55 protein-coding genes, 1 tRNA gene, 1 pseudogene and 1 riboswitch (2 of these 58 running past the window's edge) are annotated in these 57,190 nt (G+C 57.5%); of the genes and pseudogenes, 27 read left to right on the forward strand and 30 right to left on the reverse strand.

Translation table 11 applies throughout. The features are described from left to right. From argJ to proB, 7 genes and pseudogenes are all read left to right on the forward strand, one after another. Window positions 1-45, forward strand: the final stretch of a protein-coding gene (gene argJ, locus CR159_RS08345; protein WP_102073544.1) for a bifunctional glutamate N-acetyltransferase/amino-acid acetyltransferase ArgJ. 1,182 nt of this gene lie to the left of the window's left edge; the window shows 45 of its 1,227 coding nt (coding positions 1,183-1,227); the start codon falls outside the window, past its left edge; the stop codon is at window positions 43-45. Window positions 46-180: 135 nt separating this feature from the next. Further along, window positions 181-1,587 (forward strand): GGDEF domain-containing protein, encoded by a 1,407-nt coding sequence (locus CR159_RS08350; protein ID WP_369406248.1) that lies wholly within the window; start codon window positions 181-183, stop codon window positions 1,585-1,587. Between the two features lie 39 nt (window positions 1,588-1,626). Then, a pseudogene (locus CR159_RS22320) lies at window positions 1,627-1,782 on the forward strand (dihydrofolate reductase family protein); the annotation flags it as partial. A 244-nt stretch (window positions 1,783-2,026) separates the two neighbouring features. Beyond that, window positions 2,027-2,338 carry a 50S ribosomal protein L21 gene (gene rplU, locus CR159_RS08360; RefSeq protein WP_102068846.1) on the forward strand — a complete coding sequence of 104 codons (312 nt, stop codon included), beginning with the start codon at window positions 2,027-2,029 and terminating at the stop codon, window positions 2,336-2,338. Window positions 2,339-2,375: 37 nt separating this feature from the next. Further along, window positions 2,376-2,636 (forward strand): 50S ribosomal protein L27, encoded by a 261-nt coding sequence (gene rpmA, locus CR159_RS08365; protein WP_102073545.1) that lies wholly within the window; start codon window positions 2,376-2,378, stop codon window positions 2,634-2,636. A gap of 134 nt (window positions 2,637-2,770) precedes the next feature. Further along, entirely contained in the window at window positions 2,771-3,892 is a 1,122-nt protein-coding gene (obgE, locus tag CR159_RS08370; protein ID WP_102073546.1) for a GTPase ObgE, read from the forward strand. 17 nt (window positions 3,893-3,909) lie between these two features. Continuing rightward, window positions 3,910-5,100 (forward strand): glutamate 5-kinase, encoded by a 1,191-nt coding sequence (gene proB / locus CR159_RS08375; protein ID WP_102073547.1) that lies wholly within the window; start codon window positions 3,910-3,912, stop codon window positions 5,098-5,100. Here proB and CR159_RS08380 read toward each other — a convergent pair. Next, window positions 5,084-5,572, reverse strand: a complete 489-nt coding sequence (locus CR159_RS08380) for an Lrp/AsnC ligand binding domain-containing protein (RefSeq protein WP_102073548.1) — start codon at window positions 5,570-5,572, stop codon at window positions 5,084-5,086. The genes proB and CR159_RS08380 overlap by 17 nt on opposite strands. A gap of 192 nt (window positions 5,573-5,764) precedes the next feature. Here CR159_RS08380 and CR159_RS08385 point away from each other — a divergent pair, with 192 nt between their 5' ends. Then, a complete protein-coding gene (locus CR159_RS08385) occupies window positions 5,765-7,018 on the forward strand; it encodes a D-amino acid dehydrogenase (RefSeq protein ID WP_102073549.1) in 1,254 nt (417 codons plus the stop codon). 9 nt (window positions 7,019-7,027) lie between these two features. Here the strand turns inward: CR159_RS08385 and CR159_RS08390 are convergent, their stop codons facing one another. Then, window positions 7,028-7,783, reverse strand: a complete 756-nt coding sequence (locus tag CR159_RS08390; RefSeq protein ID WP_102073550.1) for a helix-turn-helix domain-containing protein — start codon at window positions 7,781-7,783, stop codon at window positions 7,028-7,030. A 125-nt stretch (window positions 7,784-7,908) separates the two neighbouring features. Between CR159_RS08390 and CR159_RS08395 the strand changes: the two genes are divergently transcribed. Continuing rightward, entirely contained in the window at window positions 7,909-8,307 is a 399-nt protein-coding gene (locus CR159_RS08395) for a helix-turn-helix domain-containing protein (RefSeq protein WP_102073551.1), read from the forward strand. A gap of 79 nt (window positions 8,308-8,386) precedes the next feature. Here the strand turns inward: CR159_RS08395 and CR159_RS08400 are convergent, their stop codons facing one another. From CR159_RS08400 to CR159_RS08425, 6 genes are all read right to left on the reverse strand, one after another. Next, a complete protein-coding gene (locus CR159_RS08400) occupies window positions 8,387-9,049 on the reverse strand; it encodes a YiaD family glycine zipper/OmpA-like lipoprotein (protein ID WP_102073552.1) in 663 nt (220 codons plus the stop codon). Between the two features lie 211 nt (window positions 9,050-9,260). Beyond that, window positions 9,261-10,262, reverse strand: coding sequence for a Bug family tripartite tricarboxylate transporter substrate binding protein (locus CR159_RS08405; RefSeq protein ID WP_102073553.1), 1,002 nt, complete (start codon window positions 10,260-10,262; stop codon window positions 9,261-9,263). A gap of 102 nt (window positions 10,263-10,364) precedes the next feature. Further along, window positions 10,365-11,105 carry an amino acid ABC transporter ATP-binding protein gene (locus tag CR159_RS08410; RefSeq protein WP_102073554.1) on the reverse strand — a complete coding sequence of 247 codons (741 nt, stop codon included), beginning with the start codon at window positions 11,103-11,105 and terminating at the stop codon, window positions 10,365-10,367. A gap of 54 nt (window positions 11,106-11,159) precedes the next feature. Next, window positions 11,160-12,257, reverse strand: a complete 1,098-nt coding sequence (locus CR159_RS08415) for an amino acid ABC transporter permease (RefSeq protein ID WP_102073555.1) — start codon at window positions 12,255-12,257, stop codon at window positions 11,160-11,162. Beyond that, on the reverse strand, window positions 12,258-13,442 hold the full coding sequence (locus tag CR159_RS08420) for an amino acid ABC transporter permease (RefSeq protein ID WP_102073556.1): 1,185 nt from the start codon (window positions 13,440-13,442) through the stop codon (window positions 12,258-12,260). Window positions 13,443-13,531: 89 nt separating this feature from the next. Beyond that, on the reverse strand, window positions 13,532-14,548 hold the full coding sequence (locus CR159_RS08425; protein ID WP_102073628.1) for an amino acid ABC transporter substrate-binding protein: 1,017 nt from the start codon (window positions 14,546-14,548) through the stop codon (window positions 13,532-13,534). 137 nt (window positions 14,549-14,685) lie between these two features. Between CR159_RS08425 and CR159_RS08430 the strand changes: the two genes are divergently transcribed. The 3 genes from CR159_RS08430 to mutY are packed head-to-tail and all read left to right on the forward strand — an operon-like array spanning window position 14,686 to window position 17,383. Continuing rightward, complete coding sequence (locus CR159_RS08430) at window positions 14,686-15,357, forward strand: cell division ATP-binding protein FtsE (protein WP_102073557.1); 672 nt, start codon at window positions 14,686-14,688, stop codon at window positions 15,355-15,357. Then, complete coding sequence (locus tag CR159_RS08435) at window positions 15,354-16,262, forward strand: cell division protein FtsX (RefSeq protein ID WP_102073558.1); 909 nt, start codon at window positions 15,354-15,356, stop codon at window positions 16,260-16,262. Before CR159_RS08430 ends, CR159_RS08435 begins: the two co-directional genes overlap by 4 nt. A gap of 2 nt (window positions 16,263-16,264) precedes the next feature. Next, window positions 16,265-17,383, forward strand: a complete 1,119-nt coding sequence (mutY, locus tag CR159_RS08440; RefSeq protein WP_102073629.1) for an A/G-specific adenine glycosylase — start codon at window positions 16,265-16,267, stop codon at window positions 17,381-17,383. Here mutY and rodA read toward each other — a convergent pair. The 5 genes from rodA to CR159_RS08465 form a co-directional block, all read right to left on the reverse strand. Beyond that, complete coding sequence (gene rodA / locus CR159_RS08445; protein ID WP_102073559.1) at window positions 17,355-18,491, reverse strand: rod shape-determining protein RodA; 1,137 nt, start codon at window positions 18,489-18,491, stop codon at window positions 17,355-17,357. The genes mutY and rodA overlap by 29 nt on opposite strands. Continuing rightward, window positions 18,488-20,548, reverse strand: a complete 2,061-nt coding sequence (gene mrdA / locus CR159_RS08450; protein WP_102073560.1) for a penicillin-binding protein 2 — start codon at window positions 20,546-20,548, stop codon at window positions 18,488-18,490. Before mrdA ends, rodA begins: the two co-directional genes overlap by 4 nt. A gap of 25 nt (window positions 20,549-20,573) precedes the next feature. Continuing rightward, window positions 20,574-21,152: a rod shape-determining protein MreD gene (gene mreD, locus CR159_RS08455; RefSeq protein WP_102073561.1), complete on the reverse strand. Its 579-nt coding sequence runs from the start codon at window positions 21,150-21,152 to the stop codon at window positions 20,574-20,576. Further along, window positions 21,130-22,020: a rod shape-determining protein MreC gene (gene mreC / locus CR159_RS08460; RefSeq protein ID WP_102073562.1), complete on the reverse strand. Its 891-nt coding sequence runs from the start codon at window positions 22,018-22,020 to the stop codon at window positions 21,130-21,132. The genes mreD and mreC overlap by 23 nt, the downstream gene beginning before the upstream one ends. Before the next feature lie 70 nt (window positions 22,021-22,090). Then, the gene (locus CR159_RS08465) at window positions 22,091-23,134 is read right to left on the reverse strand and encodes a rod shape-determining protein (protein ID WP_102068824.1); all 1,044 of its coding nucleotides are present in this window, start codon (window positions 23,132-23,134) and stop codon (window positions 22,091-22,093) included. Between the two features lie 225 nt (window positions 23,135-23,359). Between CR159_RS08465 and gatC the strand changes: the two genes are divergently transcribed. From gatC to gatB, 3 genes are read left to right on the forward strand one after another with little or no spacing between them, the layout of a single operon-like run. Continuing rightward, entirely contained in the window at window positions 23,360-23,668 is a 309-nt protein-coding gene (gatC, locus tag CR159_RS08470) for an Asp-tRNA(Asn)/Glu-tRNA(Gln) amidotransferase subunit GatC (protein WP_102073563.1), read from the forward strand. A gap of 3 nt (window positions 23,669-23,671) precedes the next feature. Then, window positions 23,672-25,204 (forward strand): Asp-tRNA(Asn)/Glu-tRNA(Gln) amidotransferase subunit GatA, encoded by a 1,533-nt coding sequence (gatA, locus tag CR159_RS08475; protein WP_102073564.1) that lies wholly within the window; start codon window positions 23,672-23,674, stop codon window positions 25,202-25,204. Continuing rightward, window positions 25,204-26,658 (forward strand): Asp-tRNA(Asn)/Glu-tRNA(Gln) amidotransferase subunit GatB, encoded by a 1,455-nt coding sequence (gene gatB / locus CR159_RS08480; protein ID WP_102073565.1) that lies wholly within the window; start codon window positions 25,204-25,206, stop codon window positions 26,656-26,658. Before gatA ends, gatB begins: the two co-directional genes overlap by 1 nt. A gap of 99 nt (window positions 26,659-26,757) precedes the next feature. On the opposite strand, the gene pyrE is transcribed toward gatB, so the two are convergent. Together pyrE and CR159_RS08490 are read right to left on the reverse strand one after the other, a co-directional pair. After that, complete coding sequence (gene pyrE / locus CR159_RS08485; RefSeq protein ID WP_102073566.1) at window positions 26,758-27,429, reverse strand: orotate phosphoribosyltransferase; 672 nt, start codon at window positions 27,427-27,429, stop codon at window positions 26,758-26,760. A gap of 34 nt (window positions 27,430-27,463) precedes the next feature. Continuing rightward, on the reverse strand, window positions 27,464-28,354 hold the full coding sequence (locus CR159_RS08490) for a LysR family transcriptional regulator (RefSeq protein ID WP_102073567.1): 891 nt from the start codon (window positions 28,352-28,354) through the stop codon (window positions 27,464-27,466). Between the two features lie 118 nt (window positions 28,355-28,472). Here CR159_RS08490 and CR159_RS08495 point away from each other — a divergent pair, with 118 nt between their 5' ends. The 5 genes from CR159_RS08495 to CR159_RS08515 all read left to right on the forward strand — a co-directional run bounded on the left by CR159_RS08495 (window position 28,473) and on the right by CR159_RS08515 (window position 31,810). Beyond that, a complete protein-coding gene (locus CR159_RS08495; protein ID WP_102073568.1) occupies window positions 28,473-28,880 on the forward strand; it encodes a DoxX family protein in 408 nt (135 codons plus the stop codon). A gap of 51 nt (window positions 28,881-28,931) precedes the next feature. Then, on the forward strand, window positions 28,932-29,738 hold the full coding sequence (locus CR159_RS08500; protein WP_102073569.1) for a DODA-type extradiol aromatic ring-opening family dioxygenase: 807 nt from the start codon (window positions 28,932-28,934) through the stop codon (window positions 29,736-29,738). Window positions 29,739-29,834: 96 nt separating this feature from the next. Beyond that, complete coding sequence (locus CR159_RS08505; protein ID WP_102073570.1) at window positions 29,835-30,617, forward strand: exodeoxyribonuclease III; 783 nt, start codon at window positions 29,835-29,837, stop codon at window positions 30,615-30,617. Window position 30,618: 1 nt separating this feature from the next. After that, window positions 30,619-31,215, forward strand: coding sequence for a 2-hydroxychromene-2-carboxylate isomerase (locus CR159_RS08510; protein WP_102073571.1), 597 nt, complete (start codon window positions 30,619-30,621; stop codon window positions 31,213-31,215). Window positions 31,216-31,447: 232 nt separating this feature from the next. Beyond that, complete coding sequence (locus CR159_RS08515; RefSeq protein ID WP_102073572.1) at window positions 31,448-31,810, forward strand: DUF4148 domain-containing protein; 363 nt, start codon at window positions 31,448-31,450, stop codon at window positions 31,808-31,810. Between the two features lie 71 nt (window positions 31,811-31,881). On the opposite strand, the gene CR159_RS08520 is transcribed toward CR159_RS08515, so the two are convergent. From CR159_RS08520 to metX, 4 genes are read right to left on the reverse strand one after another with little or no spacing between them, the layout of a single operon-like run. After that, window positions 31,882-32,496 carry a trimeric intracellular cation channel family protein gene (locus tag CR159_RS08520; RefSeq protein ID WP_102073573.1) on the reverse strand — a complete coding sequence of 205 codons (615 nt, stop codon included), beginning with the start codon at window positions 32,494-32,496 and terminating at the stop codon, window positions 31,882-31,884. Between the two features lies 1 nt (window position 32,497). After that, window positions 32,498-33,739, reverse strand: coding sequence for a muropeptide transporter (locus CR159_RS08525; protein ID WP_199173273.1), 1,242 nt, complete (start codon window positions 33,737-33,739; stop codon window positions 32,498-32,500). Window positions 33,740-33,750: 11 nt separating this feature from the next. Continuing rightward, window positions 33,751-34,362, reverse strand: a complete 612-nt coding sequence (gene metW, locus CR159_RS08530) for a methionine biosynthesis protein MetW (RefSeq protein ID WP_102073575.1) — start codon at window positions 34,360-34,362, stop codon at window positions 33,751-33,753. Beyond that, window positions 34,359-35,612 carry a homoserine O-succinyltransferase MetX gene (gene metX, locus CR159_RS08535; protein ID WP_102073576.1) on the reverse strand — a complete coding sequence of 418 codons (1,254 nt, stop codon included), beginning with the start codon at window positions 35,610-35,612 and terminating at the stop codon, window positions 34,359-34,361. Before metX ends, metW begins: the two co-directional genes overlap by 4 nt. A gap of 221 nt (window positions 35,613-35,833) precedes the next feature. Here metX and CR159_RS08540 point away from each other — a divergent pair, with 221 nt between their 5' ends. Further along, window positions 35,834-36,124 (forward strand): helix-turn-helix domain-containing protein, encoded by a 291-nt coding sequence (locus CR159_RS08540; protein WP_102073577.1) that lies wholly within the window; start codon window positions 35,834-35,836, stop codon window positions 36,122-36,124. Here the strand turns inward: CR159_RS08540 and CR159_RS21415 are convergent. After that, window positions 36,036-36,548 (reverse strand): hypothetical protein, encoded by a 513-nt coding sequence (locus tag CR159_RS21415; RefSeq protein WP_143705454.1) that lies wholly within the window; start codon window positions 36,546-36,548, stop codon window positions 36,036-36,038. The two genes, CR159_RS08540 and CR159_RS21415, sit on opposite strands and share 89 nt — an antisense overlap. 58 nt (window positions 36,549-36,606) lie before the next feature. On the opposite strand from CR159_RS21415, the gene gshA reads away from it, so the two are divergent. Further along, window positions 36,607-38,184, forward strand: a complete 1,578-nt coding sequence (gene gshA / locus CR159_RS08550) for a glutamate--cysteine ligase (RefSeq protein ID WP_102073579.1) — start codon at window positions 36,607-36,609, stop codon at window positions 38,182-38,184. A 67-nt stretch (window positions 38,185-38,251) separates the two neighbouring features. Here the strand turns inward: gshA and mntP are convergent, their stop codons facing one another. Continuing rightward, window positions 38,252-38,824 (reverse strand): manganese efflux pump MntP, encoded by a 573-nt coding sequence (mntP, locus tag CR159_RS08555; RefSeq protein WP_102073630.1) that lies wholly within the window; start codon window positions 38,822-38,824, stop codon window positions 38,252-38,254. An 8-nt stretch (window positions 38,825-38,832) separates the two neighbouring features. Continuing rightward, a riboswitch (yybP-ykoY riboswitch) is annotated at window positions 38,833-39,007 on the reverse strand. A 175-nt stretch (window positions 39,008-39,182) separates the two neighbouring features. On the opposite strand from mntP, the gene CR159_RS08560 reads away from it, so the two are divergent. Continuing rightward, window positions 39,183-42,506: an autotransporter outer membrane beta-barrel domain-containing protein gene (locus CR159_RS08560; RefSeq protein ID WP_199173268.1), complete on the forward strand. Its 3,324-nt coding sequence runs from the start codon at window positions 39,183-39,185 to the stop codon at window positions 42,504-42,506. Window positions 42,507-42,600: 94 nt separating this feature from the next. Here the strand turns inward: CR159_RS08560 and CR159_RS08565 are convergent. Further along, a tRNA-Arg gene (locus CR159_RS08565) sits at window positions 42,601-42,675 on the reverse strand. Window positions 42,676-42,924: 249 nt separating this feature from the next. On the opposite strand from CR159_RS08565, the gene CR159_RS08570 reads away from it, so the two are divergent. Continuing rightward, window positions 42,925-43,890, forward strand: a complete 966-nt coding sequence (locus tag CR159_RS08570; protein WP_102073581.1) for a c-type cytochrome — start codon at window positions 42,925-42,927, stop codon at window positions 43,888-43,890. Window positions 43,891-43,988: 98 nt separating this feature from the next. Here CR159_RS08570 and CR159_RS08575 read toward each other — a convergent pair whose 3' ends face one another. Together CR159_RS08575 and CR159_RS08580 are read right to left on the reverse strand one after the other, a co-directional pair. Next, window positions 43,989-45,524: a 3-hydroxyacyl-CoA dehydrogenase gene (locus tag CR159_RS08575; RefSeq protein WP_102073582.1), complete on the reverse strand. Its 1,536-nt coding sequence runs from the start codon at window positions 45,522-45,524 to the stop codon at window positions 43,989-43,991. Further along, window positions 45,521-46,741: a CaiB/BaiF CoA transferase family protein gene (locus CR159_RS08580; RefSeq protein WP_102073631.1), complete on the reverse strand. Its 1,221-nt coding sequence runs from the start codon at window positions 46,739-46,741 to the stop codon at window positions 45,521-45,523. The genes CR159_RS08575 and CR159_RS08580 overlap by 4 nt, the downstream gene beginning before the upstream one ends. Window positions 46,742-46,910: 169 nt before the next feature. On the opposite strand from CR159_RS08580, the gene CR159_RS08585 reads away from it, so the two are divergent. From CR159_RS08585 to CR159_RS08595, 3 genes are all read left to right on the forward strand, one after another. Further along, window positions 46,911-47,891, forward strand: a complete 981-nt coding sequence (locus CR159_RS08585) for an NAD(P)H-dependent flavin oxidoreductase (RefSeq protein ID WP_102073583.1) — start codon at window positions 46,911-46,913, stop codon at window positions 47,889-47,891. Window positions 47,892-47,917: 26 nt separating this feature from the next. Continuing rightward, window positions 47,918-48,634 (forward strand): enoyl-CoA hydratase-related protein, encoded by a 717-nt coding sequence (locus CR159_RS08590; RefSeq protein ID WP_233208226.1) that lies wholly within the window; start codon window positions 47,918-47,920, stop codon window positions 48,632-48,634. A 160-nt stretch (window positions 48,635-48,794) separates the two neighbouring features. Next, the gene (locus CR159_RS08595) at window positions 48,795-49,028 is read left to right on the forward strand and encodes a hypothetical protein (protein WP_102073585.1); all 234 of its coding nucleotides are present in this window, start codon (window positions 48,795-48,797) and stop codon (window positions 49,026-49,028) included. 162 nt (window positions 49,029-49,190) lie between these two features. Here the strand turns inward: CR159_RS08595 and CR159_RS08600 are convergent, their stop codons facing one another. From CR159_RS08600 to atpD, 6 genes are all read right to left on the reverse strand, one after another. Beyond that, window positions 49,191-51,323, reverse strand: a complete 2,133-nt coding sequence (locus tag CR159_RS08600) for a UvrD-helicase domain-containing protein (protein WP_102073586.1) — start codon at window positions 51,321-51,323, stop codon at window positions 49,191-49,193. A gap of 11 nt (window positions 51,324-51,334) precedes the next feature. Further along, the gene (locus CR159_RS08605; RefSeq protein ID WP_439650507.1) at window positions 51,335-53,437 is read right to left on the reverse strand and encodes a primosomal protein N'; all 2,103 of its coding nucleotides are present in this window, start codon (window positions 53,435-53,437) and stop codon (window positions 51,335-51,337) included. Window positions 53,438-53,753: 316 nt separating this feature from the next. Then, window positions 53,754-54,830: a uroporphyrinogen decarboxylase gene (gene hemE, locus CR159_RS08610; protein ID WP_102073587.1), complete on the reverse strand. Its 1,077-nt coding sequence runs from the start codon at window positions 54,828-54,830 to the stop codon at window positions 53,754-53,756. Window positions 54,831-54,857: 27 nt separating this feature from the next. Beyond that, window positions 54,858-55,649, reverse strand: a complete 792-nt coding sequence (locus CR159_RS08615; protein ID WP_102073588.1) for a hypothetical protein — start codon at window positions 55,647-55,649, stop codon at window positions 54,858-54,860. Between the two features lie 188 nt (window positions 55,650-55,837). Next, window positions 55,838-56,263, reverse strand: coding sequence for a F0F1 ATP synthase subunit epsilon (locus tag CR159_RS08620; protein ID WP_102073589.1), 426 nt, complete (start codon window positions 56,261-56,263; stop codon window positions 55,838-55,840). 9 nt (window positions 56,264-56,272) lie between these two features. Continuing rightward, a protein-coding gene (gene atpD / locus CR159_RS08625) for a F0F1 ATP synthase subunit beta (protein ID WP_102073590.1) crosses the window boundary here: on the reverse strand, window positions 56,273-57,190 show its 3' portion. Its footprint extends 504 nt past the window's final position; 918 of the gene's 1,422 nt are visible here — the last part of the coding sequence; its start codon lies beyond the right edge, outside the window; its stop codon occupies window positions 56,273-56,275.

Here is a 57,190-nt window from a genome sequence, read left to right on the forward strand (position 1 = left end):
TTCTCGCATGAGTATGTGAGCATCAACGCGGATTACCGGTCATAGAGCATGGCGGCTGCGGTCGCCTTATTGCTGTACCCCGGCAGCTGCCCTACTTTGCACACAAACGGCGCCGATGGCTGGTGCCGGACTGGCTCAACGCGTCTGCGGTCCCGTGCTTTGCCGGGACTTCCCGGATAAATGATCCGTCCCGAGGCGGCCGCGAACCTGCTCCAGTGCGCACAGTGGCTCGATGACCTGAAGATCGTACGATTCGTGCGCCGCTTCGAGGTTGAGTTCGATCTCGCCCAAGTGAGACATTACAATTGGCCCCGCTCGAGCTCCCCCAGTGATGTATCGCAGCGCAGGAATTCTGCCTCATCTCTCAATGTCCATATTATGGTTGCAACCACTCTCGTCGCCATGCTGTGTGCACACCTATTGTGCTTTTCAGGCATGTTTTTACTCATTAGTCGACGCCTGCCCGGCAACAAAATGGGAATGGATTTTTTTGCCGTAGGCAACCTCCTGCTGGCGTCGGCCTATATCCTGCAACTGGTTGAAGGAGGTCCCACCTGGAGCGTGATGAGCGTGGCCAACCACATACTCACGCTGGCCGCTCCAATCGTCTACTGGCTCGGCGCCATGCGTTTTTTTGGGCGTCAGGTTCGATTATGGCGTTCGCTGATCTTATTTGCCGTGACCTATGGCCTTGCTCAATTATTGGTGCAGTGGAACGCTGGACCCGCCGCACGTTACGCAATGCTTGCGGCGGTGGCAACCATGCTTTTCTTTGCAATGACAATAACCGTAATCTATGGTGTGCGCACTTTTGCAAAAGACCTGCATGGAGAGATGATTTTTTTTGCGCTTCTGATCGGGGGGATTTGTGTTCTTAACGCACTAAAGTTCATGAAAATCGTAGATGATGGCTTGGATGCCCTGCACATGGATAGTCGCTTTCAAATGACCTTCTACATCTACATGTCGACCCTGGCTACCATTGTGCCGCCCTCTATTGTCTGGTTAGTACTGCGACGATTGACAGATAATCTGCGCAATATGGCCGCGCATGATCCCATGACGGACCTGCTTAATCGCAGAGGGCTTTTGGAAGCGCTACAACTGTATTTTAATGCTCGGAATACCGCGCCTGCTTACTTGTTGCTGATGGATATCGACCATTTTAAGGTAATCAACGATACCTACGGCCACCAAGAGGGGGATGAGGTTATATGCCATGTTGCAGACTTACTTCGCTCCGCAGTGCGGCATGGCGACTTGACAGCTCGTATTGGCGGGGAAGAGTTCGTAGCCATCTGCTTTGAAACTGACGGCGAGGGTGTCATGCGCTTGGCAGAGCGTCTGCGTGCTAGTGTTGAAAGCCAAGCGACCAAAGTTGCTGGTTCTGGTCATCTGCTGCACTGCACGGTCAGCATTGGGATTTCATCATATTTCTCTGGCGCGCATGGTCAAGAGGATGCTTTTCGACAAGCCGATTCCGCTCTCTACAGGGCAAAAGCGGCGGGGCGAAATCGAATCGAATTAACCAACATCTCTCACAGCATTTCAGCTGAGAATACTAAACTAGCAATAGTGAACCGATAGAGATATCACCAGTGGCTGGTCCCAACGCGCACCTTCCAGCGGACCTTGTTCAGTGACGGCCTCATTGATGAACTGCACATCGCTATCGCGCCGCTCCTGCTCGGCCGGGGAGAATCGCTGTTCGAAGGAATCGACGTGCAGGCTCTGGTTCGTCCAACAAACCCGAATCTGAGGCGAAGGGGGCTGGTGTGGGCCGCACGGAACTTGACCGCGCGGGAAGTCCCGGAACGGGACCGCAGCAATGTGAAGTCCGGTCCACACCAGCCCCCTGCGCCGGCAGAATTACAAAGAGAACGATGGACAAGATCCAGCCCCAGCATCCCGGTAACTAATTGACTTCACATACAATTTCAACAACATCAAGTTGACTTCCCCCCACACTTCACGCTAGAATCTTTCGCTTGGCATTCGGCCAAAGCTTTTAATTAGGAACTCCCACATGTACGCGGTCATAAAAACCGGCGGCAAACAGTATCGTGTTGCTGCAGGTCAAAAACTAAAGATAGAACAGATACCGGCAGACATTGGGCAAGAAATCTCGCTAGACCAGGTACTCTCGGTCGGCGAAGGCGAACAATTACAAATTGGTACGCCTTTCGTCACTGGTGCCATCGTCACAGCAACCGTTCTTGCACAAGGCCGCCACGACAAGGTAAAGATTTTCAAGATGCGCCGTCGCAAGCACTACCAAAAGCGTCAAGGCCATCGTCAAAATTACACCGAACTCCAAATCGTAGCCATCACGGCCTAACGATAGACTCAACGGTTTTGTATAGCAGGAGCTAAACATGGCACAGAAAAAAGGCGGCGGCTCAACGCGTAACGGCCGCGACTCAGAATCGAAACGACTAGGTGTAAAAACCTACGGCGGCCAGCTCATCTCGGCGGGTTCGATCATCATTCGTCAGCGCGGCACACAGTTCCACCCCGGCACGAACGTTGGTATCGGCAAAGACCATACCTTGTTCTCGCTGGTCAACGGCACCGTTAAATTCGCCATCAAGGGCGCGCTTAACAAACGTACCGTTTCGGTCATTGCAGCCGAGTAGTTTTTCCGGCAAGCAGACCTGAAAAAGCCCTGCCATAAGGCGGGGCTTTTTGTTTTAGAATAACCTGGCAAGCCATGCTTGCACGTTCCTCACTGAACACACCCATTTATTGCTATTTTAGAGCCACCTGAAAAATGAAATTCGTAGACGAAGCAACCATCGAAGTCATCGCCGGCAAAGGCGGCAATGGCGCCGCGAGCTTTCGCCGCGAAAAATTCATACCCAGGGGCGGCCCCGATGGCGGCGACGGTGGGCGGGGGGGCAGCGTGTATGCCGTTGCCGATCGCAACATCAATACCCTTATCGACTTTCGCTACGCCCGCCTGCACCGCGGCAAGAACGGTGAAAACGGCCGGGGGTCCGACCAGTACGGCGCCGCCGCACCCGACATCATTTTGCGTATGCCGGTCGGCACGACCATTCTTGATGCTGAAACCGGCGAACAGCTTTTCGACCTGGATCATCACAATGAACAGGTTACCCTTGCCGCAGGCGGCAGCGGCGGCCTGGGCAACCTGCACTTCAAGTCCAGCACCAACCGTGCGCCCAAGCAGTTCACTCCCGGGCAGGAAGGCCAGCAGCGGAAGCTGAAGCTCGAACTCAAGGTACTGGCCGATGTCGGCCTGCTCGGTATGCCCAACGCCGGCAAATCAACACTGATCAGCAAAGTTTCGAATGCACGTCCCAAGATCGCGGACTACCCGTTCACCACGTTGCATCCTAACCTGGGCGTCGTGCGCACCTCGCCATCGCGCAGCTTCGTCATTGCCGATATCCCGGGCCTTATCGAGGGCGCTTCCGAAGGTGCGGGCCTTGGCCACCTGTTCCTGCGCCATCTGTCGCGCACGCGCGTGCTGCTGCACCTGGTGGACGTCTCGTCACCCGATCCGGATACCGATGGCATCGAGCAGGCCGCCAATGATGCCCGCGCCATTGTCGAAGAGCTCCGTCTCTACGACACCGATCTCTACGAAAAGCCACGCTGGCTGGTTCTCAATAAGCTCGACATGATCGACAACCCCGAAGAAGCGCAGGCGCGCATCTGCAAGGCACTCGACTGGAATGGGCCTGTATTCAGTGTCTCCGCGCTCACCGGCGACGGCACACAGCAACTGATATGGCGCCTGCAAGACTGGCTCGACGCCGACAAGCAAAAGAGCCACCTCGAACAGGACAAAGCCGACGGAAGCTATATTGCCGAAGACCCTCGCTTCGATGAGACACGCAGCGACGCGGTAAATCCCGACAACACCTGATCATTGCGTCTTTTGTTATGGCAGCCAACTCCAACATGCAGTCCGCGATTGCGCAGGCCAAACGCCTGGTCGTCAAAGTAGGCTCTTCACTGGTCACCAACGAAGGCAAAGGCATCGACGTTCAGGCCGTTGCACATTGGGCCCGTCAAATTGCCGCCTTGCATGCGCAAGGCAAGCAAATGGTGTTGGTATCAAGCGGCGCCATTGCGGAAGGCATGGCGCGGCTTGGCTGGCCCCGTCGACCCAATGCCATGCACGAACTCCAAGCCGCCGCCGCGGTCGGGCAGATGGGCCTCATACAAGCTTACGAAGTTGCGTTCGCCCAACATGGCATACGAACAGCGCAAATCCTGCTTACGCATGAAGACCTTGCCGATCGCCGACGGTATCTTAATGCACGCAGCACGCTCTATACCTTGCTGGCGCTGGGCGTCGTGCCCATCGTCAATGAAAACGATACTGTGGTTACCGACGAAATTCGATTGGGCGACAACGATACACTGGGCGCCCTGGTCACCAACCTGATCGAGGCGGAGGCACTCATCATCCTGACCGATCAGGCGGGCCTGTACAGTGCCGACCCCCGCAAAGATCCCGCTGCGCGGTTCATCTCTATCGGCAGGGCCGGCGATCCTGCCCTTGAAGCAATGGCCGGTGGTTCCGGCAGCAGTATTGGCACGGGGGGAATGCTCACCAAAGTACTGGCGGCAAAGCGTGCCGCGAATAGCGGCGGACATACCGTTATTGCTTCCGGTCGCGAATCCGACGTGCTGCTTCGGCTTTCCGGGGGCGAACAAATCGGGACCGAACTGCGCGCACTGTTACCAGTGCGTTCAGCACGTCAGCGCTGGCTGGCGAACCACTTGCGGCTGCGCGGCCGGGTCACCCTGGATAGCGGCGCGGTGCAGGCGGTGACACGGGACCACAAAAGCCTATTGGCCATCGGCGTAAGCGCGGTGGAAGGCGAGTTCGAGCGTGGAGACGTCGTGGCTTGCGTGGATCAGCATGGCGTTGAATACGGACGTGGCCTGATCAATTATTCGTCCACCGACACCCGCCGTATCTTGCGGCAACCCAGCAGCCGCATTGCCGATATTCTGGGCAGCATGTCTGACGTCGAACTCATGCACCGCGACAATATGGTGTTCGTGCGCGGTCCCCTTCCGGGCAATCCAACTTGCACCGAAACGGTCATTTCTGAGCCGTAATAAACAGCGTTTCCTTGACTTCCTCCATCACCACGCAGCTTTTGGTCTGCGTAACCCCAGGTAGACGCAACAGGATATCGCCCAGCAAACTGCGATATTGGCTTATCTCCTTGATTCGGGCTTTCACCAGGTAGTCGAAATCGCCGGATACCAGATGGCATTCCTGGATCTGTGGGATGCAAAGGATTTCCCGCCTGAAGTCATCGAAGCTGCGGTCCGACTTGCTTGACATGGATATTTCCACAAAAACCAGCAAGCCGGCGTCCAGCGCAGTGGGCGCTACCCGCGCGTAATAGCCCGTGATGACACCGTCGCGCTCCAACCGCCTGACACGCTCGATACAGGGCGTAACAGTAAGCCCGACTTGCTCGGCGAGTTCAGTCATCGACATGCGGCCGTCGCGCTGCAGCAAATCCAGAATATGTCGATCGAGTTTATCCAATGTACAAACTGGATCTCTCTGTATACGCACTTCATTTCCCCCCGAATCGCACTGCTGTAACGGTGATATTTCAGGCCATGTGGGCCGATCAGCAATTATTGCTGAAAAACCACCCGCATGCTTCGCAAACCATATAAATCATCGTAAAGCGCGATTCTTTAGAAAAAAATACTGGGCAACCTCCCGTACCATCATAAAGATTAACTTGAACGGCGTTTTGAAATGAAAATTGTGGTGTTGGGCGCGGGCGTAATAGGAGTCACGACGGCTTACTACCTGGTCAAGCAGGGTCACTCGGTACGCGTCTACGAGCGGCAAGCCGCCTCGGCGCTTGAGACCAGCTTTGCCAATGCAGGGCAGATTTCCTACGGCTACTCCTCGCCGTGGGCCGCGCCCGGTGTGCCCATGAAGGCATTGAAGTGGATGTTTGCCCAGCATCCGCCATTATCCATTCGTCCTGACGGCAGCCTTTTTCAGCTGCAGTGGATGTATCGGATGTGGCGAAATTGCACCGCCAGCCGCTATGCCGTCAATAAAGAACGGCTAGTCAGGCTGTCAAGCTATAGCGGGGCATGCCTGAAGGAATTGCGGGATGCCATCGGCATTCAATATGAAGGACGCCAGCAGGGTACGTTGCAGCTGTTCCGTACCCAGCAGCAACTCGATGCGGTGGCACACGATATTGCCGTACTGAAAGAGGCCGGCATGGACTACCAGCTGCTGGGCCGGGGCGAACTCGCCACCGCAGAGCCCGGCCTGGCACATAGCCAAGACAAATTGATGGGCGGCTTGCGGCTGCCTGGCGACGAAACAGGAGACTGCCATATCTTCACGACGCGGCTGACCGAAGAGGCGAAGAAACTAGGGGTTGAGTTTCACTACGGCGCCAACGTGCAGCAACTGCACATTGGTGCAGGCCAGGTATCCGGCATACAGTGCGACAACCGGCTGGTCAACGCCGATGCCTATGTCGTCGCACTAGGGTCGTACTCCAGCCCGTTCCTTAAGAATATCGAACAGCTGCCTGTTTACCCCATGAAGGGGTATTCAATTACCGTGCCAATCGCCGATGAGAGTCGCGCTCCGCTATCGACCTTGCTGGACGAAACCTACAAGACAGCCATCACCCGATTCGACAACCGCATAAGGGTTGGCGGCATGGCCGAGATAGCAGGCTTTGACCTTAGCTTGAATCCGGCCCGCCAGAAAACACTTGAAATGGTGGTGGACGATCTTTTCCCCGGCGCCCGGGCGCATGGCGACGTGTCGTTCTGGACCGGACTACGGCCCAAGACACCAGACAGCACGCCTATCGTGGGTGGCACACGCTATGCAAACTTGTTCCTGAATACGGGGCACGGCACGCTGGGGTGGACCATGGCCTGCGGCAGCGGACAGCTACTGGCCGATATCATGTCCGGCAAGGCTACCGCCATACCCAGCGACGACCTGTCGATACATCGTTATGGGAAGTAACGTTGCGGCTCAGGGCTGGCCGCTTACGCGCCCGGTGAACATATAGCCCCACCGGTGCACGGACTGGATAGGCGCTACACAGCCCTGCGTGCGAAATTTGCGCCGCAGACGACTGACCAGCAAGGCCAGGCGCGCATGACGATATGGCGGCGCATTATCTGCACAGCTGCTATTGATGGCACCCAACAGCCGGCCATGGTTGGCCCGCAAGCCCGGAGCGGCGAAAAGCGCGGCCAGGAAAGCGCGCTCGACCGCCGTGAGGCGGATGCGTTGTTGCTGTGGACCGGTTATTACCCATCCCCATTCGGTTAAAGCCCAATGCCCCTGTGCGGCCGGGACGTCTGGCACAGGAACAGCGGCGTCTAGGGATACGTCGACGGCAGCGGCACGCGCAACCAGGGGATGCAACGTGGCCATAAACAGGGCCGCCGAGGCACTGTAACGACAATAATTGTCTGCGCCGCTATGCAATGTATGCGTGAGCACGGCTTCCGTGCCCGAGGTGACCAGCGCAAGAATGCCCACGGACGGAAACAACTTGCGCAAGCGGTTTGCCGCCATACAGTTATTGACCAATGAACTGGCCAAGAGAATGACCCACGGCGTTGTGACCTGCCCCCGATACTGCGCCGCCATTTCACAAAGCGCCTGTAGGTCGGCACACACTATGACGATGTAGCCTTGGCCTTGAAGCTGGGCAATATGATGCTGCGATGCCTTGGCTGGCCGTTCATTGAGGACTAGCACGGTGGGAGCTGGAGTCATAGAAGGGCCTGTAAAGTTGGGTCTGGACAGTCAAGAAAAGCCTTGACCCAAATTTACCGCGCATTATCACATTTGTAATTAGCATTATTACCAACGTGATTGAATAAAATCGTTCAATCACATTCGTGAACCTGTTTGCTGAACGTCTCCGACATATTCGTGCTCAACGCGGCATGAGCCAAGCGGCTCTCGCCCGTGCTTGCGGACTCTCGCAAAGTGCAATCGCCAACTACGAGAATGGCAGCCGAAAATCAGCAAAAGATGTTTTCAGGCTGGCGGAAGCGCTGAATGTCAATCCTATGTGGCTTGCCTTGGGCGAAGGACCCGTCGAAGCGCTTTCAAGCGTAAAGTCGCCGGTTTACCGGCTTACTGACGCGGCTCCCGCGCACCGGCTGGCACCCTGGCCATTTGCCGATACACCACCCGAAGTCTATTGGTCGCTTTCAGATGGCGAACGCGCAGTGGTCGAGACGACGCTCAGCAGCCTGATCGAATCACTGAAAAAGAAACGGCCGAATCCGTAAGCCATAATAGATAAGGGGGCCCGCAATGAGCCCCCAGGTCGCCGGGCGCAGCGGCTTGCCGCCGCGCCAGTATTGAATGTTATTGCTGAATAGCGTACAGGAACAGTTCAACGCGACGATTCATCGCGCGCCCGTCCGCCGTACTGTTGTCAGCCACTGGGCTGCTGGGCCCACGCCCTTCTGCCGTGACGTAATTGGTGGGCACACCTTGCTGCGTTAGGTAGTTTGCCACCGCACGTGCGCGGTTGACCGAAAGCGTCTGGTTGGTGGCATCCGAACCGGTGCTGTCGGTGTAGCCAATGGACTTGGCTCGTAATTCAGGATGTTGCACCAAGGCGCGCGACACACTGTCGAGCACCGGCAACAGCGCGGGCTTCAATGCGTACTTGCCGGTATCGAACGATACGTTGCTGGGGATGTTCACCCGCAGGGTGCCGTCAGGCATTTCGGTTACATCAACGCCCAGGCTGCTTGCTCCGGACTTCTCGACGTCGTTCTTGACGCCGGCCCAGTTATACCCGGCGATACCGCCGGCAACCGCGCCAATGCCGGCGCCGATGGCAGCCGATTTACTGCTGTCGCCAATCAGGGCGCCCAGACCGGCCCCAACGGCGGCACCCGCACCGGCTCCCATCGCGGTCTTGCCGCCCTTTCCCATTCCTTCCATGTTGGCACAACCTGCCATCAAGGCCACAACGCCGATGCATGATGCAATTCGACCAGCACGTATAGATACTTTCATGTAATTCTCCTTTTCCCCGATACGCAGCGCACATCACTGCCGGCCCTAATCCTAACAAGCGAGGTCAAGCACGGGTGTTACATTTTGGTTCAGCACGCTTAATTTTTACTTGTGTTGATACATCGGCCTCATGATCCCGCAAAATAATGCGCCCAAAAAAATTGAGCCTGTGCAATACAGGCTCAACCTTCAGGACTTGATGCTTTTGTACTTAGAACAACTTGGCGCCGGATGCCTTGACGATGTCTTTGTACTTCGCCAAGTCAAGCTTCACCAACTCTGCAAATTCTTCGGGTGTCGTCGGCTTGGCATCTGAACCCATGGTCAGCAGGTTCTGGCGTACAGTCGGGTCCTGCAGCGCTTTTACATACGCAGCGTTAAGCTTGTCCACGATGGGCTTGGGCGTTCCGCCGGTGGTGAACACACCAAACCATGTTCCCAGGTCGAACTTCTCGACCCCTGCTTGTTCCATGGTCGGCAGATCAGCGAAAGCCGACGAACGTTCCAGCGTTGTAACGGCCAATGCCTTGACCTTTCCGTCCTTGATCAGGGACGCTGCCGAAGCCAGGTTGTCGAACATGAAGTTCACCTGCCCGCCCAATAAGGCGAGCTTGGCGGGCGCGGCACCTGCATAGGGCACGTGGACGGTCTTGATACCGGAGCGCGCATTAAGCAATTCGCCCGCGAGGTGTCCTGCACTGCCGTTCCCGCCCGAGGCAAAGTTCAGCAGGTCGGGGTTCTTCTTGCCGTAGGCGATCAGGTCGGAGACCGAATTGATGCCATTCGACTTTGCAAAGTCGGCGTTCAGAATCAATACGTTGGGTACCGAAGCGACCAACGTGACGGCTTCGAAGCTGGTGACAGGATCGAAAGGCAGCTTTTCGTACAGCCAAGGATTAATGGCATTGATGGCCACTGCCCCCATGACTAGCGTATAACCGTCTGGCTTTGCCTTGGCGGCAATGCTGGCACCGATATTTCCGCCGGCACCCGGACGATTTTCTACGATGATCGTGCCAAGATCAGGGCGTGCTTTTTCAGCCAGCAGACGAGCCATGCTGTCGAGCGGACCACCGGCCGCGTAGGGCACGATGAAGGTGATGGGCTTGGAGGGGAATTCGTCGGTGGCGGCCGACGCTGGAGCTGCCGAGATGGTCATGCAGGCAAGCAGTGCTGCTGCGGTCAAAGGCCATTTTTTAATTGCGGAGAACATAAATTAGTAACACTCTGTTGTAAATAATAGTGAGTCATAACCCTACACCATTTTGACGGCCGCCGCGAATTCCGAGTGCGGCGGACATGGTGCCCGGGTATATCAGTGCAGGATCTGACTGAGAAAAAGCTGGGTGCGTTCGTTTTGCGGGCTATCGAAGAAGGCGTCAGGCGTATTCTGTTCGATGATCTCGCCCTGATCCATGAAAATCACACGGTCGGCCACTTTGCGGGCGAAGCCCATTTCGTGAGTAACGCAAAGCATGGTCATGCCGCTTTCTTCCGCCAGGCCCACCATGACGTCCAGGACTTCCTTGACCATTTCGGGGTCCAGTGCCGAAGTCGGCTCGTCGAACAGCATGATCTTCGGGCTCATGCACAAAGAGCGGGCAATCGCCACGCGTTGCTGCTGCCCGCCCGAAAGCTGGCCCGGATATTTGGCGGCCTGGTCTGGAATGCGGACACGCTCGAGATACTTCATGGCGGTGGCCTCGGCGTCGGCGCGCGATTGCTTCAACACCCATATCGGCCCCAAAGTAAGGTTTTCGAGCACGGTGAGGTGTGGAAAAAGATTGAAGTGCTGGAACACCATGCCGACATCCCGGCGAATGGCTTCGATCTGCTTCAGATCATTGGTAAGCTCTACGCCGTCGACCACAATGCTGCCTTGCTGATGCTCTTCCAGGCGATTGATGCAACGTATCATGGTCGACTTACCGGACCCCGAAGGCCCGCAAATGACAATCCGCTCGCCCTGGGCAACATTCAGGTTGATGTTGCGCAAGACGTGGAACTGCCCAAACCACTTATTGACATCCTCCAGGCGAATAATGGCCTCAGACATGTCTGTACTCCCTTGTTTGAATCTGCGCCTGCATTTTTGCACACGGCATGTTGATCAACGTTGATGTCCGGTTTGCAAGTGCTTTTCCAGCGATTGGCTATAACGGGAAATCGAAAAGCAGAAAATAAAATAGATAAATGCAATGAACAAATAGGCTTCAGCACTGAAACCGCGCCACGCCGCATCGGCAACCGCTGCCTTGGCCGCCTGGGTCAGGTCGAAAATGCCAATGATAACGACCAGCGAGGTATCTTTGAACAGCGAAATGAAAATGCCGACGAGCGGCGGTATCACCACCTTCAATGCCTGCGGCAAGATGATCTTGCGCATTTGCTGCCAGTAGCTCAGGCCGATGGAGTCCGCGCCTTCGTACTGCCCCTTCGGTATGGCCTGCAAGCCGCCACGCACCGTCTCGGCAATATAGGCCGCTGCAAAAAGAATGATTGCAATCTGCGCCCGCAGCAGCTTGTCGATGCTGAAACCTTCAGGTAAAAACAACGGCAGCATGACGGACGACATGAACAACAAACTGATCAGGGGCACGCCTCGTATGAGTTCAATATAGATGACGCACAACGCCTTGACCGCCGGCATGTTCGAACGGCGTCCCAGCGCCAGCAGCAAGCCTAGCGGAAAAGCGAACGCAATCCCGAATGTAGCCAGTATGAGTGTAAGCGGCAGGCCGCCCCAACGATCGTTTTCGACGTGGGTCAGTCCGAAGACCCCCCCCCACATCAGGACCGCTACGGCAACTAGCGCGACCGTCCAGATAAGAAGCAGCGAAGGCTTCCAGAACCACCGCACGCAGCTGCACACGATGACGGCAATGAGAATGATGGTGGCCAATAGCGGACGCCATTGCTCGTCGTAGGGATAGATGCCGAAAAGTATCAGGCGATGCTTCTCGACGATGAAGGCCCAGCAGGCTCCCCCCGAAGCCCGGCATTCCTGCGCCGTTGTTGCGTCGAAATTGGCCCTGATGAACAGCCACTCGATCATAGCCGGCACGACCATCAGCAACAGCCACGCTACCAGAACGGTTAACAATGTGTTCAATGGTGAGGAAAAGAGGCTGGCCCGCATCCAGCCGATGATGCCCTGCCGGCTGACGGGCGGAGCCAAGCTCGGGGCGCTCGATGTATTCACGCTCATTTAGCGCTCCACCAGCGCTATGCGCTTGTTATACCAGTTCATGAAGATAGAGATCGACAGGCTCACGGTGAGGTAGGCCGCCATGATGATCAGGATGCCTTCAATGGCCTGCCCGGTCTGGTTAAGCGTGGTGTTCACCACCGACACAATATCGGGATACCCGATCGCCACCGCCAGCGAACTGTTTTTAGTGAGATTCAGGTACTGGCTTGTCATGGGCGGCACAATAACCCGCAACGCCTGAGGCAGGATGACCAGGCGCAGCATGCGGGCCCGTGACAGTCCCAAGGCGCCGGCGGCTTCCCATTGCCCCTGATTCACCGACTGGATGCCGGAGCGCACGACTTCCGCCACGAAGGCGGATGTATACATGACAAGACCGGCAAGCAACGCGCTGAATTCAGGAGAAAGCGACATGCCACCCGTGAAGTTGAAGCCCTTCAGTTCCGGCAATTCAACCGTGAGCGCGGCACCGCTCAGCAACCACCCGGCAACAGGTAGTGCAAAAAGCAGCAAAATACCGACACGCAGCAGGGGGAAAATCTTGCCGGTTGCGTCCTGACGTTTCCTGCCCCAGTGTGCAAGCAGCACAATACCGATGATGGCTACCGCCAATCCCGCTACGATCCAGTCCAGCCCGTCGCCCTGCAGCGTAGGCAACTTGAGACCACGATTGGAAATGAATACGCCAGGCAGCGGATTCAATGCATCGCGCGGCCCCGGCGTACTTTCGGTGATGATGGCATACCAGAAGAAAAGCTGCAGCAACAAGGGAATGTTGCGCATGACTTCAATATAAGCGCTCGCGACACGCGACAAGAGCCAGTTCTTGGACAAGCGTGCAATACCCAGCAGCGTGCCGAACAGCGTAGCGGCAATAATTCCGACTACCGATATCCGTAGGGTGTTGAGCAAACCCACCCAAATTGCGCGACCGTAGGTATCGGCCGGTGTATAGGCCACGACCGATTCGCCAATGGCGAATCCCGCTTCCTGGCTCAAGAAGCCAAAACCGGTGGAGATATTGCGCGCGGCAAGATTATGCAGCGTATTGGAGACCAGGTACCAGACCGCGAAACCCACAAGACTCAATATCAGCGCCTGGTAGATCAGAGCCCGCGTGGCGGGATCATTCCATGACAGGCGCCTTGCCGGCGCCTTAGGCGAAGGTGTGTTTTTCGTCATAAAGATAAATCGTTTGGGGACTCCTGACGCAGGAGTCCCCTATTTGAAAGCCAGGCAATTGCGCTGGCCTTTCTATAACAACTGCAAGACTAGCGCACTGGCCAGCCGTACATCAGGCCGCCGTCACGCCATTGTGCGTTAAGGCCGCGTTCCAGCTTCATTGCCGAGCTATTGCCAAGATTACGCTCGAAAGATTCGCCGTAGTTGCCAACTTGCTTGATGAGGTTGTACGCCCATTTCTGGTTCAAGCCAAGGCCCTTGCCCATTTCGCCCGTTACACCCAGGATACGCTGGATGTTCGGATTTGGGCTTTTCAGCATTTCGTCGACGTTCGACGACTTGATTCCGTACTCTTCGGCTTCAAGCATGGTATTGAGTGCCCAACGCACTACCATGAACCATGGGTCGTCGCCCTGGCGAACCATGGGTCCCAGTGGCTCTTTGGAAAAATCTTCTGGCAGGATGACATGATCGTCGGGTTTGGCCAGCGTTGAGCGTGTCGTGGCCAGGCCGGACTTGTCAGTCGTATATGCATCGCAACGACCGGCTTCGTAAGAGCGCATGGCTTCATCAGGATTGTTGATGACGACGGGCTTGAATTCCAGCTTGTTGGCACGGAACCAATCCGCAAGATTCAGCTCAGTCGTGGTGCCGGGCTGCACGCATATGGCCGCACCGCTGAGTTCTTTCGCGCTCTTGATGCCCAGGCTGGTCTTGACCATGATGCCTTGGCTGTCATAATAGTTGATGCCCGGAGTCATCAGGCCCAGCGTCGTATCGCGAGTCATCGTTGCCGTGGTGTTGCGCGTCAGCACGTCGATTTCGCCGGACTGCAAAGCCGTGAAACGTTGCTGGGTCGTTTGGGCCACGGCCTTGTATTTGGTGGAGTCCCCGAACATCATTGCGGCAATGGCCTTGCAAAGATCAACATCCAGGCCGGTCCATTCGCCTTTACTGTTTGCAATGGAAAAGCCAGGAAGCCCGGTATGCACGCCGCATTGGACAAAGCCTTTTGCCTTCACCGCGTCCAAGGTCTCGCCCGCATTGGCGGTCGCGGCAACAAAGAACAGCGATGCACCCAACGCAGCGGCTTTAAATAGTTTCATGGATCGTCCTTTCGGTATCTTGAATTGGTCAACACGGCATACAATTGTGCATGTGCCGTTAGCGTGCGAATGGTAGCCGCTGGTATCCATTTAATACATGGGGGATATCCCTTGCGACACCTGGAACTTATGCCAACATGATCGAATTCCAGCACGTTTTCAAATCGTACGGACGTGGGCGGAATATTCTGGCGGATATCAATTTCCGCGTCGAACCCGGCGAATTCGTTTTCGTATCCGGCCCGTCCGGGGCCGGCAAGTCTACATTACTGAAGCTAATTGGCGGACTTGAACCGCCCAGCCGCGGCACGGTGCATGTCAATGGCCACCGCATCGATAAAATGCCATCCCGGGCCCGCCCGTATCTGCGCCGCGCCGTCGGCGTCATCCTCCAAGACACTCATCTGCTCTACGACCGAAACGCCATCAATAACGTACTGCTGCCCTTGGCGGTAGCCGGCCTAGAGACACGGCTCGCGGCCACGCGGGCGCGCGCCGCCATGGAAAAGGTAGGCCTCTCGGGCAAGGAAGATCTCAATCCTGTGGAAATGTCGGGCGGCGAGCAACAGCGCCTGGCCATAGCGCGTGCCATTGTCAATCGACCCGCCATCCTTATTGCAGACGAACCCACTGCCAATCTGGATCAGGAAAGCGCCCGACGCATCATGGAGGTGTTCCGCGATTTCAATCGCGTGGGTGTGACGACCCTGATTGCCTCGCATGACGGGGCCCTCATGGCCGCTTATGCGTCGCGCACCCTGCGCATCGACGCGGGCAGGTTCACCGATATCCCGGGAGTAACGTCATGAGCCGCTGGTTGCGCCAACATCGTTATGCCTGCATGGTGGCCTTACGCCGCCTCTGGTCTCATCCTTTCTCCTCGCTATCGAATATCCTGGTTATCAGCCTGACGCTGGCCATCCCGATTATTGCGGCTTCGATCCTGGTTTCCGCGCAGCCCGTCGTCAAGCAGCTACCGGTCTCGCCCGAGGTCACGCTATTTCTGCAGCCTGGCGCCACGACAGACACCGCTGCCCAACTTGCCCGGAAGCTCCGCGAGGAGCACGCGCAAGATATCCAGGCTGTCCGTGTCGTCGCACGCGAAGATGCGCTCGACACACTCAAATCGAATCGAGCCTGGGCGGACGCGCTTTCGGTGCTGCCCACTAATCCCTTGCCGCATGCCATCGTGGTGTCGCTGATCGAAAGCACCGACCTGGCAAAGCAGGCCAATGCGCTGGCCCGCGAATGGCGGCAACTCGATGCCGTCGACGCTGTGCAACTCGACAGTGAATGGGTCAGGCGCCTGGAAGCCATTCTGGGCTTCGTGCGCATCGGATTGGGGCTGCTTGCGCTGGGCGTGGCCCTTGTGGTGCTTGCCACCGTTTTCAATACAGTGCGCATGCAGGCGCTTACCCAACGCGAGGAAATCGGCGTAGCTCGCCTGGTCGGGGCCACCGAATCGTTCGTGCGCCGTCCTTTCCTGTATTTGGGCGCCCTGACGGGAGTCATTTCCAGTCTTCTCGCAATATTGTTTTCCGCATTGGCCCTGATACCCCTGAATGCCGCCCTTGCCCGGCTCGCCGACAGCTACGGTACGCAATTACTATTAAGCCTGCCCGACAACATAAGCCTGCTGCTGGCAGTGGTGCTCATCGCCATATTGGCGGCCCTGTCGGCACGCTGGTCCGTAACACGCAATACGCGCTTTTGATGATGCTTAATCAGACGCCAGACCTACCCAGCCTGGCCAGCACCGTAGTCGATTGGCAAAAACAGCACGGTCGGCACCATCTACCCTGGCAGGGAACGCAAGACCCCTACCGTATATGGCTGTCGGAAATCATGTTGCAACAAACCCAGGTTGCCACGGTAATAGGCTATTACGAGCGTTTCCTGGTCCGCTTTCCCGATATAGGATCATTGGCGCAAGCGCGACAGGAAGATGTAATGCCTTACTGGGCAGGCCTGGGCTACTATGCCCGCGCACGTAACCTGCATCGGTGTGCCCAGGAACTGGCTGCAAACTGGGACTGTCATTTCCCCCCCACCCCCGAACAGATTGCCATGCTGCCCGGCATCGGGCGCTCGACGGCGGCGGCCATTGCCGCTTTCGCCTACGGCACGCGCAGCCCCATCATGGACGGGAATGTAAAACGGGTCTTCACGCGTTACTTCGGCATCTATGGCGTCACCAGCCAGCGAGCTATCGAGAACCTGCTGTGGGCTACGGCGCAGGGCGCCGTTGAAGCTGCGCCAGTGGAACTGGATATGGCTGCCTATACGCAAGGCCTGATGGATCTGGGCTCCCAATGCTGCGTACGCGGACGCCCTGATTGCGCCAGATGTCCACTAAAGGCGAGGTGTTACGCCTATGAGCACGGAGTACAACAAGAACTGCCTACGCCCAAACCAAGAAAAACAAGTCCTGAACGCGAATGCAAGATGCTCGTGCTGCGCTCGCAGGGCAAAATATTGCTCGAGCAACAGGTCTCGCCCGGCATATGGGGAGGGCTATGGAGCTTGCCGCAATACGGCGATACATCTGAGATCGAAGCGGCCTGCAATCATCTGGGCCAGTCAAGCACAGCGGCCCGTAGAATGGCCGGCTTATTGCATGTGTTCAGTCATTTCAAATTGCATATAGAGCCATGGTATCTGCGGAACGATACCCTTCAGGTGGCGGAAACAAGTCCACGCCAATCCTGGATAGCCATCGAAGATTTGGCGTCCACCGCGCTTCCCGCACCCATAAGAAAGATTCTGGACGGCCTGTTCGGGCCTTATGGCAGAGAACTGCCCCTGGTCACTGACGCACCGGCCGATACCGGCTGATGCTCATCAGTATGCCGCAAGCGACTCCCAGGGTAAGCAGCGCGGTTCCGCCATAGCTCATGAAAGGCAGCGGTACGCCCACCACTGGGAGAATGCCAGTCACCATGCCGACGTTCACGAAGACATACACAAAGAACATCATGGACATGGCGCCGGCCAGCAAGCGTCCAAACTGCGTATGAGCGCGCATGGCGATCGCCAGTCCGCGCACGATCAGCAGGCCATACAGCACCAAAAGCATGATGCCTCCATATAGCCCGAACTCCTCGGCGTACACCGCGAAGATGAAATCCGTGGTGCGTTCTGGAATGAAATCAAGATGCGACTGGGTGCCCATCATGTAGCCTTTGCCGTAAACCCCGCCGGAACCAATGGCAATCATCGACTGTATCGTATGGAAGCCTTTCCCCAGGGGATCAGAGCCGGGATCAAGCAGGGTGCAGACTCTGTATTTCTGATACTCGTGCAACACCACCCAATCGACACCGGGCTGACAAATCACGTTCTCGTAATACATCAAACTCCCTATGCCCGCCACCATCAGCACGGCCAGAGGCGCGAGCAGCTTGAAGGATAGCCCCCCGAAATAGATGACGCAAAAACCGGACGCAAAGACCAATAATGCCGTGCCCAGGTCGGGCTGCATGACAATTAGCGAAAACGGGATGGCCAGCAGCACGCCGGCGACAAAGAAGTCAAGGACCTTCAAGCTGCCCTGGTTGCGGTGAAAATACCAGGCCAGCATCAAAGGCACTGAAATCTTGAGCATCTCGGACGGCTGTATTCGCACCACGCCCAGATTCAACCAGCGCGTGGCGCCCTTGCTTGTCTCGCCAAAAAACTCCACGCCCAGCAAAAGCACGACGCCCATGACGTAAAAGTATGGAGCCAGGCGCATAAGCGTCGGTGGTGGCGTCAGAGCGGTGATCCATAGGAATAAAAACGCAATAAGAAAATTGCGCAGTTGATCCGAGAAACGCCAGTCGGTCCCGCCCACTGCCGAATGCATGACGGTCATTCCAAGCACGGTCATCAGTACCACCAGTGCCAGCAAAGGCCAGTCGAATGCATTGACGGCCTTGAGCATCCATTGCGCTATTCGCTTCATTGGACACCCTGCAGTCGGGCCCGGGCGACGGGCGTATCGGGCGGCGTAGTCATGTCGACATCAGCCGGATCGCTATGCTGCGGCACATCGGGCATATCTTCGGGACGCAATATGGCGTCCATCGACTCGCCGCTGGCGCCCTCTTCCACGGAGCCGGCAGCCGCTTCCAGAGGGGGCTCTATTGGGATGCCGGGGTAGCGGTCACTCGCAAGGCGCTCTGGCGACAGCCAATAATCAAATACCTTGCGTGCCACCGGCGCCGCCACGGTCGCTCCCCAGCCGCCGTTCTCGACAATCAGTGCGACCGCTATCTGAGGATCCTCGACGGGCGCATAAGCCATGAACAGGGCATGGTCGCGCAAACGCTCTTGCACATCCGCGCTGTACTTGGCGCCTTTCAGGCTGTAGACCTGTGCCGTACCGGTTTTTCCGGCCGTTTGATAGGTAGCGCCGGCAAATGCCCTGCGCCCGGTACCTTTGCGAATGACGTCCGCCATCGCATTGCGTATCACAGTCAGGTTTTCCGGCTTGAGCGGTATCGTATAGGACGGCTGGGTCACCGTACGTATCGCCTTGCCGCTCTGCGGGCTCGACACCAGGCTGACCAGATGAGGCTGCATGTAAACACCATCATTGGCCAACACGGCGGTTGCCTGAGCCAGTTGCAGCAAGGTGAACGAGTTATAGCCCTGTCCCACTGTGACCGACACCGTTTCGCCGGCATACCACCGCTGCTGGGCCGGCTTCTTGTACGCCTGGCGCTTCCATTCGGTAGAGGGTAGCACGCCGCGACGCTCGCCCTCGAGGTCAATGCCGGTTATCTGCCCGAAGCCAAACTGCTTGCTGAAATCGTGCAAGGCATTCACACCGATTTCCGGCCCCAATGAAAAAAAGTAGGTGTCCGACGACACGACAATCGCTCGATGCATATCGGTCGGCCCGTACGCCGCACCGCCCGCATTGCGGAAGCGCTGGCCGCCGAATTCGAAGTAGCCGGGATCCGGGATGCGCTGCGTGGCATTACGCTTGCCCAGCTCCAGCGCGGCCAGGCCTACAAACGGTTTGTACGTGGACCCGATTGGATACGTACCATACAACGGCCTGTTGATAAGAGGATGATCGGGTGACTCGTTCAGTTTGCGCCAGTTTTCGACATCGATACCATCGATGAACAGGTTAGGATCAAAAGAAGGCGCCGAAACAAAAGCCAGTACGTCGCCGGTTGCCGGCTCGATGGCCACCAGGGCACCGCGGCGACCCTCGAATTGTTTCTCTGCGACTTTCTGAAGCTCGATATCTATGGACAGAACCAGGTTCGATCCCGGTATGGGGTCAACCCGGCTGAGCGTGCGCACCGGCCGGCCGGTAGCGGTCACTTCCACTTCCTCCACACCGGTGCGGCCGTGCAGCGTTTCTTCCCATGTCTTCTCGATGCCTTTTCTTCCTATTGTGTTGCTTCCACGATAGTTTCCCAGCTTGCCCTCTTTTTCAAGTTCTTCGAGGTCTTTCTCGGAAATTCGTCCCACATAGCCCAGTACATGGGCTGCCGAGTCGCCTTGTGGATACTCACGGACCCAGCGTGCGCTGAGCTCGACACCCGGGAATTTATAGGCATGCGCGGCGAACCAGGACGCTTCTGTGTCATTGAGGTTGTTGCGCAACAATATAGGCGTATACCGCCCGCTCTGATTCATTTGCTGGGAAAACCGACGCCGATCGTTAGGACTTAAATAGACCAACTGCCCCAAGGAGTCGAGCATCGACTTCATATCTGCTTCGACATTGGCCGGTACGACCGAAAGCGTGTAGTCGCGATAATTTCTGGCCAGGACGACGCCATTGCGATCGGTGATTTCGCCACGCCGCGGCGGAATGGGCACGACGGCGATCCGGTTTTGGTCGGCACGCGCCGCCAGGCCCTCGTAGCGCTCGACTTGCAGGTGCCAAAGCCGGCCGGCCAGCACACCAAAGCACAGTATCGCGAACACACCTGCCACGCAGACCCGGACAAACATCTTGCGCTTCTGGTTATGCGTGGTTTTCTTGAACTCAAACATAGGAAATGGTTATCGTCCTGCCCGATCAGGCCGAACCTGACTCCGTCTCGTCCAGCCGGCGCTGAGGCATGTGAAGCAACACATCCGCCAGCGGCCACAGCATCGCGGTGAACAAGGCCGACCACAACCAGGCCCATCCAACCCATTCGCCGGCAAGCCAGGAGTGCGCCAGGCGAGATACGGCTTCGGACAGTACAAAGACGGGAACCATATGTATGGCCTGGACGATGGAGTTGAACCGCTGCAGCCTGCGCCGAAGCAGTAGCGAACCGTAGGCGGCCACACTGAAGGTGAGCGCCTGCTCACCGAGCAAGCCGCCATCGTGCACGTCCATAAGCAGGCCTATGCAGAAGGCGGCAAGCATATTCACCCGCGTGGGTTCATTGAGGCACCAGAATGCGATCACCAGCAACAACAAGTCGGGCGCCGGTTGCCACAGGCGCCAAGGCAACAGCGAGACCAGCCAGATCAGCAAAAGCGTGAACCAGACGAACAGAGGACTGGACGGTCGCTTGAACGGCGAGGCATCGATGGGCTCGAGCGAACTCAGCGACGAACGCCGCTGCCCCGTGGCCGGAACGTTACTGGCCGGCTTGCGAACCATTGGAAGGCTCCTCTTGAGCGGATTCCGGCGGCGAAACATCGACGCGCAGAACCAGGAAATGACGGTGCCTTTCAGGATGAGACAGAGGCGTGGCGACAGCCAAGGCGAAGCCGGATGCGGGATCACGATTGACGTGATCCACCTTTGCGACCGACAGCCCTGCGGGGAATAGCCCTCCAATGCCGCTGGTGACCAGTATATCGCCCGGTTCCAGGTTGACATCGGCAGTCAGGTAACGGACCTCCAGCTTGCCGGTGACATTGCCGCCAAAGGCGATCAGCCGAAGTCCACTGCGCAGCACCTGTACGGGAATCGAGACCTTGTCGTCAGTCAGCAAGGCCGCTTCCGATGTGAATGGTGTAACGCGCACTATCTGTCCGACGATGCCGCCCTCGTCGATGACCGGCATGCCGGGCCGTATACCGCTAGCCGAACCTTTATTGAAAACCAGGTGATGCGAGAACGCATTGGGCGGTTCGTAAAACACTTCGACCGCCACAGAGGGCTGTGTGACGGTATCGGCGACATTGAGCAAGCGCCGCAATTGCTCGTTTTCCGTTGCCAGTTGGGCGGCATGTGTCGATATCTGGGCCAGTTCGATGCGTTGGCGCTGCAAGGCTTCTTTTTCCGTCCGGGCCAGTGCCGCCGCGTCGCTCCAGCTGCTTATGTGCTCGATGGCGTCGCGTGGCGCCATCATGATGCGCTGGAATGGGTACAAGACCACCGAAACGGCTTGCCGGGCAGGATCCAGGATCCGCCACCGCGCATCGACGACCAGCAGGCTCAAGGAAAGCACAACGAACACGAACAGGCGCAACTCTGCGGTCGGACCGCGTTTGAATAGCCTGATCGTGCTATTTTCTTGCATGGAATAATCGCAATGCGCCTTGATCTGCCCAGCGCACACCAAGAGGCACGGGGACCTTTACTGTACGAGGTTAGTCGTAGATGAAAACCGTACCCAGGCGTTCAAGATGCTCGAGCGCCTCGCCGCAGCCGCGCACGACGCAGGTAAGCGGGTCGTCAGCGACCACGACCGGCAGGCCGGTTTCTTCCTGAAGCAGGCGATCCAGATCGCGCAGCAGCGCGCCGCCGCCGGTGAGAGCTATGCCCTTGTCGGTGATATCGGCGCCCAGCTCGGGAGGGGTTTGTTCCAGGGCCGTTTTGACCGCCGACACAATCTGGTTGAGCGGGTCGGTAAGGGACTCGAGAATTTCGTTCGACGACACCGTGAAACTGCGCGGCACGCCTTCGGACAAATTGCGGCCCTTGACTTCGATTTCCCGGATTTCAGAACCCGGGAATGCGGAACCGATTTCTTTCTTGATGAGTTCGGCGGTAGGTTCGCCGATGAGCATGCCGTAGTTCCGGCGAATGTAATTGATAATGGATTCGTCGAATTTGTCGCCGCCCACGCGTACCGAGCCTTTGTAGACCATGCCGCCCAGCGAGATAATGGCCACTTCGGTGGTGCCGCCGCCTATGTCGACGACCATGGAGCCGCTTGCGTCGGAAACACCCAGGCCCGCGCCGATCGCGGCGGCCATCGGTTCTTCGATGAGGTACACCTGGCTGGCTCCGGCACCCAGCGCCGACTCACGGATTGCGCGACGCTCGACCTGCGTTGAACCGCAGGGAACGCAAACGATAATACGCGGGCTGGGCGCAAACATGCTGCGCGGGTGCACCATGCGTATGAACTGCTTGAGCATTTGTTCGGTTACGGTGAAATCGGCGATGACGCCGTCTTTCATGGGGCGAATGGCCTCGATATTGCCAGGAACCCGGCCAAGCATCTGTTTGGCTTCGCGACCCACCGCCTGTATGATTTTCTTACCGTTGGGGCCGCCTTCGTGGCGAATCGCAACAACCGAAGGCTCGTCAAGCACTATGCCCTTGCCGCGCACATAAATTAACGTATTGGCAGTACCGAGATCGATCGCCATATCGGTGGAGAAGTAACTACGCAGGAATCCGAACATGGGCGCTCAGTGAAATCAAGATTTAAAAGACAGATAATTCGCACATTTCTTTCGCGAACGCGAAAAGCCATAAGTTGGCCAACGAATTAAACCGACAATGATAACTTATAATTGACCTTCGATAGGGTCGAATAGCAGCATATTATGTTCTGTAACCGAACGCCCCCCGTGGCTGTTGCAAGTTAATACATTCACCCCTGCACTGTCCTTTTAATCAAGAAACTCATGGCAATTACTCAGCAAGATGTGGCCCGTATAGCGCGGCTAGCACGTATTCAGCTTTCGCCTGACGAAGTCGCACACGCCCAGGCAGACTTGGGCGAAATGCTAGGCTTGATCGAACAATTACAGGCAGTCGACACCGCCGGTGTCGTCCCGATGGCGCATCCGCTGTCTGCGCATCAGGATATTATGCTGCGACTGCGCCCCGATGTCGCGGCGCCCACCAACACGCTCGCCCAGCGCCAGGCATTGATGGCAAATTCGCCGGCCGAAGAAGACGGCCTGTTCCTGGTGCCCACGGTAATCGAGTAAATAATGTCAAGCACACCCCTACACGCTGAATTCGATAGTATTGCGTCTTTACGCAGCGCCTTGCTTGAACGCAAGCTCAGTGCACGCGAACTGGCGGCCAGCGCACTCGATGCCGCCCAATCAAATAACGATCTGAATGCATTCCTGCACCTGGATCGCGACCTGACCCTTGCCCAGGCCGATGCGGCCGACACGCTGCTGGCGGCAGGCCAGGGCACTGCCCTGACCGGCATACCTATTGCCCACAAAGACGTCTTTGTTACGCAGAACTGGCGCACTACGGCCGCCAGCAAGATGCTGGCGACCTATGTCAGCCCTTTCGATGCAACCGTCGTCAGCAAACTCCAGGCTGCTGGGGCGGTCTCACTGGGCAAACTGAACTGTGACGAATTCGCCATGGGTTCCGGCAACGAGAACTCGGCGTTCGGCGCGGTCAAGAATCCCTGGGACGCCACGGCTGTCCCGGGCGGTTCGTCAGGCGGTTCGGCCGCGGCCGTTGCGGCCAGCTTGGTCATGGCTGCCACCGGCACCGATACCGGCGGCTCGGTGCGCCAACCCGCTGCCTTGTGCGGCGTCAGCGGCATCAAGCCTACATACGGTACGATTTCCCGCTACGGCATGATCGCCTATGGGTCCAGCCTTGACCAGGCCGGCCCTATTGCGCGCCACGCCAGAGACCTCCTCGACCTGCTCGATACCATGAGCGGGTTCGACCCGCGCGATTCAACCAGCCTTGAAACCTGCGATGGTGTGGCCAATGAACCCGGTCGCATCCGTGCCGACTTCGACGCGGTGGTGAAAAGCCAGCACGCCGCCGGCGAACAACCCTTGAAGGGTCTGCGCATAGGCGTACCCACGGAATTTTTCAATGGCGGCCTGGCCACAGACGTGGCCGACGCGGTGGAAGCGGCACTTCAGACCTTCGAGTCTCTGGGAGCACGGCGTGTCAGCATCTCACTGCCGCGCACGGCCTTATCCATCCCGACCTATTACGTCATCGCGCCTGCGGAAGCATCAAGCAACCTGTCGCGCTACGACGGAGTGCGCTATGGCCACCGGGCAGAGCAATACCGCGACCTGGCCGAAATGACCAGCCGCTCGCGTACCGAGGGATTCGGGCCGGAAGTCCTGCGCCGCATCATGGTAGGCACCTATGTACTGTCCCATGGCTACTACGACGCCTATTATCTGCAGGCACAGCGCGTGCGCCGCATGATCGCCAATGATTTCCAGCATGCCTTCGCAGACCACTGCGACGTCATCATGGGGCCGGTTACCCCGACCGTGGCCCGGCACATCGGTGACAACAAGGAAGACCCCACCGCCGACTGGCTTGCCGACGTCTACACCTTGGGCGTCAGCCTGGCCGGCCTGCCGGCCATGTCTATTCCCTGCGGCTTTGGCAGCCCGCAGCGCCCATTGCCTATCGGGCTGCAAATTATCGGCAACTATTTCAAGGAAGGCCAGCTTTTGGCAATCGCCGACCGCTACCAGCAAGTTACCGACTGGCACCAACGCAAACCAGGACAACAATAATGGAATGGGAAATCGTCATCGGGCTGGAAACGCATACGCAGCTTTCCACCGAATCCAAGATTTTTTCTAACAGTACCACCCAGTTCGGCGCAGCCGCCAATACACAGGCCAATGAGGTCGATATGGCGCTGCCGGGCAGCTTGCCGGTCATGAACAAAGGCGCCGTCGAACGCGCAATCCAGTTCGGCCTGGCGGTCGGCGCACACATCGAACCCCGCTCCATATTTGCCCGCAAGAACTATTTCTATCCCGACCTTCCTAAAAACTACCAGATCAGCCAGTTCGAAATTCCGGTGGTACAAGGCGGGACAATCAGTTTCTTTGTCGGCGATCAGGAAAAGACCGTCAACCTGACGCGCGCCCACCTGGAAGAAGACGCCGGCAAGTCATTGCACGAGAATTTCACGGGGCCTCGCGGAGAATCATCCACCGGCATCGACCTGAACCGGGCCGGCACGCCTCTCCTCGAGATTGTTTCCGAGCCCGAAATGCGTTCTGCGGCCGAGGCCGTGGCGTATGCGCGCGCGCTCCATGGCCTGGTGGTCTGGTTGGGCATCTGCGATGGCAACATGCAGGAGGGGTCCTTCCGGATCGACGCCAACGTATCGGTGCGCCCCAAGGGACAGGAAAAGCTGGGCACGCGCAGCGAGGTCAAGAATGTCAATTCCTTCCGCTTCCTCGAGCGCGCCATCCAATATGAAGTCCGTCGCCAGATCGAACTTATCGAAGATGGCGGCCAAGTCGTACAGGAAACCCGCCTTTACGATTCCGAGCGCGACGAAACACGCAGCATGCGAAGCAAGGAAGATGCGCACGACTATCGCTACTTTCCAGATCCCGACCTGCCGCCCCTGGTCATCGCACCGGAATGGATTGCTCGCGTCAAGGCCGCGATGCCGGAGCTTCCCGCCCAGAAGCGGCTACGGTTCGAGCAAGAACTAGGTTTGAGTAGCTACGATGCGGCCCAGCTCACCATGAACCGGATCACTTCCACCTATTTTGAAGAGCTGGCAGGCAAGCTGCCGGACGGCCAGGCCAAGCTTGCCGCCAACTGGGTGCTCGGAGAGCTGTCGGCGGCCCTGAACCGCGACGAGCTAGACATTGCCCAAAGCCCTATCAAGCCGGACACGATGGCGGCACTGGTGGCGCGCATCATCGACGGCACCATCTCAAACAAAATGGCGCGCGATGTCTTTGCCGCCATGTGGGCAGGCGAAAACGGCGGTGATCCCGACGCAATCATCGAGGCACGCGGACTGAAGCAGATCAGCGACAGCGGCGCCATCGGAACAATGATCGACGACGTACTGGCGGCAAACCCCGCCATCGTCGATGAGTTCCGGGCCGGCAAGCAAAAAGCATTCAACTCGCTGGTTGGGCAAGTCATGAAAGCCGCCAAGGGCAAAGCGAACCCGCAGCAAGTCAACGATTTGCTGAAGGAAAAGCTGGGATAGGACGATGGTCGGCCGGGCGTGTCTGCGTGGCACGCCAGCCGCCGTAACAGCGGAACGCCGCCCGCCGGGCGGGCCCGGTATCCATTTTTACCCGTACCCTTAAACGCCGTATTTAACCCTATAGGCTGCCACGTCGTCCCGGTGTTCGGCAAGCTGGCTATCGTTTTCCAGCAACGCCATGATATCGGCCAGGGACGCAATACTGACTACTGGAATCCCATAAGTACGGGCCACATCCTGCACGGCGGAATGTGCCGACAAGGCATCGTCCGGGCCCGCACGCTCCATGCGGTCCAGTGCGATCAACACAGCTGCAGGCTGCGCGCCTGCCTGGCGGATGATTTCCACCGACTCCCGCACCGATGTACCAGCAGTGATTACGTCGTCGATGATCACGACCTTGCCTTGCAATGGTGCACCCACCAGGATCCCACCCTCGCCGTGGTCCTTGACCTCTTTGCGATTGAAGGCAAAGGGAACGTCACGCCCGCCCAGTCCAGGATGATTGGCCAGCGCTACGGCCGTTGCGGTGGACAGTGGTATCCCTTTATAGGCCGGGCCAAACAACATATCGAAATCGACACCCGACTCTACCAGGGCCTGCGCATAGAACTGGGCAAGACGGCCCACGGCAAGGCCGGAATTGAACAGGCCGGCATTAAAGAAATAAGGGCTTAATCGTCCTGACTTGACTTTGAATTGACCAAACTTCAAAACGCCTTGTTCCAGGGAAAAACGCACGAAATCAGTGCGATAAGAAGAGTCGGTCATAACATTGCAGATATAGGAAAACCGATATTATCGGTCATAACCCGGAACCGCCCAAAGCCTCAGTCACAAAGTCGATGAAGGTGCGTACTTTTGGGGTCAAGTATTTACGGCTGGTGTACGTGGCATAGAGTTCCTGGGGCGCTTGGTGATATTGGGGAAGCACCTGCACCAAGCGGCCTGCCGCCAGGTCATCGTCCACCAGCCACCCCGGCATGTAGCCGATGCCAACGCCGGCCCGTACCGCATGATACGAGTACGTAGAGTCATCAGATCTCATTACCGGATTCAGCCGTATGATCACTTTGCCTTTGGGCCCATCGAACTCGAAGCCCTCGGAACCCAGGTAGCTGGGCAGGATACCACCGTAGCTGGCCAACGCGGAAATGGTTTCCGGCACCCCGAAGGTCTCAAGATAACCGGGCGTCGCCACCAAGTAAAACTGAATGGTGCAGATCTTGCGCACGATCAGATGTGCCGATGGATCGCGGGTAACGCGCAAGGCCAGGTCGTACCCTTCAGCGGCCAGATCCACTTTCCGATTGGAAAAACGCAGGTCAAGAACCACGTCCGGATACCTCTTCTGATAAGCGGCAAGCACATCGACCACGCGCGGGTTGGCAAACCACACCGGCGCGGTGACTTTCAGATTTCCCCGCGGCGCCTCTACGCTGCTACCTATTGCGGCCGCCGCAAGTTCGAGCATTTCCAATGCTCCCCGGCATTGTTCGAAATACAAGGCGCCCGCTTCAGTCAGGCTGACGCGGCGACTCGTTCGATTCAGCAAGCGTACGCCGAGCTCGCGCTCCAGATGCGCCAGGTGTTTGCTGACCATGGGCGCCGAAAGCGAAAGCCTGTCAGCCGCGGCGACGAAGCTGCCGGCGTCGGCGATCTCACAAAACACTCGCAGACTCAGCAATGTGTCCATCGTTTCCTCTCAGGAAATGAATCGTTAATTATTTCGACATATATTTCTTATCGCTATTCTATTAAACTTTGTTGCGATAGATCATTGACATACTCTTATTACACTTTATTGGAAAACCATGACGACCAACTCTTGCACTATCTGGACCCCCCGCGTACTCAGCATCCTGCGTATTGTCAGCGGTTATTGCCTGCTTTGGCATGGAACCAGCAAGTACTTTGGCTTTCCCGGCTCAGCCATTGAAAACCTGCCAATTTTCTCCATGATGGGCATTGCGGGATTGATTGAATTGATTGCGGGCGTACTGCTGATCATCGGGCTCTTCACACGCGGCGCCGCATTTATCGCATCCGGCTTTACCGCTGCGGCCTACTTTATTGGCCATGTCGCCACCAAGGGCTCGTTCTTTTTCCCGACCATGAACGGCGGCGAAGCCGCAGTCCTGTTCTGCTTTATCTTCTTGTACCTCGCCGTTGCCGGCGCTGGCCCGTGGAGCATCGACGCCATGCGCAACAAGTCCAACTAACCAAACAGCACACTTGCCCGGCCACCCGGCCGGGCTCCCCGGAATGTCATCATGAAACTGCCTGTCTACTTTATCTCCCACGGCGGCGGCCCATGGCCGTACATTCCTGCCATGCAGGCCAGCAATGCGGCACTTGCAGCGTCACTGCGCGATATCCCTGCGCAACTGGGACGCAAGCCGAAGGCCATCCTGATGGTTTCAGCGCATTGGGAAACAGACGGAGTTTTCAGTATCACGGCCAATTCGCGGCCACCGATGATCTATGACTACTACGGCTTTCCTGAGCACACCTACCAAATTCAGTACCCGGCACATGGCTCTCCCGAGCTGGCCGGGCGCGTGCAAGAACTATTATCAGCCGCTGACCTGCCCGTCGTCGCCGATACTCAGCGCGGGTACGACCACGGTGCTTTCGTGCCTGCCTCCGTCATGTATCCGCAGGCAGATGTACCGATGATTCAACTGTCCATCGATGCCGGATACGATCCAGCCCTGCACCTTGCCCTGGGCCGGGCCCTGTCCCCGCTACGTGACGAAGATGTACTGATCATCGGCAGCGGTCTGAGCTATCACAATCTGCGGCAAATCTATGGCGGCGGGGCTGGTGCATCGGCGCAGTTCGATGCCTGGCTGCAACATGTGTTGCTCGGCTCCCCCACACGCCAGCGTGCGGCAATGCTGCAAGACTGGGAACGCGCACCTGCCGCCCGGCTTGCCCACCCGCGGGAAGACCACCTGGTACCACTCATGGTGGCCGTCGGCGCCGCCGAACATGACACGGCAAGCTGTGTTTATCATGAAAACCAGGCATTCGCCGGGATCACCGCTTCAAGCTTCCGGTTCGACGCGACTGCCTGAGACATCTGACTCCCGCTGAGAGCAACCGCTTTCCCGACCCCTTCAGCCGGCAAAAAGGTTAAAGTCTCAACTTCATCAGATTTCCAGAGTAATACGATGCTACGCGTGATATCCGCCAATCTGAACGGGATTCGTTCGGCCGTCAACAAGGGCTTCCTGGAATGGATTCCGGGCCAGAATGCAGATTTCATCTGCATGCAGGAACTGAAGGCGCAAGTCGACAACATGACCGTCGAGATGCTGAACCCACAAGGCTATTACGGCTACTTCCACTATGCCGAAAAGAAGGGGTATAGCGGCGTGGGCGTGTATGCGCGAACCCAACCATTGCAAGTCATTGAAGGCCTTGGCGTCCCCGAGATCGATGCCGAGGGACGCTACCTGGAACTGGTATACGACAAATTGTCGGTTATTTCTCTGTATCTGCCATCAGGCTCCAGCGGCGATCACCGCCAGTCCGCCAAGTATGTATTCATGGAACATTTTTTTGCGCATCTTGCCACGCTGGTCAAGTGCGGACGGCAGGTCATCCTGTGCGGTGACTGGAACATCGCACACAAAGAAATCGATCTCAAGAATTGGAAGGGCAACCTGAAAAATAGCGGCTTCCTTCCCGAGGAACGCGCGTGGCTGACCAAAGTCCTGGACGAATTGGGCTGGGTCGATGTCTACCGTCATCTTTTCCCGGATACCACCGGCGACGCCTACACATGGTGGAGCAACCGGGGACAGGCGTGGGCCAATAACGTGGGCTGGCGCATCGACTACCAGATCGCCACTCCCGACATCGCGGCCACGGCCACCGAGGCTTCCATTTATAAAGAACAGCGGTTCAGCGACCATGCGCCGTTGACAATCGAATACGGCTGGAGTGCATAGCATGAAAACCATTCACTATTATCTTTCGCCCAAATCCCCATGGACCTACCTGGGCCATGACAGGTTGCTGGAAATGGCCCGGCGCCATAATGCCGTCGTGCTACCCCGGCCCATGGACCTTAGCCGCGTATTCCCGCTATCCGGCGGCCTGCCCCTGGATAAGCGACCGGCACAACGGCAGGCATACCGCATTACAGAACTCAAGCGCTGGTCGGAGTTCCTTGACGTGCCTCTGACGATTCATCCCAAGTTCTTCCCGGTCGACGATGTGCCGGCCGCGAAAATGGTGACAGCCGTCATCATGGCCGGCGACAACGACGGAGCATTGAAGCTGACTGGCGCCCTATTGCGAGCCGTATGGGCACAGGAGCTGGACATCTCTGACCCCGCAACGCTGGTTCGAATAGGTAATGAATGCGGACTGGACGGGTCCAGCTTGTATACCAGTCGGGAATCGGCAGCCGATTTGTACGCGCAATACACGAAGGATGCCATCGACCTGCAGGTATTCGGCGCACCGTGGTACGAGTATCGGGGAGTGCCGTACTGGGGGCAAGACCGGCTGGACTTTCTGGATCGTGCACTGAAGGAAGATTGATTGGCAGCGGGGCAAGAATTGCTCCGCTCGCCATTGTTTATCCCGATTATGGCGATAGCGCTTCGCTATACCCCTAGCAAAACACTGATTGTTGCTTAAATCGGAATTGACTATACAAGAATCTAGGGTTTATCCCTACATCAAACTGTCACATACTGGACCCATCGAAACACACAGCGCATTGCTTTCTTTGCACCAGCGCCGTTTCGTCCCTACTTTTATTGGAGCCAGTATGAAAACCCTCGTTACCGCATTGATGATTTCCGCAGCTACTTTTGCCGGCGCAGCCCAGGCAGCCGATGAGTCCACCCTTACCCGCGCACAGGTGATTGCCCAAATGCAAGAAGCCAAGTCGGCCGGCCTGGTCAGCAGTGGCGAATTGGATTACCCGCCCGCATTCAACTCCACAAGCTCGAAAGATCGTTCGGAAGTTAAAGCCGAACTGGCCGCTGCGATTGAGGCCGGTGAAATCCAGGTTGGTGAAGACGCTTATCCTTCCATGGCAGCCACGGGTAGCTCAAAGTCCCGCGCAGAGGTCAAGGCTGAACTGTTTGATTATGCATCCGTCCACTCAGACGAACACGTCGAGGCCTAATTTTCGACAGCCCACCGGCAGGAATGGGCTTGATGCGAAAAAGAACGAATGGCGAATTCCTGCCCAGCCCATTAGCGCCATTCGTCCCGATAGACAAATTTTGGCATCTGCCAATTGAAGCGCAGCGCCAACAAACGAAACACAAGGCCGAACAACATAGCCCCGATCATGGAGGCATTGAGGTTTGCGCCTAAATATTGGCTGCCGATGAATAGGCCGCCAGTCACCACCGACACGCTGGCATACAACTCCTTGCGCAACAGCAGGGGAATGTCGTTGCAAAGCACGTCGCGCAGCACACCTCCCGCGCATCCGGTAATCATGCCGCTGACCAATACCACAGTAATGGGCAGCTGCATCTGCAACGCCACCTGGCAACCTATCACTGTGAAAACCACCAATCCCAAGGCATCCAGAAAAAGGAACAGCCTATGCAGGCGGCGCATCACGGGTGCCGCAATGGCGGTCAGCAAGGCCGCCGCTGCCGTGATCCACAGATACTCGGGATGTAGTACCCATGTAAGCGGGTAATGGCCAAGAAGAACGTCACGTACCGACCCGCCCCCGAGCGCCGTGACGCAGGCAATAATGCATACGCCCACCCAGTCCATGTCGCGCCGCCCGGCGGCCAGCGCCGCGGTCATCGCTTCGGCCGTAATGGCAATCAGGTAGAGGGCAAGCAGCATGTCAGCGAACCGCCTCGAGCCCGTCGATTTCGACGCGGCGCATGCGAAGCAGGATCAAGCCCGGCAGCCCGATAAGCACAGTGATGACGAAGAACCCAGGCCACCCTATGGACTCGACCAGTGGTGGCGTCAGCGGACCGGCAAGATAAGTGCGCCCCACCGCTGACAAGGCAGACAGCAAGGCAAATTGGGTCGCTGAAAACTCCTGCTTGCACAGTGCCATGAGCAGTGCCACAAAGGCCGCCGTACCCAATCCGCCGCACAGATTCTCGACGCCCACCACCAGCGCCATGGAATAGATATGAGGAGGCGTGACGGCAAGAACCCAATACCCGAAATTGGACAGTGCCTGCAGCAGGCCGAACAGCATTAATGAGCGATACAAGCCCAGACGCGCCATCAGGGCTCCGCCGGCCAGGGCACCGACAATCGTGGCCGCAAGGCCGAAGGCTTTGTTCACCGCGCCGACTTCGGTCCCGGTAAATCCTGCGCCACGCAATAGAAAGGTTGTTGACAAGGCGCCGGCAAAGGCATCGCCCAACTTGTACAACACAATAAGCAGCAAAATGCTCAATGCACCCGGGCGCTTGAAAAACTCCAGCATGGGCTCGACGACAGCAATGGCAAGCGTCCTGGGCGCGCGCGCAATGACTTCGGGTTCGGGTGCCAACAAGGTGGCGAGCGCACACAAGGCCATGAGAGCGCCCATCGCGAAATAGGTATTGCCCCAGCCCAGCCATTGGTCGGCCAATACCAGCGCCAGGCCGCCCGATACGATCATGGCCAGCCGATAGCCCAACACTTTTACCGCCGCGCCCGCCGCGCGTTCTTCCTTGCGCAACACATCGGTGCTGTAGGCATCGAAGGCAATATCCTGCGTTGCCGACAGAAACGCCACCAACACCGCAAGAAGCGCCAGTATCATCAAGTTATCAGAGGGCGAATAAAAGCCCATGGACGCGATGACCGCGCCCAGAAGAATCTGCGTAACGAAGATCCAACTGCGGCGGCGCCCCAACATTGGCGGCGCATAGCGGTCGACCAGGGGCGCCCACAAGAACTTCAATGTGTAGGCTGTTCCGATGAGCGTGAGGAAACCGATATTCTGCAGCGATACGCCCGACAGCGTCGCCCAGGCCTGCAAGGTGCCGCCGGTAAGCGCTAAAGGCAGGCCGCTGGCGAAACCCAGCACCAATAAGGGTATGACTCGAGGGCTGCCATAAACGTTGATAAACGAAGCGATGGTGGTCCTCTTTAATCTGGTGTTTCGAAACGGTACACCGCCAGGGTGCTGCGCCAGCTGGGCAGCAGTTTAACTTCTTTGTTGCCGTTGAATGTTGCCAGATGGGTGATACGCAGCCTGAGTGCCGCAGCAAGGTCTTCGAAATCCTTGAGCGTGCACAAATGGATGTTGGGCGTATCGAACCATTGATAAGGCATCTCGCCGGTCACCGGCATGCGTCCCGACAATATCGACCAACCGTGCGGCCAATAGCCGAAGTTGGGAAACGACACAATGCCAAATCGAGCCACACGTGCCATCTCGCGAAGGATATGTTCGGTGTGATGCATGGATTGAAGCGTTTGCGACAGCACCACGGTATCGAACTGCTGATCGTCAAACAGAGCCAGGCCTTCTTCGAGATTCTGCTGAACGACCTGTACACCGCGACGCACCGACGCGATAACCAGTTCATCGCTGAGCTCCACGCCCACACCCGTGACGTTCTTGTTGTTTTGCAGATAGGCCAGAAGGGTGCCGTCTCCGCAACCCAGATCCAGGACACGGCTTTCCGGCTCGACCCAGCTGGCGATTCGTTTAAGGTCTGCCCGTACATGCTTGGGCGCCACGCTGACTTGGGTCACTTGAGCACTCCTATGGTTTGAATGCGCTCCGGAAGTCCAAGCTTGGCCGCGATACGGTCGTAGTATCCCTGTATCACCGCGTGGTAGCGGACATCGTCCAGCAAAAATGCATCATGGCCGTGTGGCGCATCGATTTCCGCATACGTGACGGGCCGCTTGTTCTTTAACAGCGCCCGCACTATTTCGCGGGAGCGGGCCGGCGGAAAACGCCAATCGGTACTGAAAGAAACCAGCAGGAAATCCGCCGCCACCCCTTGCATCGCGCGCACCAGGTCGCCGCCATGGCTGCGCGCCGGATCGAAGTAGTCGAGCGCCCGGGTGATCAGCAAGTAAGTGTTGGCATCGAAATAGGTGGAAAACTTTTCGCCCTGATAACGGAGATAGGACTCGACCTCGAATTCAACATCGTAGCCGTAGTGGAATTCGCCATTGTCGGCCGGCGCGCGCTGGGTTCGCCCGAACTTCTGGGCCATGTCGTCATCAGACAAATACGTAATGTGCCCTACCATGCGCGCCACCGACAGGCCATGGCGCGGCACGGTGTTGTGGGCGTAGTAGTTACCGCCGTGGAAATCCGGATCGCTGATGATGGAGCGGCGCGCGACCTCGTTAAAGCCGATGTTTTGTGCCGACAAGCGCGGGGTACTGGCAATGACGATGCAATGAGCGATGCGTTCCGGACAGGTTATGGCCCAGCTCAAGGCCTGCATCCCGCCCAGTGAACCTCCCATGACGGCCGCGAACTTATGGATGCCGAAATGGTCTGCCAGACGGGCCTGGGCCTGGACCCAATCCTCGACAGTCAGCATGGGGAATGCCGCCGCCCAGGGCTGACCTGTTTCCGGATTGATGCTGGCCGGTCCGGTCGAGCCAAAGCATGAACCGATATTATTGACGCCGATGACGAAGAACCTGTCGGTATCGACGGCTTTCCCCGGCCCAACCATATTGTCCCACCAGCCGATATCCTTCGGGTCACTCGCCGATATGCCGGCTACATGATGCGAGGCATTCAGTGCATGACAAATCAGCACGGCGTTGCTGCGCTCGGCATTCAAGGTGCCATAGGTTTCCACGGCAAGCTCATAGCTCGGAAGCGTCTGGCCGCTGCTTAAATGTAGCGGCTCATCGAATGCAATAAGCTGGGGTGCCACGATGCCGACGGATCCTGGGGGCACGATGATTTGGTCGGCAGGATCGACAGCGTTGGCGGGTTTGGTGGAAACGACGGGTGCGGAAATAGCGGCCATATGGACCTCTTTAGCTGGATTTATGAGGCGCCCGCAAGCAGATCAAGCAAATCGGCGCTCTGTAGAAACATAATATTATCACTGTTGCCGAGCCCAACTGCCCTGCTGCGCCGAAAAATACCAATGCTGACCGTCCGGTTATTTTCACGGAAACTGAAAATAATTGATACATTTGATCGAAATCCAGCAAAAGAATCACATATCAAAAGGATTGACAGCGCATGAAGCCACTAACAGATCGCGAACTCACATGCCTACGGTGGGCAGCCGTCGGCAAGACCAGCTGGGAGGTGGGGGTTATCCTGGGCTTGACCGAGCGCACCATCAATTTTCACGTTCATAACGCTTGCCAGAAACTGGGCGTGCATGGACGCCAAGCCGCCATTACGGCAGCGTTCCAGTCGGGGCTGATGCCGACCATACTTACCGAATCACTTCCAGGCTTTGCAGGAACTGCTCGGCCTGCTGTTGCGGGAACGTTGCCTGATCAGCCGTCACAATACCCTCGATAAGCGCGTGCTCCGTAAGCCAAACAACTGCCTGCATGCGCACACTACCCTGGGGCGATACGCCATCGATAATAAAGGGAACACCTTCTTTCGGCAGTTCGGCGGGCTCCGCGACGCCCAGGTTGCGGTAAAGCGATCCGACCACCGACAGGGCAAACTCACGAGCCTGTTCCGGCTTGTGGCGCAATGGTTCAGGCAGCGGCGCATAGGCCACGGCAAAGACAGCCTGGTCTACCGTGGCAGTGGCCAGGCTAAATAGCACTTCGTGATCCGAGTACTCAAGTGGCCGTTGCTGGGTAAGTGGACGGTCGGGGAAAAATGCTTTTACAGCACCATCGGCAACGGTAGCCTCGCGCCAGTTATAGTTGGGCGTACATCCCAGCAGCAGGCCCGCCAGCACTACTATCAATCCAAAACGCATCAACACCAGACCCCTCAGGTAAAATCGGCAGCGACAACGACTTCTAAAATAAAGATACCTTGTAATGATCTCATCTAATCAACGCCTAGTCTTGCTGGGTCAGAACCGGCCCGCCCTCAAAGATATACTGCGCGGTATCGAGAAAGAAGGACTGCGTGTCGATGGACAGGGAAAGCTGGCCACCACGCCGCATCCCCGAAGCCTGGGTTCGGCGCTCACCAATGAGCGCATAACCACCGATTACTCCGAAGCATTGCTCGAACTGATTACCGGTACGCACAATTCCATTGAAGGCTTGCTGGCCGAACTCGAAACAACACACCGATTTGTCGCCCAGGAACTGCAGGACGAGCTGATCTGGAACCAGTCCATGCCGGCAACACTGCCGGTTGAACGCGACATTCCCATCGCCTGGTATGGCACATCGAACACGGGCATGCTCAAGCATGTTTACCGGCGTGGCCTGGCTGAACGTTATGGCAAGGCGATGCAGTGCATTGCGGGGGTTCATTACAATTTTTCCCTGCCCGACTCAATCTGGGAAATTATCGGCACACCCGGCGCGTCGCCGGAAGACCGGCGATCACAAGGCTATCTTGCCCTCATCCGAAACTTCACCCGCTATTCGTGGTTACTGATGTACTTGTTCGGTGCCTCGCCCGCCGTATCGGGGAGCTTCATGCAAGGCATAGATCACTCCTTGCATAAACTGGACGCCGACACATTCTATTTGCCACACGCCACGAGCCTGCGCATGAGCGACATCGGATACCAGAACAAAGCGCAATCCGATCTGCAACTGTGCTACAACGACCTCGACACCTTCCTGGAGCGTCTCTATACGGCAGTCACGACCCCGTGGCCCGACTACGTCAAGATCGGAACTCACCGGGATGGCGAGTGGATCCAGCTGAACACCAACATCCTGCAGATCGAAAACGAGTTCTACTCCAACATCCGCCCCAAGCGCGCTACCAGTCGATGTGAACGTCCCGCGACGGCCATGGCCGAACGCGGCGTTCAATACATCGAGGTCCGATGCCTTGACATCGACCCCACCACACCCATCGGCATTTCGGCACCGACCAGCCGGTTCATGGACGCCTTCCTGTTATTTTGCGCCATCGAAGAAAGCCCACTGTTCCCCAACAACGGCTACTGTCGGGACAGCCACGACAACTTCAGCCTGGTATCCAAGGAAGGACGTAAACCTGGCCTCGAATTGATCAAACAGGACAAGCCAATATCGCTAGCCGACTGGGGCGAGGAGCTGCTCGAACGTATTGGTCCCTATGCCAGGCTGCTGGACGAAACGCATGGCGGTGTCCACTATGACGAAGCCGTCACTGCGCAAAAGGACAAGATTCGCGACAGCCAGCTGACACCATCGGCGCAATTGTTGAATCAATTGCGCGAGCATGGCGCAAGCCTTCACGACTATTCCCTGGAACAAAGTCGGCAACATCGCGATGCACTGCGCGCTCAACCCTTGGACGCCAGCACGCTACAGGAATACGAGGCCATTGTCAGTGATTCCGTCGTCGAACAGCAACGACTGAAAAACAGCGATACCGAAGATTTTTCCAGCTATGTCGCGCGCTTCCATGCCGCTCTTCGACGCCCGGTAAAACAGCAGTCGTAAGGCAGGCGGCGCGACGCCGCGTTTGCATGGCACCTGCGGCGACAAGCGTTCATCGCAGGAGCCCGAATCAGGGCGCCGCGCGTAAATGTTCGATCAAAATCACGGTGCCTATTCCGATAAGAATAATGCCGCCGACGACTTCAGCGCGACGGCCTACCATCGCTCCCAGAGCCCGGCCCAGCATTACACCGAACGTGACCATGACCAATGTCGTGATGCCTACCGCGATCGCGATCGGGATAATGCTTACGTCGAGAAAGGCCAGGCCGACCCCGACCGCCATGGCATCAATACTGGTGGCAAAGCCGGTTACGGCAAGCAACCAAAAGGAATGTTTCGCCGGCCTGACCTCGGGCACAGCGGATTCGGCCATACAGGCGTTGCGGATCATGAGAACGCCAAGGCCGGAGAGCAGGACAAATGCTATCCAATGATCCCAGGCGGATACGTAGGGTGCGGCGGCGAGCCCCAGCCCCCACCCTATGATTGGCGTGGCGGCTTCGATAACGCCAAATATGACGCCCGTCTTGAGCGCCTCGGTAAAATGAGGCTTATGCAGGGCTGCGCCCTTGCCAACCGCCGCGGCGAACGCGTCTGTGGACATGGCGAAAGCCAGTAAAACAATGGATGCAAAATTCACGGGGAGGTTCCTGGCCGGGCGACGGATCCATGACATGCCCACGCGCCCGACCGATTGCGTTGGTATGTCCATGGTCTCGCCAAGCCAAAGATGGCTGCCGGCGCCACGGCACAAGAGGTGCCGAGAATGTTGACGCGGGCGCTTCCGGGGGCGGAAGCAGACTACTCCCCAAATGACCCGGGGAGTGTAGCACTTATATGAGATGTCGCCTTTTCGGTGGGCGTGGCTCCATCGCATAGGAGGGCGGACGCATCGTCCGTCGCGTCATAGTTCTTCCATAGAAAGAGGCCATCAAGTTTGCTTACTTATGGTAAAAATCGGACTCAATCAAACGACATCCGACTCCATAGAGCTCTCCGTGAACCTCACAATTTTTGCCTTGGCCATCCCCCTCGCCTTAGTCGCCACCTCCTCGCACGCCATCGAAGAACGACTCGTCCATTCGCCCACTGGCACAGCGGTTTTCAAGGTCCGTTTTTTTGACACAGGAGACGGCGCGTTCATGCCAGACTGGCCTGAAGACCTGCAATCGACATGGAATCTGGATGCAAAGCAAAAAGGGAAAATAGAGAGCTCAATATCGTATTGGGCAGAGATCATCAAGCCGGAACCCGGACAATTGCCCGCAATTATTAATGTTGGCACCTTCAACCAAGCAAACGCCTCTGGGACCAGCACGCCGCTCACTGATGAAGACGGGGGCATCGCCATCACGCAAATACAGGCGGCTCTCATGGGCGAGGACGCGGATGAGCTCACTTTTGGCTCGCATGCTCAGTTTGTCATGGGCAAACTTGATTTCGACACCATCGACTATGTGCCCGCTCAGTTACCACGTCCCGACGGTCAGGCTGATCTGGTTGGCGTTGCCTTCCACGAGCTGGCCCATGGATTGGGCGTGCTTGATTTCGCACAAGACTCGGATGGCCCAGGCACACCTCGTTTTGCCGATGCGCTTGGATCGTGGAGTCGAGGTCTGCGGGATGATAACGGCAATCCCTCCCGCCCGGGGCAGGCCATATTGTGCTCGCTATGCGACAACCCCTACGAGGCCGACGCTTTCGACGTCCGAAAGGATGAAGCCCATTTCACTGGGAAGAATATAAGCGAGGTGCTGGCCGGCGCCTTGCCCGGTGTACCGGTCAAGGTGTTGGGACACAGTCCTCGCGGTGACAGCGGGATCGACGACAACTACATGAGTCACTCCGAGCTCAAGAACAGCATGATGAGCCACCAGACCTACCGGAATTACTCCACCTTCATGGAAGCGGAACTGGCGGCCATGCAAGACTTGGGCTACAACATAGACCGGCGCAATTTCTTTGGTCATTCGGTGTATGGCAATGGCCAGCACTTAGTCAACAATAACGGCTTCTTCCAGCGGAATCGCGAAGGCACGGCTTACCTGTCCGGGCAGTACAACACGGCCACTCTGGGCTTGGGCTTGCATGTTTACGGTGACCACAACACGATCTTCCAACAGGCCGACCTGCTCAGCAAGGGCGCCGGCGGCGCCGGTATCCGGGTGGACGGGCAAGCAAACGACATCACCATCCCGTCCGGCACCCGGGTTCACGCCGACGGACTGAACGGCCGGGGAGTGATGTTCGCCTACGGCAAGGGACACAACCTCATCTTGCGCGGCGATGTCCAGGCACTGGGCGACATGGGTATAGGCGCAAGCTTCGACTTTGGCAACAACCCTTTGTCCAATGATACAGAGTACCGCGGCTCGTATATCCATAGCTCGCGTGGACAAGCGCTACCCTTGCTTGACGAGCTGAATGGTGCGTTGGTCGAGTCATTCGACCTCACTGGCCGCATTGCCGGGAAAGCGCAGGCCATCTATATGTCGCGCAATGCACTGGTCAAGCACATCAACGTCATGAACGGCGCGCAAATCGAAGGCGACATACGCTCCGACTACGCGCAAGCCGATGCTACCGGAAAGGCGCGCCTTTCCCAGCTAAGTTTCGGCCAGCTTGCCGATGCGAACGGCCGTGCGACCGGCCAGACTGACGCTGGCTTCCGCTGGCGCTACGACGGCAACATCAAAGGCCTGGACAATATCGTGCTGGCACCCATGGGCGGCACCACGACGCTTAACGGCCAGCACGAAGTACATGGTGTCAACGTGGGGCCGGCCGCAACATTGGACGGCAACGGCCACTATGTCTTGAAGTCCGGCTCCAGCTTCATCAACAACGGCACTCTTTCTCCCGGCAACTCCATTGGCCGAATCGATATCGCCGGCGACTATCAGCAAGGCGGCACCGGCATCCTGCGCATGGACGTGAATGGCGCCCAGGAACACGATACGCTAGCAGTCACCGGAAACGCCGGCCTGAACGGCCAGTTGACCCTGACTCCGCAACCTGGTGACTGGTATAGTCAGAGTTGGAGCCTTCGTTCCAGCGACCTTGTGCAAGCTGGATCGGTCGATGGCGCCTTCAAGACCTTGATTGTCGAGCTGAGTTCTCCTACGCTTTCGGTCGGCACGCAGCGCCTGGATGCGAGCAGCTTCGAGGTTCGCATCGGCCGCGAAGAGAACGCGTACAGCCAATATGCCACCAATGACAATGCCGCAGCCGCTGGCCGCGCACTCTATCAGCTGGCATCCACTTCCGGAACGAACACTCGACCATTGCTGCAAAGCCTGGATTTTTCGGCGAACGATGGCACCGGCGTCGCCCGGGCACTCGACCAGCTCACTCCCGCTGGCTATAGCGCCATGGTAGCGAGCTCACTGAACCGTGAACAACAGATTGGCGGCATTGTTTCCGGTCGTGCCACCCGATATACGCCGGGCGCCTTGTCACCTGACCAGTGGACCGCCTTTGCCGTACCCTTTGGCGGCAGCACGTGGCAAGATACGCAGGGCTCGATGGTTGGCTACGACAGTTCCAGCTACGGGGTCGTATTCGGAACGGAGAAACACAGCACCAACAACACGGCCTGGAAATTCGGTGCCTACGGCGCGGTCAGCGGGCAGTCCGTCGACATCGGCGCCCCCCAGAATGGCAGCGGCAAGTCCACGGCGTTCAACCTGGGGCTGCACGCACGCTTTGCACCCAATGAGACGGCTGGCCCCTACGCGTTCAGCCAGGCACAACTGGGCATCGAGGACGGAAGGCTCACTCGCCATATCAACGTCGACGGCTACTCTGCCAAACACTCCGCCGACTGGACGGGCTGGAGCGGCTCGCTGGCTGCTGGCGGTGGTTACCGCTGGGCATTGACCGACAGCGTCAGCGTAGGACCCATTGTTTCCTTCGCCTACACCCATCTTTCCCGTCCCGAACTAACAGAGTCCGGCCCCGCCGCCACCGGATTGACCCTTGACTCGAGCCACTTCAATTCGCTTCGATCCAGTATGGGTTTCAATGCGGGGATCGATCTCCCGCTGAAGAACAGGGCTGGCTTGCGGGCTGATTTTCAAATCACCTGGGATCGCGAACTGTTGAATAATGATGCGATCCAGTATGCATATTTCGCGGGCGCACCCGAAGTGGGGTTTGCCAGCAGAAACCAGGTAATGGGACGCGATTCGCTTGGATTGCAAGCAGGCCTGGCCTTTCAGGTGAAAGAGAACATATCGCTGGGCGCCAATGTATCCAGCCAGTTCTTCCGCGCAGGGCAGCGCTCGGTGGCGGGCAACGTTTCGGTAAATTGGCGATTCTAAAACGATGGCACCGCCAATAGTGACGTATGGCGGCCTGCCATAGAAGCGGCAGATACAAAAAAGTGTCCAAAAGAACACTTTTATTGTTAAATTCTGGCGCGCCCGACAGGAATCGAACCTGTATCTAAAGCTTCGGAGGCTCTTATTCTATCCATTGAACTACGGGCGCGGGGTCGTCATTGTAGCCTGTTTGCCGGGATTTTTTTTGCGTACTGCACATTACCCCTCTTTTGACTGTCAGAGGTGCCTGTCGCATTGAGATGTATCAACTTTCATGCACTTAAACGACAGTCTCGTTATAATCCTTCATTCACGTGGCTTTGGGCCCTATGCGCGTCTTGCGCAAGTCAGCGCACAGCTCACCCACATAGCCTTCAGGCCTTGGCGCCTTCTGACTAGGAACACGCAGGATTCGATTATGAATAACACAGAAGAACACGTTGAAGAGACCATCGAGGAACACGAAGGCCTCATCAAGACGCCCAAGCAATTGATCGTAACCGTCGTCCTGGCGTTCATCGTGCCGGTTCTGATCATTGGCCTGCTTATTCTCCTGGTGACATCGTCCTCCTTCATGGGATCCGGGTCCGATGCCCAGACCCCGGAAGCCATCGCCTCGCGCATCAAGCCCGTCGCGCAATTCGCCCTGGTCGATGCGAATGCCCCGAAGGTGTTCCAGACGGGACAACAGGTGTTCGATACGACCTGTACCGCCTGCCATACCGCCGGCGTGGCCGGCGCGCACAAAATTGGCGATACCGCCGCCTGGGCCCCGTTCATCAAGAAGGGGTACGAGGAACTGGTCAAGAATGCAATTCACGGCATCAACGCCATGCCTCCGAAAGGCGGCAATCCTGCACTGAGCGACTTCGAAGTTGCACGCGCGGTGGTTTACATGACGAATAAATCGGGTGCCTCGTTCGACGAGCCTGCGGAACCTACCGGCGACAAGGCTGACGCGGCGCCTGCTGAAGCGGCGGCCCCAACTGCTGCCGCTTCACCCGCTGCTGCTCCTGCGGCCGCTGCACCGGCCCCTGCTGCTTCCGAGGCAGCCGTGCCTGCTCCCGAGCCTGAAAAATCGGCCCCGGCTGCTGCGGCCGCCCCTGCCGCCGAAAAAGCGCCCGCTAGTGACACGGCAGCTATTGATCCCGCAGGCGAAAAACTCTACAAATCCGTATGTTTCGCTTGCCATACAACCGGGGTCGCCAATGCGCCAAAACTTGGTGACAAGGCTGCATGGGCCAAGTATGAAGCCGCCGGCCTGGATGCAATGGTTCAGAATGCCATTCACGGTATTGGCGCCATGCCGCCACGCGGCGGCTCGCAAGCAAGCGATGCAGAAGTGAAGGCAGCTGTGCAATATATGGTGAATGCCCACAAATAAGCACTCTGCCTCCAGATAAAAAAACCGCCATGATTGGCGGTTTTTTTTATCAACTCAAACAAGAAGCCACCGCGAGACGATCGGCGCCTCGCCCCAGCTTACACGGCTTTGCAGGCCGCTTCAGCACGCAGCGACAGGCCTAGCTGTACTCGGCGCTGCAGCCATGGGCTGGCACGATAACGCATATCGCCGGTGACGCGACACATCGACCGCAGGATCTCCAGGACATGGGCACCGCCCAGCGCGTCACCCATGGACAGGGGACCGCCTTTCGGATATCCCAATCCCAGCGACACGGCCAAGTCGATGTCGGCCGGTGTGGCAATGGTTTGTTGAGCGATGTCGCTGGCCACATTCACTATTGTCGCCACTATTCGCTGACCGATGAATCCGGCGGAATCGTTGATAACCGAAACCGGCGTGCCGTCACTGGCAAACAAGGCATGCGCGGCATCGCGCCACTCCGGCAACGTCGATACCGAACACATTATCACGCGGCGCTTGCCCTGCTCCAGGCCGAAAAACGTGTCCAACGCTACCGTTCGGTCACCATCGAGCTGGTGCGCGCTGACGACGGAAGCGGTGTCTTCGCCGTATGGGGTGACCACGATCAAGGCGTCGGCCGGCGGCGCTTCTGCCGCAATGATCGTTATGCCCAAGGCCTTGAGCAAAGCCGCCGCGCGTTTATGGCCGACCGAATGGTAAGGCGCCAGCCATACCTTCAGGCCTTGGCGCATTGCCGGTACAGCAGGCTCGTCTGGAACCTGCTTCTGGCCTTCCGGGTACGGATAGAAGCCCTGACCCGTCTTGCGGCCCAGCAACTTGCCGGCGCTACGTACGGCGGTAATCGGTGATGGACGAAACCGAGGTTCGTCGTAGAACTGCTGATAGATGGATTCCATCACGGCATGTGAGACGTCCAGGCCTGTGAGATCCAGCAACTCGAAAGGCCCCATGCGAAAACCGGCCTGCTCGCGCATGATGGCATCTATCTGGTAGAAAGGCGCAACGGCCTCTTGCGCCGCCTTCAGGCCTTCGATGTTCATGCCACGCCCGGCGTGATTCACGATAAAGCCCGGCATATCCTTGGCGCGAACAGGCGTGTGGCCCATTGCACGCGCGAACACCATCAGTGCGTCGCCGACTTGTACGTCGGTACGCAAGCCATCGATGACCTCGACGACCTTCATGAGCGGGACAGGATTGAAGAAATGGAAGCCGGCAACCCGCGCGGGATGCTCGCAGGCTTGTGCAATAGCGGTGATCGGCAAGGAAGATGTATTCGACGCGAGGATGCAATCCTGCCCAACAATGCCCTCGAGCTGCCGGAAAAGATCGCACTTGACTTCCAGCCGCTCGACGACGGCCTCTACGACCAGATCCACATTGGCCATCGCCTGCAAGTCGCTGCATGGCTGGACGCGCTCGAGCGACTGAGCGGCCAGTTCGGGAGTGATCTTCCCTTTCGCAGCCAGCTTGTCCCACATCTGGCTCAGGTTTGCGCGGGCCGAGGTAATGGCATCGGCATTCAAGTCGAATAGCAGAACATCAAAGCCCGCCTGCGCCGCGATTTGGGCGATCCCGCGGCCCATGGCGCCTGCGCCTACGACGCCTATCTTCTTGATGTCTTTCATTTTGTCAGCTCCTGGATTTCTTCGTCTGACAGGCCCAGCCGTTCGCGCAGGACCTGCTCGGTATGTTCGCCCAGTAAAGGCGCGGCATGATGATAATTGACCGGGCTATCCGAAAAGCGCAAAGGACTGGAGCTTACTGGCGCCTGGCCAGCCGACCCGTGCGGCAGCGTCTGTCGCATGCCACGCGCCTTAACTTGCGGGTTTTGATAGACCTGATCGATGGTATTGATAGGACCGGCTGGCACGCCGACCTTCTCCAGCGCTTCGAGCCAATAATCGCGTGTCCGCGATTTCATAGCTTCAGTCAGCAATGGAATCAGTATCTCGCGATTAATCACGCGATTGGAATTGGTTTTGTAACGGATGTCCTCGGGCAAGGCGGGACGGCCGATGACATGGCAATAAGCCTTGAACTGGGTGTCGTTGCCCACGGCTACGATAAGATGGCCGTCGGATGCCGCAAATACCTGATAGGGCACAAGATTCTGATGCGCGTTGCCTGCCCGTCGCGGAGCTGCGCCAGTGGTGAGGTAGTTAAGATTCTGGTTGGCGAGCATGGCCACTTGGCAATCGAGCAGCGCCATATCGATATGCTGGCCCAGGCCGCTGCGAGTCCGCTCGTGCAGGGCAGCCAATATGCCCACCGTGGAATACATGCCCGTCATCAAATCGGCAACAGCCACTCCCGCCTTCTGAGGGCCTCCACCCGGCAGATCGTCGCGTTCGCCGGTAATGCTCATCAGGCCGCCCATGCCCTGGATCATGAAGTCGTAGCCCGGCCGACTGGCGTAAGGCCCCGTCTGGCCAAACCCCGTAATGGAACAATAGATGAGGGAGGGATTGACGGCCTTGATGCTCTCGTAATCGAGCCCATACTTGCTTAAACCACCAACCTTGAAATTCTCAACCAGGATATCGCATTGCTTTGAGAGCTCGCGCACCAGGTTTGCGCCACGCTCCGTTGCAATATCGATGGCGACCGATTGCTTGTTTCGGTTCGCCGACGCATAGTACGCAGCCTCCGTCGTGTCTTTACCTTGTGCGTCTTTCAGGTATGGCGGACCCCAGCCGCGCGTGTCGTCACCCGCGCCGGGTCTTTCGATCTTGATGACTTCCGCACCAAGATCGGCAAGATTTTGTGTGCACCAGGGGCCGGCCAGGACCCGGGTAAGGTCTAAAACACGAATACCAGTAAGCGGAGCAGGACGAAATGACATGGCGGCAATCAACAAGTAAAAGCGGTATTTTGCCTCATATGATCGCTGCGTGTGCGTGGCGCACCCTCGCTTCTCATCAGGCGGTCGTTTAGCCCTAGAATAAGTGGGCGCGCCGGCAGACCACAGCGGGTGCCGTGCAGCAATGTACATCTTTCCGGAGAATCAACGAATGCCCCGCACACTGGTTACCCAGCTTTACCAACAACTCACGCTTCCGGTCATATCGGCACCCATGTTCATTGTCTCGGGTCCCGATCTGCTTATCGCGCAGTGCGCCAGCGGCATCATCGGTTCCATGCCCGCCCTGAACGCACGCCCGCAGAGCAAGCTCGCGGAATGGCTTACCCAGATCGACACGGCGCTGGCCGAACTGAAGCGGCGTGAACCCGGGCGTATCGTCGCACCCTACGCCATCAACCATATCATCCATAAATCAAACGACAGGTTGTCCGAGGACCTTGCCGTCTGCGCCGACCATAAAGTGCCTCTTATCATTACCAGCCTGCGTGCGCCCAACGAAGTGGTCGACGCCGTGCACGGATGGGGCGGCAAAGTCTTTCACGACGTGACGACCATGCGCCATGCGCGCAAAGCGCTCGACGCCGGGGTAGATGGGCTGATACTCGTGTGTTCGGGGGCCGGTGGCCATGCCGGCACATTGAGTCCCTTTGCATTACTGGCAGAGGTGCGAAAAATATTCGACGGCCCCATCGCACTATCAGGTGCCATCTCGCGCGGCCACGACGTGCTGGCTGCTCGCGCCATGGGCGCCGATTTCGCCTACATTGGCACCCGCTTCATTGCAAGCCACGAGGCGCAAGCCCAGGAAGCCTACAAGCAAATGCTGGTAAATGCCCAGGCCAGTGATGTCATCTACACGCCGTTCTTTACGGGTATCCCTGGCAATTATCTGAAACCCAGCATTGCCGCAGCCGGACTGGACCCCGACGCACTGCCCGCCTCGAACCCGGACGGTACCGATTTCGGCAGCACCCGTACCAAGGCATGGCGCGATATATGGGGCGCCGGACAGGGCGTAGGAAGCATAGACAGCATCTCGTCGGTCGAGACGATCGTGGAAAAACTAAAGCAAGAGTATCGCGAAGCTTCTTCGGTTCTGGGCGATTCATTCGCGGAGGCACGAGCATGATAGTAAGCCGCCTAGAAGGATCCTGCATGACCTTGACCATCAACCGCCCGGAACGACGCAATGCCCTGACCGGCTCCATGTACCAGGCGTTGGATCAGGGCCTGCAAGCGGCACAGGCAGATCCGGCATGCCATGCCGTCATCCTGACGGGTGCCGGCGACTGTTTCACGGCTGGTAATGACCTGAGCGAATTCCAGGCGACACGCAGCCTGACGGACAGTCCCGCACTCGCATTTCTGCGTACGCTCGCCAACGTGGACGTTCCGGTGATTGCCGCGGTGGAAGGGCACGCAGTCGGCGTGGGTGTAACGCTGCTTCAACATTGCGATTTTGTCTATGCCGGCGAAACCGCACAATTTTCCATGCCTTTTGTTTCGCTTGGACTATGTCCCGAAGGCGGCTCCAGCACTTTGCTGGCCCAGCTGGTCGGGGCACGCCGCGCCAGCGACTGGCTGTTGCTTGGCAGGCAATTCGACGCCGCGGAGGCTTATGAAAGCGGCTTCATTACCGCGGTCTCACCGCCCGGCCACGCGTTGAACGAGGCACAGGCGGCTGCTGACGTCCTTGGACGGCAGCCCGCCGAAGCATTGCGGATCAGCAAACGGATGCTGCGCGAACCCGGACGTGCGGAACTGATGCGTACGTTCGATAAAGAACGCGACCTTTTCACCGAGCGACTCAAGTCGGAAGAAGCACAGGCAGCCTTTCGGCTATTCTTTGACCGCAAGTCCAGTCAGTCCTGAACGCCCGGACCTGGGGCGATGCCGAGCTGGCATTGCTTTCGTGGTTAAAAAACAGCACTTTCAACACCTTAGAAAGAGATTAGGGTTTTCCCTAGCTATATCCTAGGGAAAACCCTATAATGAGTTCTGTCAGTAAAGCTCTTTTAAAGGTGAGTAAATTATGTCGAGTATTTCATTCAGTTCCGATAGCCGCTTAAGTGATTCGATCGAGCGTGACCTGATGCGCGACTCCTTGAGCAATGGCGAAGCAGTCTCCATCATGGCCGTGGCCACGAAAGTAGCAAGCGGAATCAAATCCAGCTTGTCGGCTTTCGCCCAGTACATGATTGACGTGACCCAAGCTCTAGACGAAGCACGCGCTAAAGACGCACGTTACACGCGTACCGCGTGGTAAGCAGCATCAGGTAGTCATGTAGTACAGCGCATGTGAAAAAGCGCTTAGTAAAGAGCCTGCCAATTTGTGGTGGGCTTTTTGTTGTCAGGCCACTTCAAAAGCACTCCAGCTGGCAGCAAGCCGAAGGCGCAGCGTGGGGGCCCCTTTTCCGTTTTCGTTAGTTCACGCCTTGTTAAGCAATGCCTTGAGCATTCCGAGACGGTCCTTCGGACTTAGCGCCCGCGTAGCAGGATCTTCTTCCAGCTTGACTTCGGCCAGGCCCATTTCTTCGATGAAGCGCGAGCGCTCGCGAACAACATCTTCGCGAGCCCGACGTCGTTTCTTGCACCAGGTCAGGTGCAAGCTGCGCTGGGCACGTGTAATGCCGACATACATCAAACGTCGTTCTTCCTGGATGCGCAAGGCCATTGCCTCGGCAGCGGTAGCGGGGTCCGAATCTTCTTCGTCGCGCCCCAGATGCGGCAGCAGGCCCTCTTCCACCCCGGCCAGGAACACGTGCGGGTATTCCAAACCCTTGGAAGCATGCAGCGTCGATAGCTTGACGGCGTCTGGGTCTTCGTCTTCCGAGCGTTCCAGCATCGTCACCAGGGCGACATGCTGCACCAGCTGCAGCAATGTGAGTTCGTCTTCCGAAGCCTTGCGTTTCAGCCAACTGATGAGTTCCATCACGTTCTGCCAGCGTGTCTGGGCAGGACGCTCTTCCAACGTATCGTAGAGATAGCGTTCGTACTGGATGGTATTGAGCAAATCGTCCAGTAAGGCACCCGCTGAATCATCTTTGGCGCCGTCCACGCCAATTTCGTTCAAGCCGTCATCGCTGCCGAACAGGTTGCCGCTACCGGGTATGACCCGCAACGCAACACCTTTGCGCCCGGCGCGCGCCTGGATGCGTTGTATAAATGTGCCGAAAACCTGCAACGGCTCCAGCTGCTTGGAAGCGAGCCTTTCGGTGGAGCCGATTTCGAAAATGGCCTCGAACAGTGACAGTTGGCGCTCCGCAGCGAACTGGCCCAGGGTTTGCAAGGTTTGCTGTCCGATACCGCGTCGTGGCGTTGTCACAGCCCTGATGAATGCGGGATCGTCGCTGTCGTTGGACACCAAGCGTAAATACGCCAGGATATCGCGAATTTCAGCCTTGTCGAAGAAGCTTTGACCTCCGGAGATGGTGTACGGAATCCGGAGGTTGCGCAGTGCCTGCTCCAGCGCGCGCGCTTGATGATTGCTACGATAAAGTACGGCAAAATCCCGCCATTCCGCCTGCCGCTCGAACCGGCCGGCCGACAGCCGTACCGCTATCGACTCGGCTTCGCTTTCCTCGCTGTCCATGGCCGTGACTTGTATGGCTTCCCCCATCCCCAGGTCAGACCAGAGCTTCTTGCCGAACAGGTTGGGATTCTTGCTGATAACCTGATTCGCAGCGGAAAGAATGCGCTGGACTGAGCGGTAGTTCTGCTCCAGCTTTATTATCTTCAGCGCCGGATAATCGGTGGTCAGCTTGGCAAGGTTTTCGACCGTCGCACCACGCCAGGCGTAAATGGCCTGGTCGTCGTCGCCCACAGCGGTCAGCATGGCGCGATCACCGGTCAACCATTGCACCAGCCGATACTGGCAAACGTTGGTATCCTGATATTCGTCGACCAACAGGTAATGCACCCTTGCCTGCCAGCGTTGCCGTACTTCGGCGTTATGCTCCAGCAGCATTGCGGGCAATCTGATCAAGTCATCGAAATCCACAGACTGATAGGCCACCAGCGTCGCGCTATAGCTTCGATAGATTTTCGCCGCTTCGACTTCGCTGGCGCTTGCAGCGCTGCGATCGGCCGCATCCGGATCCATCAGGGCGTTCTTCCATAAGGAAATATTCTGCTGCACAGCCCTTAGGCGTGCCTTATCGGTGGTGGCCAGAAGTTCCTGAATAATCCCCAGGGCATCCGTGGAGTCGAGTATGGAAAATTGCGGTTTCAGGCCGGCGTGTATGGCTTCTTCACGCAAGAAGCGCAGGCCAAGAGAATGGAAAGTGCTGACCGTAAGGCCTTTGGCCAATTTCGGATCGACCAGCAGCTTTACCCGCTCATTCATTTCGCGCGCGGCCTTGTTGGTGAAGGTCAGCGCCACCACTTGCTTGGCTGAATAACCGCACTCGCGCAATAAGTAAGCGATCTTCTGCGTAATCACGCGTGTCTTTCCGCTGCCCGCGCCGGCCAGCACCAGACAAGGGCCATCCAGATACAGCACAGCCTCACGCTGCGTTGCATTCAGATCGGAAGCTACGGTATGACCTCGGGACGAATTCAATGCTGACCTTTCTATATTTCCAGCGGATCGACTTCAAGGTTATACCGTACGCGCAGATCGCGAGCGAGACTCCCCAAAGCCAGAGACCATGCGGCCAGGAATGCCTGCAAGGCTGGCCGATTCGCACTTTCGACGAGCAACTGGGCTCGCTCGATATTGGCGACACGCACGACGCGCAATGGCACCGGATCGTACAAGGTAACGGCGGATGCCGTATGAAAGCCCTGCGGATCCTGGGCTGGTAACGTACGCGCATCCGCAAGAAAAGCCAGGGCTGCCGAAAGCTCCCTGGCTTCGGCCGTCAACAGCGCCTGGAAGGCGTAGGGAGGAAGCCCTACCGCTTTCCTTTCGGCAAGTCCGTAGTCGGCGAAACCCGGATAATTATGCTCAAGCAGGGCCTGATAAACCGCTTGTTCGGGATAGTCGGTCTGGATGATGACCTCGCCGCCGGTGACATGCCGCCCTGCTCGCCCCGCCACTTGCATGAGCTGTGCAAATAGGCGTTCGGGCGCACGAAAATCCTGGGCGAACAGCATGGCATCGGCATTCAGCACTCCGACCAGTCCCAGGTTCGCAAAATCGTGCCCCTTTGCCACCATTTGCGTACCCACCAACAAATCGACCTCTCCGGCATGGACTTTGGCAAACAATGCGGCGGCGCTGCCTTTCAGACGCGTACTATCCGCATCGATGCGGGCAATGCGGGCGCTCGGGAACAGTTCGGCCAGATGCTCCTCGACCCGTTGCGTACCCCGCCCCATGGGCTTGAGATCCTGGTCTCCGCAATCGGGACAGGCGCGCGGCACCCGGGCCTGATAGCCGCAATGATGGCACTGCAGGTGATTATGCCGCGCACCGCCTCGATGCAGCACGGTATAAGCGGTGCAGCGTGGGCAATTGCTTACCCACCCGCAAGACGCGCAATTGAGCACAGGCGCGTAACCGCGGCGATTAATGAATATAAGCGACTGCTCCCCACGTTCAAGGCGTTCGCCAAGCGCCGTAATCAACTGCGGCGAGAACCCCTCTTTCATAGCCAGCCGCCGTGTGTCCACCAGCCTGACCTTGGGCAGTTCTACATCGCGGGCGCGCCGAGCGAGTGTATGACGTTGATAGTGTCCGCGGTCCGCGTGATTCCAGCTCTCGAGTGAAGGCGTCGCGGACCCGAGCACCACCGGTATATTCCTGTCGCGCGCACGCCAGACAGCGAGATCACGGGCGGAATACCGCAAACCGTCTTGCTGCTTGTAAGAGGTGTCGTGCTCTTCATCAACAATAATCAAACCCAGGTCGGGCATGGGGGCAAAAATGGCAAGACGGGTTCCAAGCAGGATGCGCGCCGTGCCCCGCTGGATGCTAATCCATGCCTGCAGGCGTTCGCCATCGGCCAGTCCGCTATGCATGACAGCAAGGGAATCCGGGCCGGCCAGCCCGGTCAGTCGGGCACGCAGCGACGCTTCGAGCTGCGGAGTCAGGTTGATTTCAGGGACGAGAAAGAGAACCTGCTGTCCTCGCTCTAATGCCGCTTGTGCAGCATGCAGGTAGACCTCGGTCTTGCCACTGCCCGTAACACCATATAAAAGAGTAGTCTTGTGACCCTGCACTGCACCAATGGCACCGGCAGCCGCCGCCTGTTCGGGATTCAATTCCGGCTGGGTGTCCGGATGTGCCGGCGCGGCGACACTTTTCTTTCTGCGGCTGTCCATACGCTGTACCGGTCCACCCGCTGAACGCTTACCCTGGTAGGCCGTGACCTTACGCAAGCTGGGGGGCAATGCCGGCAGCATGACTTCACCCAGTGGGCGTTGATAATATCTGGCGGCAAACGAAGCGAGACGCAGCCAGTCGGCTGGCATAGGTGGCGTGTCATCCAGCACTTGGTCTACATCTTTGATTTGCCGGGGATCAAGCGCGGGCACGTTTGGCAGGGCCACGACAATGCCGACCAGCTTGCGGCGTCCGAATGGCACGATGACTCTTGTACCAACCGGAACGGACCCCCCCGCCCGATAATCGAACAAAGCCTGTAATGGAACATCGAGTGCGACGCGTATCCAAAATTTGGTCTCACCCGTCGGTGCGATGGAATTGGATGGCGAATCCGCGACACTGATTTCTGACATTAATACTTCAAGTGAATTCTTGCTGAGCGCTGCAAAGGCAGGTACCAAGCGCTTTCCTGAGCTGGACGCGCGTGCCTGTGGATAACTTTGGGGAGAACTTCAGCACAACTTCGTAAAAGTCAACACGATGACAGGGATAATTTTTTGGCAGCGCAACAAAAAATTGAATTTATCATGTAAAAACAATGGATTACGCAAATAACCTAAACAGTAACTAAGCCACTAAGCGCACATGGGCAAGTCACTGGCAATTGTGCACAACCTTTAAGAATCAATCGAAAATAAGGGCTTTCGCCCTTGATTTTCTTCAGATTTGATGCTTGGTTCGGCTATAGGTATGTACTTCGTCCACCAACACCGATACAGCCTCGGGCGGCGTGAAACGCGAGATTCCGTGGCCAAGATTAAAGACATGGCCGCCCTTGTTGACGGGCCCGAAGTCATCAATGACGCGTCGCGCCTGAGCGCGGATTGCTACGTCGCCACCCAGCAAAGCCATGGGATCAAGGTTGCCTTGCAGCGCAACCGAATCGCCGGTTCGCTGGCGTATCTGGGCGAGGTTGGCGGTCCAGTCCAGGCCGACAGCGGCACACCCACACGCGGCGATTTGCTCTATCCATTGGGCACCGCCTTTGGTGAATACAATGGACGGCACAACGCGGCCTTCATGCTCGCGTATGAGTCCTTGCACGACCTGGCGCGTATAGTTCAGTGAGAATTCCTGAAACAAGCCGTCGGCCAGCACGCCGCCCCAGCTGTCAAAAATCATGACCGCCTGGGCACCGGCCTGAATCTGCGCATTGAGATATGCCAGTGTGGCCTTCGCATTGATTTCCAATATACGATGCAGCAAGTCGGGACGACTGTACAGCATGGTCTTGATAAGCAGGTAGTCACTGGATCCCTGGCCCTCGACCATATAGCAGCCTACCGTCCATGGACTGCCCGCGAAACCGATGAGCGGCACCTTGCCATCGAGTTCCTTGCGTATCAGTGAGATAGCATCGAATACATACTGCAATTTGGACAGATCGGGAACCGCCAACCTTTTTACGTCGTCTTCATGGCGAACCGGGTGCGCGAACCGTGGGCCCTCGCCTGCGACGAAATCCAGGCCCAACCCCATGGCGTGGGGGACGGTCAGGATGTCGGAAAACAGGATGGCCGCATCCAGATCGAAACGCTGTAGCGGCTGGAGGGTGACTTCACAGGCGTATTCCCGATTTTGCGCCAACGCCAGGAAGGATCCAGCACGGGCGCGGGTCTCGTTGTATTCGGGCAGGTAACGCCCTGCCTGGCGCATAAGCCATAAGGGCGTATAGGGAACCGGTTCGCGCATGAGCGAACGCAGGAAGATATCGTTTTTCAAAATAGGTGCAATCACGTCTATCCTTTTCTAAGATCCCCGATTTTAACCGTCTCTGTTGCGGATGGGGACAGGCTCGCCACGAAATGGCGTGGCATCGATCTCGTGCTTGCGCATAAGCGCCCAAAACGCCCGCCGATGCTTTTGGGCGGCCCTGGCAGCCATGGCGATATTGCCAGAATGCCGCCCGAGTGCTGCCGTAATGTATGCGCGCTCGAATCGTTCGATGACCTTGCCTTTGGCGGCCCGAAATGATTCCTTTGAGGTAGCGCATTGGCTAGCGGAAGCAGCGGCAAATGCGTCGAGTTCAAGTCCGGTGCGATCAAGGATAGTAGCGCAGATTGCCTCTTGGCGGGCAAGCGGTGGGCTTTCCCGGTATTGCCCGGTGATTTCACTGATCCCGGGACGATCGGGCGACACGGCGGCATGGTAGCGCTTGCCATCGAGCAGGCGTTCGATACGTGCCCGAAGCTCTTCGGCGCAGACGGGCTCGCGTATGAAATCGGCCAAACCCAGCGCGCGTAAATCGTTCAAGGCTGCAGCCTTGAGGTTGCGGGCCAACGCGAGCACTGGCGTTTGCAATACGCCGTGAGCTGCGGACAAGGCGGTGCGTGCCCATGCCAGATTCTGTTCATGTACCGGAATCAGGCATGCGTCGAAACGCCGTAGGCGCATTGAAGACGTGACCAGCGCGACCACCGATTCGGGGCGACGAATATCGTGGACATCGAGGACGTGCAGTTGCAGCCTGTTGCCGGAATAGGAATCGAGCCAAGGCTCGACCCACGAGGTGCTGCATGTAGTGCTTAACACCGCACAGTCCAGATATTCTCTCATTGGGTTCTCCGGTAGGTAAAGCGTATTGATAGTTACGCTACACGGAGAGAATAATCACGAGGTAACGGACAGGCAATTCGCAAAACTAATAACTCGGTAACTACCCACGCTCCACCGCAAAGCACAAAGGGCACCCCGCAGGATGCCCTTTGTGCTTTCACACGCCGCCGTAGCGACGTGAGTCGTTTCTAATGCGAGCGCCGTACCTGGCTGAGCCTGCGCGCTGCTGCCGCCTGGGCGGCAAGCATGGCGAGCTCAGCTTCGACCACGGCGATATCAGCCTTGTCCTTGGTGTTGCGCAAGGCCTCTTCGGCGCGCTTGCGCGCTTCCAATGCCTTGGCTTCATCGAGGTCTTCCGCGCGTATTGCCGTATCGGACAACACCGTAACCGCACCGGGTTGGATCTCGAGGATGCCGCCCGCCACGAAGATGTTTACCTCGGAACCGTCAGCCAGCACCACCTTGACCGTTCCGGGACGAATGCGCGAAATAAGCGGGGTGTGGCCGGGCAAGATGCCCAGTTCACCCGACTCGCCCGGCAATGCGACGAACTTGGCCTCGCCGGAGAAAATCGATTCTTCAGCGCTGACCACATCAACATTCAAGTAGGCCATGTGTAATCCTTATTGGAGTTTCTTGGCTTTCTCGAAGGCTTCGTCGATAGAACCAACCATGTAGAAAGCCTGCTCGGGCAAGGCATCGCACTCGCCGTCGACAATCATTTTAAAGCCGCGCAGCGTTTCTGCCAATGGCACGTACTTGCCTGGTGAACCCGTAAAGACTTCGGCCACGTGGAAAGGCTGGGACAGAAAGCGCTGGATCTTGCGTGCACGGGCAACAGCCTGCTTGTCTTCGGGGGACAGCTCGTCCATACCCAGAATCGCGATGATGTCACGCAATTCTTTGTAGCGTTGGAGCGTTTGCTGGACACCGCGGGCAATTGCGTAATGCTCTTCGCCGACCACCTGGGGATCAAGCTGACGGCTGCTGGAATCGAGCGGGTCGACCGCAGGATAAATACCCAAAGCGGCAATATCACGTGACAACACAACGGTGGAATCCAAATGCTGGAACGTCGTTGCAGGTGAAGGATCGGTCAAGTCATCGGCAGGAACGTAAACGGCCTGGATGGATGTGATCGAGCCCTTCTTGGTGGACGTAATACGCTCTTGCAGCTTACCCATTTCCTCGGCAAGCGTAGGCTGGTAGCCCACGGCCGAAGGCATACGACCCAGCAGCGCCGATACTTCGGTTCCGGCCAGTGTGTAGCGATAGATATTGTCGACGAAGAACAGGATGTCACGGCCCTCGTCGCGGAACTTCTCGGCCATAGTCAGGCCGGAAAGCGCCACACGCAAGCGGTTGCCTGGGGGCTCGTTCATTTGACCGAACACCATCGCAACTTTCGATTCTGCGAGGTTATCCAGCTTGATGACGCCGGCTTCCGCCATTTCGTGATAGAAGTCATTACCTTCACGGGTCCGCTCACCCACACCGGCAAACACTGACAAGCCGCTATGTGCCTTGGCGATGTTATTGAT

Source organism: Pollutimonas subterranea (genome assembly GCF_002849655.1).
GTDB lineage: Bacteria > Pseudomonadota > Gammaproteobacteria > Burkholderiales > Burkholderiaceae_B > Pollutimonas > Pollutimonas subterranea.

Coding starts and splice junctions, on each gene's coding strand:
- CR159_RS08350 (WP_369406248.1), top strand. CDS start 181: ATGATCCGTCCCGAGGCGGCCGCGAACCTGCTCCAGTGCGCACAGTGG.
- rplU (WP_102068846.1), top strand. CDS start 2,027: ATGTACGCGGTCATAAAAACCGGCGGCAAACAGTATCGTGTTGCTGCA.
- rpmA (WP_102073545.1), top strand. CDS start 2,376: ATGGCACAGAAAAAAGGCGGCGGCTCAACGCGTAACGGCCGCGACTCA.
- obgE (WP_102073546.1), top strand. CDS start 2,771: ATGAAATTCGTAGACGAAGCAACCATCGAAGTCATCGCCGGCAAAGGC.
- proB (WP_102073547.1), top strand. CDS start 3,910: ATGGCAGCCAACTCCAACATGCAGTCCGCGATTGCGCAGGCCAAACGC.
- CR159_RS08385 (WP_102073549.1), top strand. CDS start 5,765: ATGAAAATTGTGGTGTTGGGCGCGGGCGTAATAGGAGTCACGACGGCT.
- CR159_RS08390 (WP_102073550.1), bottom strand. CDS start 7,783: ATGACTCCAGCTCCCACCGTGCTAGTCCTCAATGAACGGCCAGCCAAG.
- CR159_RS08400 (WP_102073552.1), bottom strand. CDS start 9,049: ATGAAAGTATCTATACGTGCTGGTCGAATTGCATCATGCATCGGCGTT.
- CR159_RS08405 (WP_102073553.1), bottom strand. CDS start 10,262: ATGTTCTCCGCAATTAAAAAATGGCCTTTGACCGCAGCAGCACTGCTT.
- CR159_RS08410 (WP_102073554.1), bottom strand. CDS start 11,105: ATGTCTGAGGCCATTATTCGCCTGGAGGATGTCAATAAGTGGTTTGGG.
- CR159_RS08415 (WP_102073555.1), bottom strand. CDS start 12,257: ATGAGCGTGAATACATCGAGCGCCCCGAGCTTGGCTCCGCCCGTCAGC.
- CR159_RS08420 (WP_102073556.1), bottom strand. CDS start 13,442: ATGACGAAAAACACACCTTCGCCTAAGGCGCCGGCAAGGCGCCTGTCA.
- CR159_RS08425 (WP_102073628.1), bottom strand. CDS start 14,548: ATGAAACTATTTAAAGCCGCTGCGTTGGGTGCATCGCTGTTCTTTGTT.
- CR159_RS08430 (WP_102073557.1), top strand. CDS start 14,686: ATGATCGAATTCCAGCACGTTTTCAAATCGTACGGACGTGGGCGGAAT.
- CR159_RS08435 (WP_102073558.1), top strand. CDS start 15,354: ATGAGCCGCTGGTTGCGCCAACATCGTTATGCCTGCATGGTGGCCTTA.
- mutY (WP_102073629.1), top strand. CDS start 16,265: ATGCTTAATCAGACGCCAGACCTACCCAGCCTGGCCAGCACCGTAGTC.
- rodA (WP_102073559.1), bottom strand. CDS start 18,491: ATGAAGCGAATAGCGCAATGGATGCTCAAGGCCGTCAATGCATTCGAC.
- mrdA (WP_102073560.1), bottom strand. CDS start 20,548: ATGTTTGAGTTCAAGAAAACCACGCATAACCAGAAGCGCAAGATGTTT.
- mreD (WP_102073561.1), bottom strand. CDS start 21,152: ATGGTTCGCAAGCCGGCCAGTAACGTTCCGGCCACGGGGCAGCGGCGT.
- mreC (WP_102073562.1), bottom strand. CDS start 22,020: ATGCAAGAAAATAGCACGATCAGGCTATTCAAACGCGGTCCGACCGCA.
- CR159_RS08465 (WP_102068824.1), bottom strand. CDS start 23,134: ATGTTCGGATTCCTGCGTAGTTACTTCTCCACCGATATGGCGATCGAT.
- gatC (WP_102073563.1), top strand. CDS start 23,360: ATGGCAATTACTCAGCAAGATGTGGCCCGTATAGCGCGGCTAGCACGT.
- gatA (WP_102073564.1), top strand. CDS start 23,672: ATGTCAAGCACACCCCTACACGCTGAATTCGATAGTATTGCGTCTTTA.
- gatB (WP_102073565.1), top strand. CDS start 25,204: ATGGAATGGGAAATCGTCATCGGGCTGGAAACGCATACGCAGCTTTCC.
- pyrE (WP_102073566.1), bottom strand. CDS start 27,429: ATGACCGACTCTTCTTATCGCACTGATTTCGTGCGTTTTTCCCTGGAA.
- CR159_RS08490 (WP_102073567.1), bottom strand. CDS start 28,354: ATGGACACATTGCTGAGTCTGCGAGTGTTTTGTGAGATCGCCGACGCC.
- CR159_RS08495 (WP_102073568.1), top strand. CDS start 28,473: ATGACGACCAACTCTTGCACTATCTGGACCCCCCGCGTACTCAGCATC.
- CR159_RS08500 (WP_102073569.1), top strand. CDS start 28,932: ATGAAACTGCCTGTCTACTTTATCTCCCACGGCGGCGGCCCATGGCCG.
- CR159_RS08505 (WP_102073570.1), top strand. CDS start 29,835: ATGCTACGCGTGATATCCGCCAATCTGAACGGGATTCGTTCGGCCGTC.
- CR159_RS08510 (WP_102073571.1), top strand. CDS start 30,619: ATGAAAACCATTCACTATTATCTTTCGCCCAAATCCCCATGGACCTAC.
- CR159_RS08515 (WP_102073572.1), top strand. CDS start 31,448: ATGAAAACCCTCGTTACCGCATTGATGATTTCCGCAGCTACTTTTGCC.
- CR159_RS08520 (WP_102073573.1), bottom strand. CDS start 32,496: ATGCTGCTTGCCCTCTACCTGATTGCCATTACGGCCGAAGCGATGACC.
- metX (WP_102073576.1), bottom strand. CDS start 35,612: ATGGCCGCTATTTCCGCACCCGTCGTTTCCACCAAACCCGCCAACGCT.
- CR159_RS08540 (WP_102073577.1), top strand. CDS start 35,834: ATGAAGCCACTAACAGATCGCGAACTCACATGCCTACGGTGGGCAGCC.
- gshA (WP_102073579.1), top strand. CDS start 36,607: ATGATCTCATCTAATCAACGCCTAGTCTTGCTGGGTCAGAACCGGCCC.
- CR159_RS08570 (WP_102073581.1), top strand. CDS start 42,925: ATGAATAACACAGAAGAACACGTTGAAGAGACCATCGAGGAACACGAA.
- CR159_RS08575 (WP_102073582.1), bottom strand. CDS start 45,524: ATGAAAGACATCAAGAAGATAGGCGTCGTAGGCGCAGGCGCCATGGGC.
- CR159_RS08580 (WP_102073631.1), bottom strand. CDS start 46,741: ATGTCATTTCGTCCTGCTCCGCTTACTGGTATTCGTGTTTTAGACCTT.
- CR159_RS08585 (WP_102073583.1), top strand. CDS start 46,911: ATGCCCCGCACACTGGTTACCCAGCTTTACCAACAACTCACGCTTCCG.
- CR159_RS08590 (WP_233208226.1), top strand. CDS start 47,918: ATGACCTTGACCATCAACCGCCCGGAACGACGCAATGCCCTGACCGGC.
- CR159_RS08595 (WP_102073585.1), top strand. CDS start 48,795: ATGTCGAGTATTTCATTCAGTTCCGATAGCCGCTTAAGTGATTCGATC.
- CR159_RS08615 (WP_102073588.1), bottom strand. CDS start 55,649: ATGAGAGAATATCTGGACTGTGCGGTGTTAAGCACTACATGCAGCACC.
- CR159_RS08620 (WP_102073589.1), bottom strand. CDS start 56,263: ATGGCCTACTTGAATGTTGATGTGGTCAGCGCTGAAGAATCGATTTTC.